The sequence below is a fragment of the Clostridia bacterium genome, assembly GCA_017394805.1.
Taxonomy (GTDB): Bacteria; Bacillota; Clostridia; order Christensenellales; family CAG-1252; genus RUG14300.
The window spans coordinates 1-53,844 of the sequence record JAFPXC010000014.1 but is presented as its reverse complement, the minus strand read 5'-3'; the positions used below and the strand labels follow the sequence as shown (position 1 = coordinate 53,844).

General features: G+C 55.1%; 35 protein-coding genes. 17 read left to right on the top strand and 18 right to left on the bottom strand.

The window, feature by feature from the left end:
- From II896_04130 to II896_04110, 5 genes are all read right to left on the bottom strand, one after another.
- Positions 1-449: hypothetical protein (locus II896_04130; protein ID MBQ4443833.1), on the bottom strand; the 449-nt coding region annotated here is incomplete at its 3' end.
- A 236-nt stretch (positions 450-685) separates the two neighbouring features.
- Positions 686-976, bottom strand: a complete 291-nt coding sequence (locus tag II896_04125; protein ID MBQ4443832.1) for a hypothetical protein — start codon at positions 974-976, stop codon at positions 686-688.
- Positions 977-1,340: 364 nt separating this feature from the next.
- A complete protein-coding gene (locus II896_04120) occupies positions 1,341-1,928 on the bottom strand; it encodes a hypothetical protein (GenBank protein MBQ4443831.1) in 588 nt (195 codons plus the stop codon).
- 227 nt (positions 1,929-2,155) lie between these two features.
- Complete coding sequence (locus II896_04115; protein ID MBQ4443830.1) at positions 2,156-3,049, bottom strand: alpha/beta hydrolase fold domain-containing protein; 894 nt, start codon at positions 3,047-3,049, stop codon at positions 2,156-2,158.
- Positions 3,050-3,055: 6 nt separating this feature from the next.
- Positions 3,056-3,391, bottom strand: a complete 336-nt coding sequence (locus tag II896_04110) for a hypothetical protein (GenBank protein ID MBQ4443829.1) — start codon at positions 3,389-3,391, stop codon at positions 3,056-3,058.
- A gap of 205 nt (positions 3,392-3,596) precedes the next feature.
- On the opposite strand from II896_04110, the gene II896_04105 reads away from it, so the two are divergent.
- Together II896_04105 and II896_04100 are read left to right on the top strand one after the other, a co-directional pair.
- Entirely contained in the window at positions 3,597-4,067 is a 471-nt protein-coding gene (locus II896_04105; GenBank protein ID MBQ4443828.1) for a DUF1294 domain-containing protein, read from the top strand.
- Between the two features lies 1 nt (position 4,068).
- Positions 4,069-4,902, top strand: a complete 834-nt coding sequence (locus II896_04100) for a haloacid dehalogenase-like hydrolase (protein ID MBQ4443827.1) — start codon at positions 4,069-4,071, stop codon at positions 4,900-4,902.
- A 97-nt stretch (positions 4,903-4,999) separates the two neighbouring features.
- Here the strand turns inward: II896_04100 and II896_04095 are convergent, their stop codons facing one another.
- The 3 genes from II896_04095 to II896_04085 are packed head-to-tail and all read right to left on the bottom strand — an operon-like array spanning position 5,000 to position 11,104.
- Positions 5,000-6,382, bottom strand: a complete 1,383-nt coding sequence (locus II896_04095; protein MBQ4443826.1) for a hypothetical protein — start codon at positions 6,380-6,382, stop codon at positions 5,000-5,002.
- Positions 6,382-10,038 (bottom strand): hypothetical protein, encoded by a 3,657-nt coding sequence (locus tag II896_04090; protein MBQ4443825.1) that lies wholly within the window; start codon positions 10,036-10,038, stop codon positions 6,382-6,384. The genes II896_04095 and II896_04090 overlap by 1 nt, the downstream gene beginning before the upstream one ends.
- Before the next feature lies 1 nt (position 10,039).
- Complete coding sequence (locus II896_04085) at positions 10,040-11,104, bottom strand: uL15 family ribosomal protein (GenBank protein MBQ4443824.1); 1,065 nt, start codon at positions 11,102-11,104, stop codon at positions 10,040-10,042.
- 516 nt (positions 11,105-11,620) lie between these two features.
- Here II896_04085 and II896_04080 point away from each other — a divergent pair.
- From II896_04080 to II896_04055, 6 genes are all read left to right on the top strand, one after another.
- Complete coding sequence (locus II896_04080) at positions 11,621-12,151, top strand: hypothetical protein (protein ID MBQ4443823.1); 531 nt, start codon at positions 11,621-11,623, stop codon at positions 12,149-12,151.
- A gap of 238 nt (positions 12,152-12,389) precedes the next feature.
- The gene (locus II896_04075) at positions 12,390-13,067 is read left to right on the top strand and encodes a hypothetical protein (GenBank protein ID MBQ4443822.1); all 678 of its coding nucleotides are present in this window, start codon (positions 12,390-12,392) and stop codon (positions 13,065-13,067) included.
- Positions 13,068-13,156: 89 nt separating this feature from the next.
- Complete coding sequence (locus tag II896_04070) at positions 13,157-13,741, top strand: hypothetical protein (protein ID MBQ4443821.1); 585 nt, start codon at positions 13,157-13,159, stop codon at positions 13,739-13,741.
- An 18-nt stretch (positions 13,742-13,759) separates the two neighbouring features.
- Positions 13,760-14,026, top strand: coding sequence for a hypothetical protein (locus tag II896_04065; GenBank protein ID MBQ4443820.1), 267 nt, complete (start codon positions 13,760-13,762; stop codon positions 14,024-14,026).
- Positions 14,027-14,070: 44 nt separating this feature from the next.
- Positions 14,071-14,733, top strand: coding sequence for a hypothetical protein (locus II896_04060; GenBank protein MBQ4443819.1), 663 nt, complete (start codon positions 14,071-14,073; stop codon positions 14,731-14,733).
- A gap of 89 nt (positions 14,734-14,822) precedes the next feature.
- Positions 14,823-16,679 (top strand): S8 family serine peptidase, encoded by a 1,857-nt coding sequence (locus II896_04055; protein MBQ4443818.1) that lies wholly within the window; start codon positions 14,823-14,825, stop codon positions 16,677-16,679.
- Between the two features lie 222 nt (positions 16,680-16,901).
- Here the strand turns inward: II896_04055 and II896_04050 are convergent, their stop codons facing one another.
- On the bottom strand, positions 16,902-19,571 hold the full coding sequence (locus II896_04050) for a calcium-translocating P-type ATPase, PMCA-type (protein ID MBQ4443817.1): 2,670 nt from the start codon (positions 19,569-19,571) through the stop codon (positions 16,902-16,904).
- Positions 19,572-19,752: 181 nt separating this feature from the next.
- On the opposite strand from II896_04050, the gene II896_04045 reads away from it, so the two are divergent.
- From II896_04045 to II896_04005, 9 genes are all read left to right on the top strand, one after another.
- Entirely contained in the window at positions 19,753-20,655 is a 903-nt protein-coding gene (locus II896_04045; protein MBQ4443816.1) for a hypothetical protein, read from the top strand.
- A gap of 461 nt (positions 20,656-21,116) precedes the next feature.
- Positions 21,117-22,001 carry a transporter substrate-binding domain-containing protein gene (locus II896_04040; protein ID MBQ4443815.1) on the top strand — a complete coding sequence of 295 codons (885 nt, stop codon included), beginning with the start codon at positions 21,117-21,119 and terminating at the stop codon, positions 21,999-22,001.
- A 46-nt stretch (positions 22,002-22,047) separates the two neighbouring features.
- On the top strand, positions 22,048-22,857 hold the full coding sequence (locus II896_04035) for an amino acid ABC transporter permease (GenBank protein ID MBQ4443814.1): 810 nt from the start codon (positions 22,048-22,050) through the stop codon (positions 22,855-22,857).
- 107 nt (positions 22,858-22,964) lie between these two features.
- Positions 22,965-23,684 (top strand): amino acid ABC transporter ATP-binding protein, encoded by a 720-nt coding sequence (locus tag II896_04030; GenBank protein ID MBQ4443813.1) that lies wholly within the window; start codon positions 22,965-22,967, stop codon positions 23,682-23,684.
- Between the two features lie 610 nt (positions 23,685-24,294).
- Complete coding sequence (locus II896_04025; protein MBQ4443812.1) at positions 24,295-26,715, top strand: YwaF family protein; 2,421 nt, start codon at positions 24,295-24,297, stop codon at positions 26,713-26,715.
- Positions 26,716-26,718: 3 nt separating this feature from the next.
- Positions 26,719-28,392 (top strand): hypothetical protein, encoded by a 1,674-nt coding sequence (locus II896_04020; GenBank protein MBQ4443811.1) that lies wholly within the window; start codon positions 26,719-26,721, stop codon positions 28,390-28,392.
- Positions 28,393-28,401: 9 nt separating this feature from the next.
- A complete protein-coding gene (locus II896_04015; GenBank protein MBQ4443810.1) occupies positions 28,402-28,821 on the top strand; it encodes an Ig-like domain-containing protein in 420 nt (139 codons plus the stop codon).
- Positions 28,822-29,035: 214 nt separating this feature from the next.
- The gene (locus II896_04010; protein MBQ4443809.1) at positions 29,036-33,292 is read left to right on the top strand and encodes an InlB B-repeat-containing protein; all 4,257 of its coding nucleotides are present in this window, start codon (positions 29,036-29,038) and stop codon (positions 33,290-33,292) included.
- 58 nt (positions 33,293-33,350) lie between these two features.
- Positions 33,351-34,367, top strand: a complete 1,017-nt coding sequence (locus II896_04005; protein MBQ4443808.1) for a DUF1624 domain-containing protein — start codon at positions 33,351-33,353, stop codon at positions 34,365-34,367.
- A gap of 284 nt (positions 34,368-34,651) precedes the next feature.
- Here II896_04005 and ugpC read toward each other — a convergent pair whose 3' ends face one another.
- The 9 genes from ugpC to II896_03960 all read right to left on the bottom strand — a co-directional run.
- A complete protein-coding gene (gene ugpC / locus II896_04000; protein MBQ4443807.1) occupies positions 34,652-36,700 on the bottom strand; it encodes a sn-glycerol-3-phosphate ABC transporter ATP-binding protein UgpC in 2,049 nt (682 codons plus the stop codon).
- Between the two features lie 16 nt (positions 36,701-36,716).
- A complete protein-coding gene (locus tag II896_03995) occupies positions 36,717-39,617 on the bottom strand; it encodes a hypothetical protein (protein ID MBQ4443806.1) in 2,901 nt (966 codons plus the stop codon).
- Between the two features lie 12 nt (positions 39,618-39,629).
- A complete protein-coding gene (locus tag II896_03990) occupies positions 39,630-40,523 on the bottom strand; it encodes a sugar ABC transporter permease (protein MBQ4443805.1) in 894 nt (297 codons plus the stop codon).
- Positions 40,523-41,992 (bottom strand): sugar ABC transporter permease, encoded by a 1,470-nt coding sequence (locus II896_03985; GenBank protein ID MBQ4443804.1) that lies wholly within the window; start codon positions 41,990-41,992, stop codon positions 40,523-40,525. Before II896_03985 ends, II896_03990 begins: the two co-directional genes overlap by 1 nt.
- A gap of 16 nt (positions 41,993-42,008) precedes the next feature.
- Entirely contained in the window at positions 42,009-43,400 is a 1,392-nt protein-coding gene (locus II896_03980) for an extracellular solute-binding protein (GenBank protein ID MBQ4443803.1), read from the bottom strand.
- A gap of 27 nt (positions 43,401-43,427) precedes the next feature.
- Complete coding sequence (locus II896_03975) at positions 43,428-47,090, bottom strand: starch-binding protein (GenBank protein ID MBQ4443802.1); 3,663 nt, start codon at positions 47,088-47,090, stop codon at positions 43,428-43,430.
- 10 nt (positions 47,091-47,100) lie between these two features.
- Positions 47,101-49,650: a starch-binding protein gene (locus II896_03970; GenBank protein ID MBQ4443801.1), complete on the bottom strand. Its 2,550-nt coding sequence runs from the start codon at positions 49,648-49,650 to the stop codon at positions 47,101-47,103.
- A gap of 10 nt (positions 49,651-49,660) precedes the next feature.
- Positions 49,661-52,501: an InlB B-repeat-containing protein gene (locus II896_03965; protein ID MBQ4443800.1), complete on the bottom strand. Its 2,841-nt coding sequence runs from the start codon at positions 52,499-52,501 to the stop codon at positions 49,661-49,663.
- Between the two features lie 59 nt (positions 52,502-52,560).
- The coding region (locus II896_03960; protein ID MBQ4443799.1) for a starch-binding protein at positions 52,561-53,844 on the bottom strand (1,284 nt) is incomplete at its 5' end.

Genomic DNA, 53,844 nt, shown 5'->3' with positions numbered 1-53,844 from the left:
TTTGTCAAAGCATAGCGGTATTCGTCTAATTCATAAAAGCGCTTACCTGCCCAAAGACCCTTCTTGTTTATCTTGACTGTTTTCTCCCGCTTATCAAATTCATTGCGCAAAACTTCATACATTTGTTTGTCAAAATATTTTTTTTGGACTGCATATGGGCTATAAATAGTTTCAAGATTGGTCGGATCCCTTATGTCAGTGTAATAATCATATCCATTTTCGTATATTTCCGCTATCTGACCACAATAATAATTTATTAACGGTTCCCTATCGGTTTCGCGTATATCTTCCACATAAAAAGTCGTTCGTTTCGGCTCTATCGTGTATTTCCCATACCAATAAGACGCTGCCATTTGATTGTAACTCTTACACCCCACCGTACCGAGAACAACGGTTAAGCACAAGATCACGATGGACGTAATACATATCAATATTTTTATTTTCTTCATTATTTATCTCCGAATATTTATTGCTTTCGAGAGCACTATACCTCTATACTATATATAACGGTTTTTACTTCACCTTTTTGAATTAAAGAGTTAGTTAGTGTTTCTAAATTGTTACTTTCTGCGTTTGCATATTCTTTAGTATTATTACTCCCGCAAATAAAACTAAAACTACTAATAGCACTACACAATACAAGACAAACAATTATCTTTTTTACTACATTCATATTCCACCTCAATCATATTCTTGTTAAAATAATTTCAACATTAATATCCCACCGTATATCATCCGTTTGCGCAATGGTTACATAATGGATATACCGCATTTGCTCGGTCATATCAATCTCCGACAATCCATTGTCGTCATTCGTTTCGAGTGCTTCATCCCCGAAAAATCGAAAGAATCTTTTTTCATTTTCATCCTCGGTAAGCATACAATAAGCGGATAATTCTTTCGGTGTAGCCCATTTATGCTTGGCTGTAATAAAACCTTTTTTCTCAATTTTAACACCGGAACGGAATTCTTCCATTTCCTCCTCTATCCATTCCGACTGATTTAACAAGTCCTCATCGTTCTCAAATAGCGAGGTCCATACATCTTTTGATGCATAATTGATACAGGTATACCCACAATCCGTTAGGGTGAACATCCTGTATCCCGTCATTATCTCGTTTTCCAAACAAATACAACCACGCCATATGCGTTATTGCGGACCTGATAATTTCCGTACCAATACGATAATTTTTGGGGATTTGTGCTACGACACCCCGCTACGCCGAGGGCGAAGGTAAGGCATAGCACCAGTAATGCGGATATGCTTATAATTTTTCCTATAACTCGTTTTATTACTTTCATATAATCGCCTTTTGTTTTATTTTGTACTCCGTAATTTATCATACGGCCGCCGTCATTTTGTATATTACTTGCACGTAAACAAAAACATCTTTTCCGTCGACCTCGCGTATAAACTCGTGAACATAAGAGCAGTAACTCGTCCCATTTTCATCATATCCACTCACAAATTGTTCATCAAGACCGTCATCGTTATTGCGTGAAATAAATAGACCGTATGCGTCCTCTTTGGGAACGAACAAACGATATGCTCCTTTTTGCGTTACAAACTTTTTCCCTTTGATTTGCACCGAGGCAAAAAACTCCTCGATTTCTTGTTCCAAAAACGCCAACCATATCTCGCGATAATACGTTTCCCCCCAAAAGTCCTCTATACTCGAGAAACCGCTTCTACAACTATACTCAACTTGTCCATCAACAATTTGCATACCCAATGAATCCCCTCGAGTATATATACCATCTTCGTCTTTTATATCGTATTGAATATGACAATGCGTCGGCACATACGTACCCTGATGGTCTTTTAATTTGGCAAGATACTTGTTGCCGCACCCCGCCACGCCGAGGGCGAAGGTAAGGCATAGCACCAGCAATGCGGATATGTTTATAATTCGTTTTATTATTTTCATATTATCTCCTTTTGTTCGTTTGGGGCTCATGTTCTGCATTTTCGTGCCGAAAATTATAATCTCGCCTTTTGATTCGCCGACAATGCGCGATGCTTCACATACGGCTTTTCTTTTTCGAACGGATAAAATAAGAGCATTAGAATTGGAGTCAAACATCCATCCAATAAATAATAATGTTAATGCCTATCGAATTGTCCCACGATTTCGCGGGTTCTTTCAAAAAAAAATTATTTGCTTTTGATAAACGCCGACAGAGAATCGAAGGCGGCTTTGGCCTCGGGGAAACGGCGGAAGAAGAAAGGATAGGCGTAAAATAGCCCCGTGCCCACGGTGAGGGTGACGTCCACCTCGGCCTCGGCGGCTTTGTCGGCAAAGCGGGTGGCGTCGGAGAGCACGACCTCGTGACTGCCGACCGCGATATAGCAAGGGGGCAGACCCGTGAGATCGGCCATAAGAGGGGACAGTTCGGGGGACGCCAAATCCATACCACGGCAATAATCCCACATAGGAGACGCCTTGAATGCGTCGGGAATATCGGCACCCGACAAGTGGCGACGACCGTAGACCACGTCCAAATAGTAATTGTCGTAATAGGAACGCCCCGAACAGGTCATATCCGTCTGGGGGCTCAAGAGCACCAAGCCCTTGGGCATACGCACGGCGTCCTCTCGAAGAAGAAGTGCCAGCTGCAACGCCATATTGGCGCCCGAACCGTCGCCCAACAGGCAGATGCGGTCGTCCTGCCCGTAGAGCCACTCCCACACCAGGTAGGCCTCGCCCAAGGCGTCGGGATAGACGTAGGGGGCGATGGCGTAATCCACCAACGCCACGGTCTTGCCCGAACGCAAAGCAAGGGCCTCGGCCACGCGGCGATAGGCGTCCACCACGGGCAAGAGATAGTTGCCGCCGTGCAAAAATAACAAAAAACCCTGCCCACGTGGGGGGGCAAACAGTTCCACGGGCACCTGCGACACCGTGACGGTGCGGTAGTCCACGCCCGAGGGGGCGTAGGCCACGGCCTCATCCGAAAGCGCGGAAAACGCGTCGGTGAGCTGCGCCCAGCCGACGGCCCGTGTATCCCGTAGGTCGGCTAATTTTTGCACGAAACGGCCTGCGTTCATAGAGAATCAGTCCTTGCGGAAAGAAGGAATGTCCATATCCACCACGAGGCCCTTGTAGGCGACGATGACGTGGTTGGGGATCTCCTCGTTCCAAACGCCTTTCTCAACGCCCGACCAATCGTTGGTGCGCAAGACCTTGAACTCGAACGGCTCGCCCACGGGCAATACCTTGATGGCGCGGAAGCCTTGCTCGGTCGGTTTCATTTTGGTGGCGGAAGAAGCGTCCCACAAGCCCGAAGCGTGGTTCTCTCCGCACAGATACATCTCTTCCACGGCCTCTCTGGGATGGGCGTAGAAGGTGACTCTGCATAATTGTTTCTTCTGTTGCTTGGATTTTTTCATAATCTTTCTCCTTTCCAGCCGTCTTTTTTTTGTCATATCCATCTTAGCATATTTCGGCGCAGTTGGCAATTCTTTGGACAAGCAAGATGAAATATTATTATTGTCTCTTCATCAACTATCCGTCTCAAGCGCGCAAAGAGCGTATTGACAAAATAGTCGCGGCATTTTATAATAATAGAAAGGCTATCCAGCCGAGGAGGTCAAGATGAACGTATTACTTGGCGCAACGAACATATATTTCAACGCCATGTGCGCTTTCTTCGCCGTGATGTGCATCATCGGCTTCTTTCTCATCCGCACGGATAAGAAGCGCTGGGTGGCGCAGAAAAACCGCAGCGACGCCATGATGAGCAAGCGCAAAAAGGCCGAAGACGCCGCGGAGGAAGAAACGGAAACCGCAAAGGGCAAGAAAGGCAAGAAAGAAAAGAAGCCCAAAAAGGAAGAGCCCTTCGAGTACGAGGCGCGTGTACCCGACAAAGCCCTCTTCGCCATCGCCATATTGTTCGGCGCGGCAGGCGAACTGCTGGCTATGCTCATCTACCGCCACAAATGGTACAAGTTCTACTTCCGTACCTTTATCCCCATCCTGACCGTCGTCAACATCATCATCGCCGCCGTCATACTGTATTTCCTCTACACCAAGGGGGACGGCACCGTCACTTATAAGAATTGGTAATATGAAACCCACCGTTGCCTTGCTGTACGACTTTGACAAAACGCTATCCACGAGGGATATGCAGGAATTTACCTTTATCCCCTCTTTGGGCCTCGAGCCGCACGAGTTTTGGGCGAGCGCCAACTCGATGGCACAGCGCGAAAAAATGGACAGCATCCTCGCCTATATGTACTGCATGATACAAAAAGCCGAGGAAAAAGGCCTGCCCCTTACGCGCGATATGCTGATGCAATGCGGCAAGGATATCGTGTACCACAAGGGCGTGGAGGAATGGTTCGAGCATATCAACGAAGTGGGCGAAAAAGCGGGCGTGCACGTGGAACATTATATATTGAGTTCGGGCCTGCGGGAAATCGTGCAAGGCTCGTCCATCGCGCACCACTTCACGGAGATATTCGCCAGCGAATTTTTGTACAAGGACGGCAAGGCCGTGTGGCCCAAGACCGCCGTCAACTACACCGCCAAGACGCAATTCGTCTACCGCATCAACAAGGGCGTATTGGATATCAGCAACGACACCGACCTCAACCGCTCTACCCCCGAGGACACCCGCCACGTGTACTTCAACAATATGATCTATATCGGCGACGGACTGACAGACGTGCCGTGTATGAAGTTGGTGAAACTGTCGGGCGGACACAGCATCGCTTTGCATCAACCCGACAAGCGCGGGCTGGTGGAAGACCTGCTGAAACACGACCGCGTGGACTTCATCTTCGAGGCGGACTTCCGCGTGGGGCAACCCTTCGAACGGGCCGTGGCGGCCATATTGCGCAAATTGGCCGTGGACAACGGACTGAAAGCGCTGTCGATGGAACAACGAAAAAAATTGTAGGATATACGCCGAAAGAAACGCCTTCGTCAAACGAACGACGAAGGCGTTTTTTGATGGGTAGGTGAAATCCAAGGCGTAGCCTTGGGAGAAATCCGCGCTATTTCTTGGCGGCGACGTGTTGGTAGGCGGTGGTGAGAATGGCCCCGCATTGCTCGTCCGTGAAACTCTTGTCCAAAATGGCGTAGTACCATTGACGGTAGCTGGACTTGGGCACCTCGGAGCAACCCACGTAGAGGTGTTCCTGCCGCAAAGACTCCATATACTCCTTGTCCGCGCGGAAGAGCAATTTGACTACGCCGTAACTGTCGTAGACCACGGCGAACATCACGCCGTCCGCCTTGAGAATGGCCGTGCTGCTGTTGACGTCCTCGACGGTGACGGCAAGGTCGCCGCGAATGGAGCGCGCGTAGCGAACGGCCTCGCGCTTGCCGAAATAGTGGAGTTGATACTTGGCGTTCATCTGCGCGGACAAGGCCGTGTAGACCAAATCCGCGTCGGGACGATAGGCGTCCGCCACGGCCGTGACGGTATCCTCGTAACGCTCGCCCTTCTCGACGAAATCTTTGTCCTTGCCGCGCATATAGGACGCGTGCGCGACGTATTTGTAACTCATATCCAAAACCTTGGCCACGACCTTTTCGCAATGCTCGATGTCGGTGACTACCCAACCGTACCAATCGGAACCGTACGACGGCTCGGCAATGACGGAATTGCCCGCCGCGTGGCGCAACGCACCCACCGTATTGGGGTGCAAACGCAAAACCAAGCGCAAGACCTTGCTCTCCTCGAACACCACCGCGAAGGTGTAGTCCTTGACCATAATGCGGTCGTAGGGGTGCTCGGCGTCCTGCGGTACCACGATGATGGGCAACGCGGTGGCCAACGGCGTCATGCGCGCGCAGTAGCCCAACAGCACCGAACGGCTGACCAAGGGCACCAACTGCTTGCGCGTTTCTTCCATACGCACGAAGGCGTCGTCGCGCAAAGGCTCGCCAACCACGACGATTTGCTCGCCCGTACCGGGGGCGACGTCCATCAAAGCGGGAACGACGGCGGTCTCGTCCACGATGACGTGCACGGGCTCCTCGGCGGGCGCGGGTTGCGCCTCGGCGACGGGCTCGGCGGAAGCGGGAGCGGCTTCCTCGGTAGCGACGGGAGCGACGGGTTCTTCCTCCTGCGGCTCTTCGTCAACGAAGTTGAACAAGTCGTCGTCCGAATAGGCGTAGGACTCGTCCGCGTCGAACGTATCGGGTACCTCTTGCTGTTTGACGACGGGCGCGGGCGCGGGTTCCTGCCGCACGACGGGGGCAAATATGCCGCCCTTGCCGTCCTTTTTGCAGCGGCGATAGCCCAACGGATAGAAGATGCTGGCGCCCGCCATCAAGCCGAACAGAATGCTGACGACGACCAACACCAACAAGACGATGATTTGCTCGACGCTGATGCCTATAAACAGGTTGTTAAAATTGAGATCTCCCATTAGCGGTTACCTCCCGAAAGTTTCTTTTTCAACACCGCATAGCGGATAGTACATATGATGAATAAAATCAAAACCAAGCCCAACAACCCCACCAACAGGTAGCGGGAGAACGCGAGCATAGCGCCCGAATAGCTGAACCGATTGCTCTTGTCGATGAGGGTGCGGAAGGTGAAGCATTGCACGTCCGAAGCCATGTCGCCGCCCTCTTCCATACTCCAAATCGCGATGACGTAGGTGGTGTTGGGGCGCAAATCCTCGGTGACGGCGGCAAGATACTCCTCGGTGAGTTCGGCACCCGCCTCGGCGAGCATTTGATAGGTCAAGCCCTCTTTTTGCATCGTGGTCTCTACGATGGAAGACACGGGCAAGGCACCCGTATTCTCGGTCTCGGCGACGTAGATATAATAGCCCTCGGGCACCGAAATCGACTTGTCGGTGACGGTCATGGACGAGGGCGCGATAGAGGGCGCTTGGGAACGCGTGCGCACGGAAAGGGGCGCGCTCATCACCGAAGCGTCGGCGGTGGACACCACGACGACGACTTTGTAGGCGTGACCGACGTCAAGCGAAGCGAGTTGGTCCAGCGTGGGCTCCGCCGCGTCTTCTTTGAAATTGTACGCGCGGGCGATGGTGAAAGAGCCTTTGGCGTCGGGCGCGCCCACGGCCTTTTCGGACACGTTGACGGGCACGGTCGATTGGTCGGCGTCGTACATAACGCACGCGTAGGTCTTGGTGCGGTCGAAGTTGGTGACATCCACGCATACGCTACGCCCCGACGTGAGGGAATAGTCCTGACGGAGGGTGGGTACGGCGATGTCGGTGATAATCTCGCGCACTTCGGTATAGACGTCGGTATCGGTGGCGATAAAAGTGCCGTCTGCCCGTATGACGATGCGCACGCGGTACTTGGCGCCGTCCTCGAGCGCGGTCATTTCGGCGGGCGTATTCGTCCAGCCGCCGTTGGCCGTGCCGTATTGGTAGGCGACGCCGTCTATCGCCACGCCGTAATAGCGTATCTCGCTAAGCGTAATGGCGTCGGTGGTCGTGACGACTTGCATCGTTTGAAGGAAGTCGTTGAAATAGTCGCGCACGTCGTCCACCGCTATCTTCTCGACCGTAAAGCGCGGATCGCGGCGACCGCCGGCATCCAACAACTCCACGTCGTAGTTGGTGCGCTCGCCGTGGTCGAACACGACCTCAACGGCATAGGCGCCCGGCGCGGCGTCGGCACCCAAGCCGTCGGTGAAAAGGCTGATACTATCCGAACCGACCAAGGCGTCGTCGTCCACCGAGAAGGTCAATTTGCGCTTGCCGACCTCGTCGCCGAAGGTCTTGGTGAGTTGCGCCGTGCTCTTGAGGCGAACGGTAATGGCTTTGGGCGAAACGGTGAAGCGCACGTTGGAGCCGTTGTACACCAAATAGGGATTGGCACTTTGGGCTTCCGGCCCTACGACGGAAACGGCGGCGGTATACGTCCCCGCGTTGAGGGGCGTAGTGGTGCGCTGTCCGTCGCGATAGGTCAACGCGACCGACCACCCCCCGAAGGGATTGTTCTCCTCGCCGTCGTAGCGAAGGGTGACGCCGTAGCGTTCGCCGTTATAAACGGCGTCCGTGGGCGCGGTGACGGTGACCGCAACGGGAAGCACGCGCACGTACACGGTGCCCGCGGGCATGGCGTAGTCGGCGTGCGTATAGGCGAGCGCATAGTAGCCGGGCGTCATAACGGCGTCCTCGGCGTTGACGAACGTGAGATCCGCCGCAACCTCGCCGCCGATATCCGCGTCCGTAAACGCATACGAAAGACTGACGCTCTTGCGCGTACCGTCGTAGGCGTACTCGTGCAGACATATACCGTCGGTGGGCAACTCGGCGGCCGAAAGGAAAGCGTACATGGCCTTGGCAGAAGCCGACGCGCCCGCCCTGTTTTCGGCAAGATAGGCGCCATCGGCAAGCCCCCACGCGACTAATTGCGCGCTGTCGACCACCTTTTTGGTGACCTTCCACTTCTTGGCGCTCTCGTCTATCGTGACCACGTAGTGCTTGTCCGTGACCTCGGGATTGATGATGCGATACTCGCCGGCGGGCAAGCGAATGCTTTCCAGCCCCTCGGCGGCGAGATAGTCGGCCAAAGACTGCCCCGCATACTCGACCTCGAAGGACAGGGTGACGGGGATATCGTCGATGACGATACCGTGATTCTCCTTGGCGCCCGTATAGACGTCGCCGTAAGGCTTGCTGATTTCGATATGATTGGCGACCACGTCGACCCCGTTGTCGGGGGCGGGAACGCCCTCTTTGGCCTCGTACAGCACGATGGCGCGTTTGCCGACGGTGAGCGTGAGCGAAGCGCCTGAGGCCGCACGCACGACGTAGTCGGAAGCCCGCACGTCGTAGGCGGCGTCGGGATCGGTATTGGCGGCGGACCAGCCGACGATGACGACGGCCCAACTGTCGCCGGGGGCGGTAATGGCCACCACGCCCTCGCGGGGATCATCTTGGTCGTCCACGTCCCACAAATCGGGTTGGGACAAATCCACGTCGTAGTAGACGGTGAGGGTTTGGCCGTTGACGCCCGTCTGCGCGGATTGGTAGGTGCGCGAGAAGCCCTGCGACGTGAACGTGCCCGACGAAAGGGCGCTGCCGTCGTACAAGTCTGCGTACGTATCGCGCGTGGTGCCGAACGTGCCCTCGTGCATAAATTCGCCTATCTCGACCGCGCGGGGCAAAACCCGCACGCCGTAACCCGTGTAGAGCGCGCCGTCCGCGCCCTCGCGGGCAGACGCGAAGCGATAGTTGCCGCTGACGTCCTTGTCGTCGCGCTTGACCTTGAGGTCCAAAGACTCGATCTCGTACAAGCCGACGTGCGCGGTGCGGTCGTTGCCCTCGAACGTAGTGGAAGTGGTGAGGCGGTCGCCGAACGCTTCCATCACGCCCACCTCGCCTTGGGTGGAAAACGCGATGGTGTCGGGCAAGGCGCCGTAGGTGTGATCGACGTACAGCACGCCGCCCACTTCCTCGGTCGTGAGCGCGTCACCCGCCATGCCGCCGCCCGTATGCGAAGAAGCGGCGTCGTAGGCTACCGTAAGACAGCGGGGCGTGACCTGACAATATAGCAGATCGCCAATGCCGTAGTAGGCGACTTTGTAGGACTTGGAGCCGACGACGTGCGGCATCTCGTTGGCGCTGACGTAGACCTGCAACTTGGAAAAGAAGGTGTAGCCCTCGGCGCCGTCGTAGGTAAGATAGTACTTGCCCGTGGAGTTGTCCTCGGGATCGTAGTCGGGCAAGACGTCCACCTGCACGTAGCCGTTGACGTCGGTGAGTTGCTTGAGCGAAGGCTCGTAGGTGGCGGAGGGGCGCATGGCGGACGAACATACCATAATGTCCTTGGCCAAAACGTAATACTCGCTGCCCGAGCCCGCCTTGAAAACGTCGTTTTGAATGGCGCCGTATATCCTGCCCGTAGCGGCGTCTACCGAATTGAAGAGGTCGCCGTACTGCTTGGACTGATTGCCGACGCCCGTGAGCGGTATGTCAAAGTCCGTCTCGGCAAGCGCCGACCTCGGCGGGGATAAGGTAAAACATACGGCTGCGACCGCGAAACAAAGTGCGGCGCAAAACATAATGGTGAGGGTTTTTGTAAAAGAAAGTCGCATACTAATCTCCTTTTACCCGAACGGCTTTGCCGCCCGTCAATACGATCATCTTGGCGGCCACGAGGCTGAAATCATCGGCCTCCACCGTCAACGGTTTGTCCAGCGCCCCGCGTGCGCATATTTTGAGATAGCCGCATTGGGGCGACACGAGCCGACGGCGAACGAGCGAGTCCACGTTGACGAGTTCGCCCGCTACGAAGTTGCGGCAAAGGACGTCCACGTTGACCACCGCCTTGCGTTTGCCCTTGCGCCGAAGGGCGCGCACCACCTCGATGGCACCGCGGGCTTCGGCGTCGGTCATGGCCGCTTCGGCCTTGGCCGCGTCCACCAAAACGGGGGGTACGTCCACGGGTTTTTGCGCCGTATCGGGGGACGGGCTCGCATCCGCAAGGGGTGCGGTATCGGGCGTTAGGTCGGCCGCCGCTTCCTCTATGGCGGATTGTCCGACCACGCGCACCAAATTGCGGCGCATAAGCGTCTCCACCGACTCGCGCTCGGGGGCGTAGGCCACGGCCTGCGGCTTGCCCTCCCCTATGTCGAAGCGGCGCATGACGTCGGCGGACAATTCCAAGGCGTAGCGCAAGCCGCGCTTGGACTTGACCTTGATCTGCATAGGCACGTCGGCGAATTTCTTTTTGTGCCCGACGTCGCGGAAGCGGTACTTGGTGCCGAGGTAGGCGGCGCTGTCCAACGCCAAATAGACGATGAGACCGTTGCCGCGAACGTTGATCTTGACAAGTTGGTGGCGCCCGCAGTTGAAACTGTCGAAACACCAGGACAAACGGCTCTTGACGCCCTTGTAGGAAAGAAGCGCGTTTTTCAACACGTTGTAGTAGGCTTTGAGATTGTCGGCGGCAAGGCTCATCTTGGCGATGAACGCGCGATTGTAGCGGATAAAGCCGCCCTCCTCGCCTTCGTCGTCCTCATCGTCGGCCGCGACGTCCTCGTCGGTATATTCTTCTTTGTCCCACTCCTCTTCGGCGAGTTGCCTGTAGGTGACGGCGACATCCGCCACCCCCATCTCGGGCAATTCGGTCGAATAGGTCGTTTTGTTTCGGTCTTCCATACGCTCCCTATGCCCCATAAGGGGGCATTTTACAGTTCTACAACCATTATACAACCATTTGAACGCCCATTCTTACGAATGGTATCTATACTATGTATAGATTGGTCGCTACGCTCCCTGCGTTCGGTTGCAAGGCGGCGCAAGCGTTATGCAAATACTTCGCTTCGCTCGTGCTTGCACGCTTGCTTCTATTATACCATAATAAACCGCATTTTGCACGAGAAATTTCATTTTTTTACTTTATTTAATGTTATGCTATCCATTTGTCGTATACTCGTCGCGTTTTACCGAATGAAAACGAGGCGCGAGCGATATCTTCCGCCGTCCGAAACGGCTATTGACTTTACAGCCGAATCATATTATAGTGTATAGTAGCGTATTGGAGAAAACCAAGACGGCATCCCCTATTATTTTTATGGATTTTAACGGAATGGTGGGACAGTGCAAGGGGCTGAAGCATTATTTATTGTAGGAAGGCAAAATGCTTTCGGCGAGAATAAATAAGGAGGATAAATTATGAAAAAGTTTACGTTGTTATTGATGGTCGCTATCCTTGCGTGCCTCGTGATGGCGATGGCCGTGGGGTGCGGGGATAGAAATACGCCGCAGGACGACAACACGCAAACACAAGAGCCATACGAGCCGACGGAAGAGGAAATACAGGCCGCGATAGAGAGGTATGGCGTAGAACTGAGTGACGGCACCAGATGGGATGACAAGAGCGGCGTGATTTTTGCAACACTGACAAGAGAGGCTACGCTGGGACTAAAGGACTACGCCGCAAATGATTTCAAGGAACTCGGCGAATGCACGGTGCAAAATACTTTGAAAGAACTACAACAATATGTCGTAGATAAATCCAAGGGATTACCTACAGAACGAGAGTACAACATAGATGTTGGCACATACCAACACACTTTGATAATAAAAATCGAAAAACCAAATTTGAACCGTATCATCCGTGCCTGCATCCTGCTAGAAAGAAGAAACGACATAGAAAAGGCGCGGCCGGATAAAGTTTTTGAAGTAGAAGATAATGTTTTTTGACATTGCATCCGTAACATCGGAACATTGACTTAAACGAATCAATATCGAAAGCGCTTGGGCGTTGACAGAAGGGAGTGAAGACGTGTTGGTGGGCGTGTTGGATACGGGGATAGACGAGGGAAAAATGTCCGTTGAAACAACAGCCTAAGAATATATGGGACAGAACGGGAGCCTAAAGCATTATTTTTAATAGGAAGGCAAAATGCTTTCGGCGAGAATAAAAAGGGAGAAAGGAATTATGAAAAAGTTTACGTTGTTATTGATGGTCGCTATCCTTGCGTGCCTCGTAATGACGGTGGCCGTGGGGTGCGGGGATAGAAATACGCCGCAGGACGACAACACGCAAACGCAAGAGCCTTACGAGCCGACGGAAGAGGAAATACAGGCCGCGATAGAGAAGTATACTTCAGAATTAGAGGAAGGAAGCGCAATAGCGTCGTCCCCGTATATAATTGTTACGCTCACATTGGCGGCCACACGCGAATTCAAAGATTATACATCGGAAGATTTCAAAGGGATAGGCGCGTATACTATAAAATGGAGCGAAGAAAATATTGCAAAATATGTCAAAGCAAAACTTCAAGGATTGCCCACCGAAAAAGAGTATAGTCACATCAACCCGGAAACGTATCAACGTCGGTTTTATGTCGAAACGGAGTTACACGACCTAAAAGAAATAGTGCGCGCTTGTATCCTATTAGAGCGGAATCCCGATATAGAAAAAGCGCGACCAGAATACACAATTCCTTGGAATATGAATAACGGAGGGGCAAATCCGGCGCCGGTAGCCACTTGGCTTCAGCAAATCAACATCGAGGAGGCTTGGGCGTTGACTCAAGGGAGTGAAGACGTATTGGTGGGCGTGATGGATACGGGAATTGACGAGGGAAAAATGTCCGTTGAAACAACAGCCTAAGAATATATGGGACAAAACGGGAGCCTAAAGCATTATTTTTAATAGGAAGGCAAAATGCCTTCGGCGAGAATAAAAAAGGAGGATAAATTATGAAAAAGTTTACGTTGTTATTGATGGTCGCTATCCTTGCGTGCCTCGTAATGGCGGCGGCCGTGGGGTGCGGGGATAGGAATACGCCGCAGGAGAATAATCCGACCGACGCACAAACGCAAAACGGGGGCGACAATTTATCCTTTTTGTCGTATCGCTCGGCATACGAAACAACATACGTTGGTTATTATCCATTCCTTGGCGATAGCAGTAGCAGAATTATCGTTATCGACTCCATTCGGGGTTTGCATGAAACAGACGAAGCACTTGGCAATCCTTTTTACGGAGAGGATAATGGTAATTATGACAGCGAACTAAGTAAAACTATGCGCAACTATACGGTAGGGTTCTTTGAAAACAAGGCAATCCTTTTCGCTATATTATCTTTGCCGCACTATGAGATACTGTCGCTAAGCCGAATCGAGACGGTCGATGCGAATTTGGTCGTATCGTTTAAAAGCCCATCTGATGGCGCAACGGAACAATATGCGGAAGTGCTAACAACGGAGTTGTTTGTAATCGAGATTGAAAAGGAATCTATGGAAAATCGCGACGTCAAGATAAATATCGTCAACAAAGAATAGCATCGAGGATATTTATATATGGATAGCCGTGTAGTAAAATGTAACCATCTTAGTATGGGTTTCGCAATGAGTATTCCGTTATCATTGGGAAGCTTATCTGCAGAATCAGAGATAGGAGTAGTGATGGAGAATCTTGAATTTGCTGAAGATCGGGTTTTAGTCGTGCTTTCAAACAAAGAAACAAAATCCTTCCGAAATTATACAAAAACGGCATCCCCTATTTTTTTTAAGGTTTTTAACGGAATGGTGGGACAGTGCAAGGGGCTGAAGCATTATTTATTGTAGGAAGGCAAAATGCCTTCGGCGAGAATAAATAAGGAGGATAAATTATGAAAAAGTTCACGTTGTTATTGATTGTCGCTATCCTTGCGTGCCTCGTGATGGCGATGGCCGTGGGGTGCGGGGACAGGAACACACCGCAGGACGACAACACGCAAACACAAGAGCCATACGAGCCGACGGACGAGGAGATACAAGCGCGTTGGATGCAAGAGATTAATGGCAAGCAAGACTGGGATTTTTGGGATAATCGTTTGAGCGTTACACTTACAAAGGAAGCCACAAGAGCATTCAAATATTACACGACAGACGATTTCTCAGAAGTAAATGCGACGGACGTGTATTTAGGAATAACCGCACAATTCGAAAGTGCAAAAAACGCATATTACGGATTGTCTCAAACATCAACGGATTATCATATCGACTTGGATACCTATCAAACAAAATGGGAGATCAAACTTCCCGAAAACGACAAGGAGAACGTGATAAGGGCGATAATCATTTTAGAGCACCGTGACGACGTAGAAAAAGCAGAAATAGTGTGGCAGACAAAAATAATCGGCGAAACCAGCGTTTCTTTGGAGAACTGGTGGCATCCTATGATTCAGCTATCCGAAGCAATTGCACTTTGTGAGAGCGATACGATTATCAAGGTCGGCGTGGTAGATACGGGGATAGACGAGGGAAAAATGTCCGTTGAAACAACAGCCTAAGAATATATGGGACAAAACGGGAGCCTAAAGCATTATTTATTGTAGGAAGGCAAAATGCTTTCGGCGAGAATAAATAAGGAGGATAAATTATGAAAAAGTTTACGTTGTTATTGATTGTCGCTATCCTTGCGTGCCTCGTGATGGCGGTGGCCATGGGGTGCGGGGATAGGAACGCACCGCAGGACGACAACACGCAAACACAAGAGCCATACGAGCCGACGGACGAGGAGATACAAGCCGCGATTGAACGATACGCGGCAAGATTCGGCGGAAGAGTCGAAAAATTGGGTACGGGCTCTCTAATCATAACGTTAACGATGGAAGCCACGAGGAAATTTAAGAAATATACGACGGAAGATTTCAAAGAGGTTGGCGAATGCTCCCTCGTCCACGGCTATCAAACTGTAATGGACTACGTTGAAGCGAAGTTGAAAGGTGTACCAACCGAAAAAGAGTATCCTTGGATAAATCCGGAAACCTATCAACAACAGATTGGATTGATTTTCACATCTTCCTCTCTTGAAGACACGGTACGAATTTGCCTTATTTTGGAAAGACGCCCCGACATAGAAGAAGCGTGCCCCGATGAGAGGCTTACTTTCGATAGCGAAGGTGGGAACTCTATTACGCCCACCGATTGGGCTTCCTATATCAACGTCGCAGCCGCTTGGGCGTTGACAGAAGGGAGTGAAGACGTGTTGGTGGGCGTGCTGGACTCGGGTATAGACCATAATCATTCTAACCTTGACAACAACCTTGATGATACGGCTATGCATAGGGATTTCACGGTCGCCAACGGCGAATTCATTCCAATCCCAGAACCCGAAGATGCCACAGGACACGGCACGAAAGTAGCCGGCATCATAGCAGCAGAGGGGACAGGAGAAACAAAAGGTGTGGCTCCTAACGTGCGTTTGGTTTCATTGAAAGTTGATCATATAAACAATATAACCGATGCTGTTTCATACGCAAAAGAGAACGGTATACACATATTGAATATGAGCTTAGCTTCCTCTTTGGAAAATTTTGCACTTCATACTATTCTTAGCAATTATGACGGCCTACTCATTTGCGCTGCAGGCAATGACGGAAGTGACTTGGATAATAGCGTTTTATATCCGCAAATATACAATAAAACAAGTTCAGCAGAATATTTGAGCAACCTAATCGTAGTTGGGAATTGTGATTTTGCAATCGGACTTCCTTACCCGCATAGTTCTTCCAATTATGGAGATGAAACAGTAGATTTGTTTGCTCCGGGTATCAACATTTACAGTACTGCTATTACCGGCTATGAAATCGTATCGGGCACCTCTTTTGCCGCACCGATGGTGGCGGGCGTAGCGGCACTGCTATACTCCTATATACCCAATATTACGGCGAGTCAAGTAAAAGCACACATTTTGGAAAATGTTACCGACTGCTCCTTTTTACACGGATATTGCAAAAAAGGTGGCATGCTGAATGCGGGCGCCGCACTGGAATTGCACGCGCAACAAAAAAGCACCGCGTTATATAATGCGGAACGGCACTACGCCACCTACGTGAATTGCACCGCGTGCGGGGGAACGCATACCGTCAAAGAACCGCATACCTACGGGGCGTGGCAATACAACAACGGCACGGGACACTACCATACATGTACCGAATGCGGCTATACGGAAACGGTGGCGCATACCTACGCCTACGTTTCGCAAGGAAGTAGCGAGCACTCGCGGACTTGCTCGATATGCGGATACTCCGACAACGAATCGCATCAATTAATCTATATCAATCTCGGAATATATCAAGGGCATAGAAGTAGATGCGCAAAATGTTCCTACACGCTATACACCGAGGCTCATACTTGGTACTACAATAATCATACCCATATCAATCATTGTATGAAGTGTAACGCAACAGCGCAAGTCGTACCGATTATACAGAACATCGAGGAACCCGAATAGGATAACTTTTCCGCCACAACAAGTGCGCCCCGAGAAAAATCTCGGGGCGTTATTTTTCGCAAGGTGTTGCGCTTGATTCGGAAATCTCCCGTGGCTGACGAATCACCGCGAATACGATAACGTAAAAGTCGGGGCGTAGGAACGGAACGTTTTACGGCGGATTGCAGTCAACGGTTCCCCTCGATGGCAAGACCTTTTGGCCAATAGAGGAATCGCGGCGTATCAGGCCGTCCGCGCTTTGCGGCGGGCGAGGGCGCGGACGATGAGTTTGCGCACCAAGTCCACGGGAATGATGACGAAGGCGAAGGCCAATACGACCAAGAGTTGGGTGACGGAAAGACCGTAGCAGGCGAAGACTTTGTTGCCGAAATAGGTAAGAAGCAGTTGAATGACCGCGATGCCGCTCATACAGAGAAGGAAGCCGCGGTTGCGGGTGATATTCTCGAATAGGTTGAGCCCCTCGGCGCGCACGTTGAAGCCGTTGAATACGGCGGCGAAGATGAAGAAGGTGAAGAACGCCGTGCGCAAAATATCGTCGGACGTATACCCCCTATCCGCGCCAAAGAAGGATTTGACGCCCCCCGTCAACAATAGGACGAGGCTCAGGCCGACCATCACGGCGGCACTCGTGAAGACCGCCGACCACATATTGCGGCTGACCAAGGCCTCGGCGCGGGACTTGGGGCGCTCGAGCATATACCTGTCCAACGGCGGCTCGCCGCCGAAGGCCAAGGCCGCCAAGGTGTCGATGACCAGATTGAGCCACAATATCTGCATGATGGTGAGGGGATTGACGATGCCGAAGATGGGCGCGAGGATATTGATGGCCACGGCCGCGACGTTGATGGTGAGTTGGTAGACGATGAACTTGCGAATGTTGTTGAAAATGGTGCGACCGTAGAGAATGGCCTTGCCGAGGGTGGAAAACTTGTCGTCCAGAATGACGATATCGCCCGCCTCTTTGGCTACCTCGGTGCCGCCGCCCATCGCAAAGCCCACGTCCGCCTTTTTGAGCGCGGGGCTGTCGTTGACGCCGTCGCCCGTCATGCCCACCACGAGATCGAGTTCCTTGGCGGCGGTGACCAAACGGCTCTTGTCCGAAGGCAAGGCGCGCGCGACCACGCGCAAGCGCGGCAATATCTCTTTGAGTCCATCGTCGGTATAGGCCGCCAACTCGTCGCTGGTGAGCACCAAGTCGTCCTCGCCCCTAAGAATGCCCGCCTCGCGGGCTATGGCGGTGGCCGTCTCCTTGCGGTCGCCCGTGATCATGACCACTTGTACGCCCGCGCCCTGCACGGTGGCGATGGCCTCACGCGCATCCTCGCGCAAGTCGTCGCGAATGGCCGCCATGCCTATCCAAACGTACTCGGCGTCGGGCAACTCGCCCTCCTCGGAAATGGCGCCCAAGGCGTAGGCCGCGCCCAGCAAACGCATGGCGCGACAACTCATCTCGTCCATGATGGAAAGCACCGCATCGGCGTCCAATGGTAGCAAATTGCCCTCTACGTCTACGTATTTCGTGCACATCGCCAAAACGCGCTCTCCCGCGCCGCGGACGTAGGTGACGCCGTCCGCCGTGGCCGCGGAATACTTCTTGGCGCTGTCGAAAGGAAGACGGCAAGCGACCGTGACGTCATCGACGGAGAAGTCCTTGGCGAAGGTGAGCAACGCGCGATCGGTGGCGTTGCCGCCCACGGCCTTGCGGGCGTCGCCCTCACCCGTGAGGACGGACTCGCTGCACGTCTTGAACGACACGGCAAGTCGGTCGCGGAAAGAGGCGGGAAGAGCGTCCGCCGCGTACGCGTTGCCCGCGCCGTCCACAAAGGAAACGACGGACAAAAGCCCTTTGGTGACGGTGCCCGTCTTGTCGGTGAACAGAATGTTGAGACTACCCGCCGTCTCGATGCTCATAATCTTGCGCACCAAGACGTTGTCGCGGAGCATTTTGCGCATATTGAGACCGCTGACCAAAGCGATCATCAAAGGCAACCCCTCGGGTACGGCCATGACGATGACCACCACCGCGAGCATCACCGACTCGATGACGTCGGACAAGACCACGTCCCATTGGGAGAAATATTCGCGAATGAGCGTGCCGTCAAAGCCCTGCGCCACGAAAAACTTGAGGAACAAAAACAGCAAGGCGATGAGCACGCCGCCCACGTAGCCGAAACGGCTGATGCCCTTGGCCAACTTGGCCAACTTGACCTTGAGGGGGGAAGGACGGTCGGTATTCTCCTGCAACTCCCGGGCAATGGCGCCGTACACGCTGCGGTCGCCCACGACCGTGACTTCCATAATGCCCGCGCCTTCGCTCACGACCGAGCCGCGATAGACGCTGAATCCGTCCAGTAGGTCGGGCGTATAGTCCTCGGGCGGGGTGACCGCCGTCTTGTCGCACTCGCGGCTTTCGCCGTTGAGGACGGATTGGTCCACGGCGATGCGACCGTCTACCATACGACCGTCGGCGGGAACCTTGTCGCCCGCCTGCAACATAACGCAGTCGCCCACGACCAAGTCGTCCACGCTCAACTCCACGATGACGCCGTTGCGCCATACGCGGCAAAGGATGCGCGAAGCCTCTTCCTGCAACTTGCGGAAGGCGTTTTCGTTCTTGTACTCGGAAAAAGTGGATACCAAGGTGGCGATGAGAACGGCCGCCGCGATGCCGATCGGCTCGAACCACTCTGCCTTGCCTTTGGCAACCTGCTCGTATACGGTAAGGCCTATATTGACGACCAACGCCACCATCAAAATGCGAATCATCGGATCGCGGAAATTGCCGAACCACTTGCGCAAGAAGCCCTCGCCTTTGGTCTCGCTGAGGCGATTGGTGCCGTATTGCTCACGCGAAGCGGCCGCTTCCGTATCCGTTAAACCCCATCCTTTCATATCTGCTCCCATAGCAAAAAAATCACTACCGCCGAAGCGGCATATTACTATTATAGACGGGGCAAGGGCGAATGTCAACAAAGCGCGAGAAATCCGTGCCGAGGTACGGGAGAAATAGTGTGGGTGCAAATCGGTTGACACGAAAATGAGAGATTGCTATACTGTTGGCGGAGGATATATTATGCAAATACATCACATTTTCGTTATCAACCCCACCTCGGGCAAGGGCAGCGACAAACAACCTCTCGTGAAAGCCATACTCGAACGCAAGGGCGTCTATAACGTGGATTACTATATGACTACCGAGCCTCAAGACGCTACCAAATACGTGAACGACTACTGCAACGCGCACCCCGACGAGGAGATCCGTTTCTACGCGTGCGGCGGCGACGGCACCCTGAACGAAGTGGCGTCGGGCGCGGTCGGGCACAAGAACGCGGCCATCTCGGTGTACCCCTGCGGCAGCGGCAACGACTACCTGAAATACTACGGCGCAAAGGAAGCCTTCCTCGACCTCGACAACTTGATGAACGGCACCGTGGAAGAAGTGGATATTATGCAAGTGGGCGACCGCTACGCCCTGAACGCCTGCCACTTCGGCTTCGACAGTTACGTGGCCGCGAAAATCTCGGAGTATCGCCATACAAAGAAGAATCCGTATATGTCGGCCGTGCTGTACACCCTCGTGCACGGTATGCGCAACCAAGCCAAAGTCGTGTGCGACGGCAACACCTTTATCGACGGGGACTACCTCATCTGCACCATCTGCAACGGCAAATACGTGGGCGGCGGCTACAAGTGCGCCCCCTATAGCGACAACAAGGACGGTCTATTGGAAGTGGCGGGCATCAGCCCCATCTCGCGTATCGGCTTTTTGTCCCGTATGGGCGAATATCAGTCGGGCGAATACCTCGACAGCCCGCGTTTCAAAAAATTTGTGCGCCATATACGCGCGAAGGAAGTGCAAATATCCGTGCCCGAGGGCTTCGGCGTAAGCCTGGACGGCGAAGTGATCTACCAAACGGAAATCACCGTCAAAAACATAGAAAAAGGTATCCGTTTCGTCGTGCCGAAAGGCTGCTGAGAAGACGCACGCCGAGAAAAAACGCGAAAAACACATGCGACAAGACCGGCCATACCGCATAGCGGTATGCGCGGTATCGGCGGGCGCGCCCCAAACGCCACCGCCAAGGCAAAACGCAACAAAAATAAAAAAATGTAAATTGCCCCTTATTTTCGATTGACTTGGTCGAAAGGGGTTTGCTACAATGAATACATAATTGGATAGAGGTCGTGACCTTTATGATAAACCGAGCGGCACAGACAACACTCGGCGGTAAAGGAAAGGTCACCGAAGCAAAACCCTTCGGTCTGTCGGGCGGTTCTGCTGGGACGGCGTAGAATATGCGTCGGACTGTCACGCAAGTGGAGAGCTATCAAATATTGTTGACCGCAATATGGCTTTCGCTTGTTGCGGGATTTTTTTCGTAACGGGCTATGGAAAACTCAAAACCGGTTAAATCTATTTCTCAAAGGAGTACAAACATGAGAAAATCCGTCAAAATCATCAGTCTGGTCATCGTCGTGGCTATGATAGCCACATTAGCCGTCGCCTTTACGGGTTGTAACGACAAGCCGTCGGGCGAGAAGGAGAAACTGTACGTGGGTTTGGAATGCGCGTACGCCCCCTTCAACTTCACCCAATCGGACGACTCCAACGGCGCGGTGCCTATCTACAATACCAACTATAAGCGCGCGACGGGCTACGCCAACGGCTACGACGTGATGATCGCCAAAAAGATCGCCGAAAGTCTGGGCCGTGAATTGGTCGTCGTCAAGATGGAATGGGATCCCCTTATCCCCGCCGTCATGGCCGGTACCATCGATATGATCATCGCGGGTATGAGCCCCACCGCCGAGCGTAAAGAGAGCATCGACTTCTCGGACGCCTACTACGACAGCCAATTGGTCGTGGTGGTCCGCAAAGACGGCGCATACAAGGACGCGCAATCCCTCGCCGACCTCTCGGGCGCCAAGATTACCGCGCAATCGGGCACCTTCCACTTGGACGCTTTGAACGCGCAAGGCCCCGCCAAAGGCATCGTCAATCCCTATCAACAAGGTATGGAAGACTTCCCCGCCATGATCAACGCCCTTAACACCAGAGTCATCGATGGTTACGTCGCCGAAGAGCCGGGTGCCGTGGAGAACTGCGCCTCCAACAGCGACTTCACCTATATCCACCTGACCAACAACGGCACGGGCTTCGCGGCTTCCGCCGAGGATACGGCCATCGCCGTAGGTTTGAAGAAAGGCAGCGCCCTGACCGCCAAAGTGAACGCCGCCTTGGCCGCCATCAACCAAGAAACCCGCCTACAAATGATGGTACAAGCGACCAATTACTCGACGGGTACGAACGTGGTCGAATAATATATTATTCGAACGCGAACAAAAGAACGCAGAATAAGGTACAAGTATGTTTTTTCAACGAATCGGTAGTATTCTCGAAAACTACTACCACAGTATATTGCTGGGCGTGGGGTACACGATGCTGGTGGCCCTCATCGGCACTATCATCGGCCTACTCATCGGTCTAATGATAGGCGTATTCCGCACCATCCCCACCCCCCGCAATCGCTTCCTGAAAGTCCTCAAAAAGATAGCCGACGTCATCTTGTCCGCCTACGTGGAAGTCTTCCGCTGTACGCCTATGATGGTGCAAGCCATGGTCATCTTTTGGGGATTTGCTTTGCTGAACAACGGGCGCACGTTGGACGTGACGTTCTCGGCGCTGGTCATCGTGAGTATCAACACGGGCGCTTATATGGCAGAGATCGTCCGCGGCGGCATTATCAGTATCGACAACGGGCAATTCGAGGGCGCGCACGCCATCGGTATGAGCCATACCAAGACCATGATTTACGTGGTCATTCCGCAGGCGTTGCGCAACATCTTACCTTCGGTAAGCAACGAGTTCGTCATCAATATCAAGGATACGTCCGTATTGAACGTCATCGGCTTTATGGAGTTGTTTTTCCAAGCCAAGGATATCGTGCGCAGTAACTATCTGACCTTCGAAACCTACCTCTTGGTCGCGGGTATTTACTTCGTGCTGACCTACTCCATCACCCTACTCTTGCGCTTCATCGAGAAGAAGATGGACGGCAAAAAGGATTACCAAGTGCAAGGCTCGGGCAATATGTCCGCCGAAGGGTTCGCCATGGAGGAAAGCATCACCCTCGAACAACGCGCGAAAAACGAAATGCGCCATAGGAACAGGAGGTGAACGATATGAGTGAAGAAATGAACGCCGCATTGGAAAACGCGGAAGAAGCAATCGTCCAAACGGAAGCCGCCCCCATCGACGTCGAAACGCCCGCGGACGAGAACGAGATCATCCGTATAGAGCACCTTGGCAAGACTTTCGGCACGCACGTCGTTCTGCGCGATATCGACTTCTCGGTGAAGAAAGGGGACGTGACCTGTATCATCGGCAGTTCGGGCAGCGGCAAGAGCACGCTCTTGCGGTGTATCAACCTGTTTGAAACCCCCACCACCGGCCGCGTGCTGTACCACGGTACGGATATAGTCCACACCAAAAACCCCGACAAGTACCGCGAGAAAGTGGGAATGGTGTTCCAAAGTTTCAACCTGTTCAACAACCATTCGGTGCTGGGTAACTGCACCCTGGGCTTGAAAACCGTCTTGCACCTCTCGAAAGAAGAGGCCAAGGCGCGGGCGATGAAGTATCTGTCCATCGTGGGTATGGACAGTTTCATCAAAGCAAAACCCCGCCAACTGTCGGGCGGACAAAAACAACGCGTCGCCATCGCACGGGCGTTGGCGATGGAACCCGACGTCATTCTCTTCGACGAGCCGACCTCGGCCCTGGACCCCGAAATGGTGGGCGAAGTGCTGTCCGTCATGCGTACCCTCGCCGAATCGGGATTGACCATGATCGTGGTGACGCACGAGATGGGGTTTGCCAAAGAAGTGGCCAACAAAGTGGTGTTTATGGACGCGGGCGTGATCCTCGAAGAAGGTACACCGGACGAGATATTCAACCACCCCAAAGAGGAACGCACGAAAGCGTTTTTGTCGAGCGTAAAATAGCGAAAATCACATCGAAGGCGGCGGGTAAAACCGCCGTTTTTCGTTGCGAAAAAACCGAAAAACACAAGTGAAAGCCTACGCTCGTGCGGTTTTTCTCACATACAAATATTGTATCCATAAATAGTTTGGCATAGTAGTTTGGCATAGTGATTTTGAAGTGCGCGGGCATTATAAGTATGCAGTTATGCGCGTAAATTTTATATTTATACGATATTTTTTACTTTTTTGTGCGTTTTTTCCTACTTTTGGAGGATAGGTTGGTGAATACGGGTTGACGAATCTCCGTAGGTGGGGTATAATAGGGTTGCAGCGAACAACTGCCAATACAATCAGTTTGACAGACAGGATGAGGCGAATGCGCTCGCCGCCGTAGACCGTAATAATCTATACGACGATTATCGAAGGCTACCGACTATATTGCGATTGGGGTCAGGCAATTCATCGATGGGATATCGACGAACAAACGATTGATTGGAAGATCCGCCGCCACTTTCCGCAGGCTGTCGTGTGACAGAGCGAAGGAAAGGTCAATCCCCCGATTGGGACGTCGATGGGCGGCCGTTTCGGCGGGCGAAGAAAGACGATCGGTTGCACCCTCGGTGCACATGGTATGAACGAAAGCTTAGTGGCATTGGGCACGGTAGGTTTCGGCACGCTGTTCTTTTTTGTACAGAGGTGGCTGAAAGACAAAACCCTCACGGTCAAATCCAAACAATATAATATGGGCAATCTGCTGTTCCGATTGATGTCGGCACTGCTTTTCTTGCTCTTTATTCCGCATCTCTTTACCCAAAACGATTTGAGTTATATGACCCTGAACGCCAAAACGGTGGCGGACGGGCATCTCGTCATGTCCGCGTTCCCGGCGGCGACCACGGTCCTATTGATGATATTGCGTTGGTTCTCGGCGATGACCTTGGCCACCGTGATCTTGTTGCCCTTCTACGACAAGGAGACCGCGCGCGACTTCACGGCGTTGGTCGGGCCGATTTTCGCCCTGCTCAACGCGATTTTCTTCCGCACGATAATGACCTCTTATATCGGCAGTTGGCAACCCTACCATTGGCGCACCGTGATCTACGCGTGCCTGGTGGCGTTCGCGGGGGCGTTGTCCGTCAAGGAACTCATCGCTTTGATCGTGGAAAAGCGGTGGCAAAACTTAGGCAAACGTTTGGGCCGAATGGGGCTCTACGTCCTCTTCTACCTGATGGCGTTTATGCCCGTGTACGGGCCGCAACTGTGCGTGGGTTATATCGGTCAAAAGACCTCGGGCTTCGTGCTGACGCACCGCCTGCTCATCTATTTGACCGTGCTGTTCCCCTTCGCGGTGTACTTCCTCATGCGCAAGAAGTCCTACGAGGAGCGCCGCTATATGTTGATGATGCTGGCCTTGTCCGGATTCATTCAATACTTTGTGTGGCAATCCCACCGCTCGGGCCTGACCAGCCTGCCTCTGCACCTCTGCAATACGGCCATCGCGTTGATGTTCTTCGCCTACGCCTTCCGCTTGAAGGGCGTGTTCTACTTCACCTACCTCGTGAATATCATGGGCGCGTTGATGGCCATTATCCTGCCCAACACGACGGGCGAATTGACCAAGGGCGGCAATATCGTATTTTGGTACAACCATATCTACGCCGTGGTGCTTCCCTTCCTCGGCGTGGCGCTACGGGTATTCGAGCGCCCCAATATCAAGTTGATGTACAAGGCCATCGCGGCCTTCGCCGTGTACGTATTGGCGGCGGCGACCCTGGACGGTTGGCTCAACAACTCGCCCCTCAATACGACCGGCTCGGAAGTGGACTACTTCTTCCTGTACAGCACGTTCTTCACGGATAAGTTCGCCTGGGCCATACCCATCAAGGAAAACTTCGTGTGGACCATCAACGTGTCCGCCGATACCAAGATAGTCTACTTCTGGCTGTACGATATCACCGTCTTCGTGATAGCCGTGGCTCTGATGTTCGTGATGTGGGGCGTGTACGGCATCACCTACAAGGTGGGCGACCGACACCAGGAACTCGCCAGACGTAAACGCCTGCGCAAAATAGACCAACTCAATTTGTTAAAAGAATTAGACGGGCGCAGTCCCAAGGAACCATTGAACCCCGAAGGAGTCGATATGATACGCATTAATCATTTCTCCAAAACTTACGCAGGCAGCAACCGCAAAGCCGTGGACGATATCACGTTGGAAATCAACGACGGCGAAGTGTTCGGCTTCATAGGACACAACGGCGCGGGCAAGTCCACCACCATCAAGAGTATGGTCGGCATACAGACCATCACCGAAGGCAGCATCGAGATAGACGGCTACGATATAGCCCGACAGCCGATGGAGGCCAAGTTGCGTATCGGCTACGTGTCGGATAACCACGCCGTGTACGAGAAACTGACGGGCCGCGAATACGTGAGTTACGTCGCGGACCTCTATATGGTGAGCGAAGAGGACAAGGCCGAGCGATTGGCGCACTACGCCCAAATGTTCGGCATCGAGGACGCTTTGGACCGCGAGATCAAGGGCTACAGCCATGGTATGAAGCAAAAGATAATGGTGATAAGCGCCCTTATCCACAACCCCAAAGTGTGGGTGCTGGACGAGCCTTTGACGGGATTGGACCCCACGAGCGCCTATCAAATAAAGGAATGTATGCGCGAGCACGCGAACGCGGGCAACGTGGTGTTCTTCTCCAGCCACGTCATAGAAGTGGTCGAGAAGATATGCGACCGCGTGGCCATTATCTCGGGCGGCAAACTGTGCCGCGTGTGCACGGCCAAGGAAATACACGACCAAGGGCTGTCCTTGGAGCAGATCTACCTGCAATACGCGCAGGAATCCGAGCGCAACAAGTCGGATAAGTACGGCGAGCACACCGAAACCGAAAACGCGGACGCGGCCGTAGACGAAACCGCCGCGTTGGCAGAAGCCGCCGCCGACCAAACGACGGGCGAAGCGACGGAAGCCGCCGAAGCGGAAGAAACGAACGAACAAACGGTTGAGGATAAACCGAACGATACGACGGAAGACTAAACCATGAGAAAGACCAAGGAAGAACGCAATTCGTCCATGCGGCGAATCAAATACCTGTTCCTCTTGCAGACGGGAGATAAGTGGCGCGCCATACGGCAAGGCAACAAGAAAGCCCTCGCCTTCCGCTATTTCTTGGGGACGTTGGGCGTGGCCGCCATCACGGCGGGCCTGATCTTTTTGCTGCGGTACGTCAAGAACACCTATCAATTCAACCTGAGCGCGAATCTGCTGACGACCGTGCTGTTCGTCACGCAACTGTTCGGCATCATCAGTTGTACCGCCAGCATGATGTCGGTATTGTACCTGAGCCGCGAAAACAATATGCTTTTGGCATTCCCCTGCCACTACAACGAGATATTCGTGAGCAAGATATTGGTATTTTCGGTAGAAGAATTCAAAAAGAGTTTCTTCTTCGTACTGCCCTTCCTGGTGGCGTTCGGCATCGCCGCGACGCCCGGCGTGGCCTATTGGGTGCTCGTCGTGCCCGCTTGGCTCATGCTGTGCCTATTGCCCGTGCTGTTGGGCGCGACTTTGTCCATAGGCGCCATCTACGTCAAGCGATTCCTCGACAAGCATATATGGCTCTATGCGTTGGTCGTAGCCGCCGCCCTCATCGGCGTGTTCGTGCTGGTGGTGCATATCCTGTCCCTCATCACGCCGCCGTTGAAACTGGTGACGACGTACGTGCAATTCTTGGCCAGCCTGGAGAGAGCCTTCGCCGCCGTCAATAAGTTTGCCTTGTGGTACAACTTCTTCGGCAGGATGCTGTTCGGCACGAAAGTGTGGCTGTATCTACCCCTGAACCTCGTCATCTTCGCGGGGTTGGGCGCGTTGTGCTTCCTGGTGGCTATGCCTTTCTACTTCAAGGCGGCATCTTCTACTGCGGAATCGGCGCGCAACAAAGGGCACAAAGTGCGCAAGGCGAAGAAGCACGGCCTCTTTGCGACCTTCCTGCGCAAAGAGTTCACCTTGATGTTCCGCACGCCCAAAGAGGTCAACTCGGCCTTGTCGGTCATCTTGATCTTCCCCATGATAACCTATATCCTCAATATCATCATCACGGCCATCAATACCAACCTATACGGCAACTATATGACCGTGGCCTTCAACGTGATGATCATATTGAGCCTTTTGGGCACGCATAACGCGAACTGCGCGCAGGCGCTGTCGTCCGAAGGCAGCGAGTTCGCCGTGCTGAAAGCCGCGCCCAGCAATATGATGACCATGACCTGGGCCAAATTGACCGTGACCAGCATCGTCAACCTCATCGCCGTGGTGGTGTCCATCGTGCTCATTCGCATTCCCTTCCGCTTCTCCAACGGATTGGCCCTGTCCACCTCGCTGTCGGCGACCGAATTGGTGTTGATGACCTTGCTCATCGTACTGTTCTCCATAGGGCATATCTTTTGGAGTTTCGAATTGGATATACGCAACCCCAAGATCGCCGACTACATTACCCAAGGCGACGCCGTGGTGGACAACCCCAACGTGGCCAAGGCCATCGTGATGGGATTCGTGACCGCGACGTTGGTGGGTGTGATCACCCTTTTGCTCCTCATCGACAACTACACGACGGGGTGGGTGCGCATCCTCATCATCGCCGCCGCGTTCTTGGCGGCCAGAATCTATCTCTACCGAAGCAACCTGAAGAGTTACTTCGACGAGATACAGGCATAGGAGGCGGATATGAACAAGAAAATAGTCGTCATAGTCGTCATAGTCGAATGCGTGCTGGCCGTGTTGATGGTGTCCCTTTTGGGTGCCGCCATCGAGAACGCGCACAAGGAAACCAAGTGCACGGAGATCTATTTCACCAACTCGGACTACGAAAAACTGCGTGACGATTGGATACAACCCGTCGAATTGACGGACAGCAAGCGAGGCTACCAACTGTATTGGGTGGTCAGCCCCGACAACACGACGGATAAATCCGTCGTCTTCGAGTCGAGCGATCCCGAGAACGTCATCGTGTCCCCCACGGGATACGTCACCTTCTTCGAGGACGTGGCCGTGACCATCACCATCACGGCGGCCGACGGCAGCAACCGTTCGGACAGCATCCAACTGGTGCCCAAAGCCAGCGAGAGCGACGTGGACGACATTTAGACTTTATCGGCGCAAGCGGTACGACCGAGAGGGATCCGCCCGAGGTCGCGTCAATTATCCCATGCGAGCGCCTGACATCTTTATTCCGCACGCCACGCGTGCGTAGCAACCGTGCCAACCGCACTACATCGTTTGCGCCGAATACGAAAGGCGCAAATACCGCCGAGGGAGTATCGAAACGCCCCCGACAGACCTAAATCAGGAGGATTATTTAATGAAAAAGAGTATTGCAGTCGTACTTTGTCTGGTGCTCTTCATCGCTGCCTTGACCGCCACCTTCGCGGCCTGCAACAGCAAGAGTATCACCGTCACCTATATGGACGGGGACAAGGTGCTCAACACCCAACAAGTAAAAGTGGGCGAGACCTTCACGCTCTACACGCCCACCAAAGAAAACGCAAAGTTCGTCAACTGGTATCTCGACAAAGATTTTATTAACGTGTACGTCGAGGATAAAGTGATGGCGGAATTGACCTTATACGCCAAATTCGAGGCCGCTTCGTACTACGTCATCATCCGTACCGCCGGCGGCGAACTGCCCGCCAACCAAAAGCAAGTGAACGTCACGCCGGGTGAGGCCTATACCTTGCCCGTGCCCACCCGCGAAGGATTCGTCTTTACGGGGTACACCTATGACAACGGTACGGACGAAGTGTCCTTCCCCGTGAGCGGTACGTACAACCTGACGGACACCATCCGCGTGACCGCCAACTGGGCGGAAGCCAAGTACACCGTCAACTTCAAAGACGGCGATACCGTGCTGTACACCACCGAGGCAAGCCACGGCGCCAACGTAAGCTATACCACCTCGAAAGAGGGCTACACGTTCATCGGTTGGACGGACGATAAGGGCGTGGCCTACCCTGCGGACAAGACGAGCTTCCAAATCACCGAAAACGTGGACTTCACGGCAAGATTCGAGGCCAACGGGTACACCATCACGGTCAATACGGCCGGCGGCGAGACCATTCAACCCATCGCCGTCACCTACGGCACGGCGTATACCGTCCCCGCCGCGGTAAAACAGGGCTACACCTTCGCGGGATATACCTTCGAGGGCGAGGCGTTCGCGGCAACGGGCACCTATACCTACACCCGTAATATCTACGTGACCGCCACCTATACGCAAAATACCGTGACCGTGCGCTACTCGGCAGAAGGCGAAGTGACGACCGAAACCATCAATCAGTACGCCAAAGCGACGGCGAAGACCGCGCCCGAAAAGGTGGGCTACACCTTCGCCTATTGGGCGGCAGAAGAAAACGGGAACGCGGCCTTTGACTTCGACACCGCCATCGCCCAAGACGTCACGCTCTACGCCGTGTATACCGTCAACGAGTACGCCATCACGGTGGAGAACCTGACGAGCGCCAACCAAACGGTGGCCTACGGCGCGACCTATACCTTGCCCGCCGAGCCTGCGCTCCCCGAATGGGCCATTGCATTCAACGGCTACACCCTGCACGGCGAAGCCTTCGAGGCGACGGGTACCTACACCTGGACGACCTCTATCACCGTCGTGGCCAACTTCGAGCGCGATCCGATGTACAACAAGAGCGAAGTGACCGTGTACGTGGGCAATAACACCCCCGCCGCCGTCTGGACGGTGGAGGACGGTACGACCGTCGAAGATAAACTCGACGCGCTCAATACCGCCAAAGAAGGCTATACCTTCCGCGGTTGGTCTACCAAAGCGGACGAATATACGGCCTACGACAAGACCGCCGTGGTCAACGCCAACGTCACCTTGTACGCCTTCTACGACGCCAACGAATATCACGTCTATGTGATGGACGGCAGCACGCAATTGGACGCCATCGCGGTGACCTACGACGCCAACTACGCCATCGATACGACCGAATATGTCAAACGCGGCTACACCTACTCCCGCTTGACCTTGGGCGGCGAGACCTTCGCCACCTCGGGCAAATATACGACTGCGGGCGATACGACCGTGTACGTCGAATTCACGCAAAACAAAGTGACCGTCACCTTCTTGGTGGAAGGTACGCCCACCGAACGCGAAATCAATCAATACGCCAAGGTGACCGCTATCGCCTCCCCCGTAAAGGTCGGCTACAACTTCGTGGGTTGGTCCACCAATTCCAACGAGTACGTCGCCTTTGACTTCGACGCCGAAATAGAGGCGGACGTGAACGTCTACGCCATCTTCGCGGCCAAGACCTTGACGGTGAAAGTGGTGCGCTGGAATACGACCGACACCCTCACGGCAACCTACGGCGTGGACTTCAACCTCGCCAATCCCGACGCGCGTAACGGCTATCAATTCACGGGGTACACGATGGACGACAAAGCATTCAGCGGCCTCGTGGTCGCCGACTTCGACAAATGCACCGTGTTCATCAACGAGAATTGGAAGAAACTCAACGCCGACCAAGAGGCAGACGAAACCGACAAACTCTTCGTGGACAAAGGCACCTACTTCAAGGAGCGTAACTCCCTCTCGGACGACTTCACCTTCGTGTTCTTGACCGCGGGCAGTTACAACCTGAAAGGCATCACCGCCATCTCGGGCGCGGGCGACTATATCGACGTCACCATCACCGAGACGGGCGCGAAACTCGACGTCAAACAAAACGTGGGCGCATTCGAAATGAGCGTCACCAAGCTCGTGGACGGCACGCCCTTCACCTACACGCGCCAAGTCAAAGTGGTGAATAACGTGACCATGAACTACGGCACCGACTACACCAATATCTGGGTGAACAACACGCAGAGCGGTACCGCCAACTTCCAAGTGGCGCGCACCCAAGACAGCGTGATGGCCGCGGGTGTGAATAACTTCGTGTTCGACGTAAATATCATCACCAACGGAGGCAGCAGCGAAACGCCCAGCCTCGTGGCCCTGCCCTTTGCGCAAGCCAACGTGGACGTGATGGTCAAAGAAGGCGAGCAAGTCGTGGCGGACAACCTCTACAACGTCAACGCCATGACGGGCGCCATCACCTTTGACGGTAGCCTGACGGGCAAGACCGTGACCGTCACCATGACCCCCAAGTATGCGGCCGCCGCCAACGTGAAGACCTTTAAGTTGGCCTTGAACGACGGCGTCAACGTGTACACCAACGCCGACCTCAAATCGCGTTACAGCGACCTGTCGGTGCATCAAATCAATATCCTGCGTAATATCAAGGCCGAATTGGTGGCCGACGACTACATCGCGGGACACGGCAAGAACATTCAAGACGTCGCCCTCACGCTGGACGGCAACGGCTGGGTGATGGAAGGCGTGGATACGGGTACGCCCCAAAACGACTATGCGCACGGCGTATATACCCGTTTCACCACCGACGCGACCGATACGATGCGGATCAACGGCAACTTCTTCGCCATCGACGGCAGCAAGTTGCCCTATATCGACAACCGCTACGACCAATACGGCGCCAGCGGCAGCAAGTTCACCACGGGCGACAGCTACCGCATCGCCAACGTGCAGATCGGTATCTTCCTGTATCGTAACGCCACCTTGGACCTCGACGGCTCGACCTTGGCGCGCTACTGCGGCGGTACCCTCACGATGGACAACCTCTTGGTCGAAGGTAACAACGTAGAAGGCCTGAGCGGCGCCTCCCAAGACCTGGGCGACGGCAAAGTGCCTCTCCTCAAGATGAGCGCCGCCTACCTCGGCATCGTGTGCCGCGGCGGTACCGTCAATTTGGATAACGTACACGTCAAGAAGACCTCTATCGCCCTCTTTACGGACGGCGGCATCGACGGCTACACGGGCAATCCCGAGGTCGCCTTCAACGCCGACAAGCACGCCGTTGTCGTGAACGCCGACAACTGCCGCATGACCGAAAACTGGGCCAACGACGTGTACGGGTACAACCTGACCAAGTTCACCTTCACCAACACCAAATTGGCGCACACCGCAGGCGGCGCGGCCATCGCGTTCGATGACAAATACGCCGCGGCGGCGGACGCCGACCTGCAATGCGAACTGAATATGGACTACGACACCGCCTCGAATATCCAAAACTGGGTGACCGGTCAAGAGGCTTGGTTCGTGGCCTACGGACAGTCCTCGACAGCCGTGTGGGTGAAGACGGAAATCAACAACAACGTAAGCGGCAATGGTATGACGGATCTGGACAGCACGGGTCAAATGATGAACTTCGCCATCTTCGCCCGCTCGGCAGGCGACTACGACAACAGCGATTGGGACTCCGACCCGCAAGGCGCGCCCTCGATCAAGTTGAACATCATCGACATTCCCGCAGGGCTCATCCAATACGCTATGCCCCAAAAGGTGGAGCAAGTGGCGCAAGCCTACGGTATCAGCGAAGAGCAAGCGGCCGCAACTATCTCGCAACAGATGGCGGCGGGCGGCATCGGCTGCTGGACGGACGGCCAAGGCGCACAACTCTACCTGGAGTACGGCTTGGGCGAGCGCAACGGCAAGATGATAGTGGGTATCCCCCTCTACATCCCCGGCACGCAACCGCAATAAGTCAACGCAAAAACATCACGCGGCGAAAGGCAACTTTCGCCGCGTACCTTTGTTGAAAATGGACACACAAGGATTTGTAACGAGCGTTCACGAAGGACAACCCCAAACGACCGAAGCGGCGGTCTATACGCCGCAAAAGGTGGATTTGGACGCCGTAGTGCGCGAAAAAGCGGACGTCAACAGTCGTCCCGCCAAACGGAAGCCCAACCCCGTGGGCTTGTTTTTCGTGCGTTTGGGACAAAGAATCAAGCGTTACTTCACCTACAACGTGCCCGGTCGCAATCCGCGCGCATGGGAATTGGACGTGATGCGCGGCATCATTCTCATTGCGGTGACGTTGGACCATTGCTGTACCTACGGCACGAAAGAGGCGTTGATTCCCTCTTATACCGTGGTGGGCGAATGGCTGAAACACGTGGCGGGGCTGTACTGCGACAGCGCGGTGCGAAGCGCGATGCAACCCTTTGGGTTGTGGCTTATCGCGTTTATGTCGGGTATGAACAGCAGTTTTACCCGCAGTCGCTTCCATCGCGTATTCAAGTTTTGGATACTCTGCGCCCTATTTATGGGCGGATACGCCGTACTGCATATCGTTTGGCCCCAGTTGGTGACGGCTACATTGATTTTCAATATCATCGCCGTATTGACGATATGTTTTACCTTCTGGTGGATCCTCGACCTCGTCAAGTGCCCCTATTGGTTGCGCGGCTACCTGGGCGTGGCGCTCATCGTCATCGGTTTGACCTTCTACTACAAGCATTACATCGTTGATAACGCCTACGTCAACAACGACTTTCTCGCCCTGATGGTCTATAACAACCACGCAAGAGATTTGTCCCCGCAAAACTTCGAGCCCTTGTTGCCCCACCTCGGGTGGTTCTTGGCGGGCGGCGTGCTGGGCAAGTTTCTCTACCCCGACCGCAAGACCAAATGCAAGCGGATCTATCCGCCGAAGGCGTTGGGGCCGGTGCTCATCATCGGCAAACATTCCCTGGCCGCCTACCTCGTGCTTCCTTTCGTCATTTTGGGGCTTGTGCGCGGCATTGTGGCCATAGTCGGTGCGATAGTCGGCTGACGCAAAACAAGACGGCGGCGAGGCCAAGACGGCCCCGCCGCTTTTTATATCGTAACGAGTGACTATCTTTTTTATATCGTAATACGTGGCAATATTATATATCGTAATAAGTGATAATCAATAAATCTTTCGTAATAAGTGGTAATCAATAAATCATATTGATGATAAAACGCGGAAGAGGCAATCCGTGAAAAAGAGTTCCAATATACAAAATAAAAAAGAGTTGCGTATATAAAAATAGATGGCGGAGAACAAATCTCCGCCATCTATTTTGCATTCGTCGATTAGATGACGCGAATGCCGCGATCGGCTTCGACGACGCCCAACGCGGGGATATTCAACGCCAAGCGCACGCTGTCGCCCGCTTTGACGGCGGCATCCTCGGCGCGCAGGTAGACGTTGACGACGTCTGCGCCCACTTGGCACTCGGCAAAGGACTCGGCGCCGAAGTTCTTGACGGCGTTGACGGTGGCGGCGATGCCGTCCGAAGCGATCTTGACGTTGTAGGGCGTGAAGTCCACGTCCAACTTGATGTCGAAGACCTTGCGGCCTGCGGCGTTGAAGAGTTTTTGCTGCACGTATTCGGTGGAATAGAAGATCTTGTCCGCGATGTCCAAGCCGAAGTTGTAGGTCTTGGCACCCGTGCGCTCTTTGAGCAACTTGCCATGCAGGACGTTGAAGAGGTTCAACGCGGCGGTCTCGGTGCCGTCGGCGGCGACCACGCTCACCTTTTTCCAATCGACGTCGGTGACGATGGAAGTGATACCATCCTCGGTCTCGGCGGGGGCGATGGCGAACACGCTCTCTTTGCCGAACATAATGCGCAGAAGTTTGGTCTTGCCGATGGTCTCCACGGCCTTGACGGGCACGGTCACTTTCTCGCCGAAGACGTTGTCGTCATAGTCGTATTCGGCCGAAGGAAGGGGCATAACGGCGCCTTGGAAGGCCTTTTTGGCGTACTTGGGATCCACGTTGTCGAAGGGCACGGTGTACTTGGGATCGCCCTCGGCGATCTCCTCGGCGGCCTTGACGTGGTCGAAGCGGAACGCGTCCGAAGGAATGGTGAAGGTGTACTTGCCGTCGGCCAAGGCAAGCGCCTCGGGCAGATGGAACTTGACGCCCGCGATATCGGCGACGCCGCCTTTGACCGAGCCGTCCAACACGTTGACGTCGGGAATGCGGGGCATGATGCTGAGTTCGGTCTCGTTGTCGAACAAATGAATGCGGGTGGGATCCAAGGCTACCTTGATGGGTTGGTCGATGGATAGGCTGACGCGCGGATCCACTTTGAGGACCAGGCGGGTGGTGCTGTCCGAGATGGACTTGGTGCTCTCGGGATCCAACTCGCAGTAGACGATGGACTCGCTGCCCAAGGCCTCGATGATGCCGATATTGGTCTCCAACGCGGTGTCGGGATGGGCGGCCACGTAGTCCTCTTCGAAGTGAATGTCCTCGGGACGAATGCCCATCGTGACCACGGTCTCGCCGTCCAAATATTTGCTCTTGGCTTTGACCACGCACTCGGCGGGAATGACGATCTTGCGGTCGTTGGCGAAGGTGACCTCGACTTTGTCCTCGCTGATATGTTTGAGGGTGGCGTCGAAGAAGTTCATCTGCGGCGTGCCGATGAAGCCCGCGACGAACTTGTTGCCGGGATAGTCGTACAAGTTCTTGGGGGTGTCGATCTGCTGCACGACGCCCAACTTCATGACGACGATGCGGGTACCCATGGTCATGGCCTCGACCTGGTCGTGGGTGACGTAGATGAAGGTGGTGGCCAGATCCTTGTGCAACTTGGAGATCTCGGTACGCATCTGCGCACGGAGTTTGGCGTCCAAGTTGGACAAAGGCTCGTCCAGCAAGAACACCTTGGGGTTACGCACGATGGCACGGCCCAACGAAACACGCTGACGTTGGCCGCCCGACAAGGCGCGGGGCTTGCGGTCGAGGAATTGGGCGATATCCAACCGTTTGGCCGCCTTTTCGACCAAATCGTTGATCTCCTCTTCGCTCAAATCCTTGCGGAGTTTCAAAGCGAAGGCCATGTTCTCGCGGACGGTCATGTGGGGATACAGGGCGTAGTTTTGGAACACCATGGCGATATTTCTATCCTTGGGCTCCACGTCGTTGACCACTTCGTCGCCGATCATCAACTCGCCCGCGGTGATCTCTTCCAAGCCCGCGATCATACGGAGGGTGGTGGACTTGCCGCAACCCGAAGGACCGACGAAGACGATGAACTCCTTGTCCTCTATCTCCATGCAAAAGTCGTTCACGGCTTTGACGCCACCGTCGTAAACTTTGTAGATATGTTTCAAACTTAAACTTGCCATAATAATACCTCTCTAATTATTGAACCAAAATGTATGTGCTGAAAGCGGGTAAGGTCACGCTGCCCGAAGCCGCTTGCATAGTGCCTGTATGGAATCCGTTTTCGTCGGCCAAGACCTGCCAATTCCCCTCGATAGCCAAAGTCTGCGAGAAGGCGCGGGGGTTCGTGAGAACGTAGACGCGGTTGTAGGCGTCCGCCCCCTCTTTGTCGAAGAGATAGCAGATGCAACCGTCGTCCGCGCCCGCCGAATAGATGGTGGCCTCGCGACTGCCTCTGGCGAAGGACGGGAACGCGTTGCGCAAGGCGATAAGCCCTTTGTACCAATCGTACAACGCCGCGAACTCCTTTTGACGGTTGTAGTCGAAGGCGTTGACCTTGTCCTGCGCGTTGTAGCTGTTGTGATTGCCGTACTTGGTGCGACCAATCTCCTCTCCCGCAAGCATAAAAGACATACCTCTGCCCGTCATAATGAAGGTGGCGGCCATCATATTCTTGCGGATAAGGACGTTGTTGGGCTCGGTGTATAGAGTCGGCGTGCGCTCGCCCACCGTGGTGACGATGAGTTGGTCCCACAAGGTGTAGTTGTCGTGCGACGTGGTGTAGTTGATGGCGTGACTGTTGCCGCCCTTCTGCCCGGCAATGTAACCGTTGAGCCCCGCTTTGATGCGGTCCTGCTCGCCGTAATTGCCTTGCACATAGCCTTGGCTGGGCGCTCTGTCGCCCCAACCGTTGTCGCCCTTGACGCCCTCGCGAATGGACGAGTTGAAGACGCGAATGCCCAGCATCTCTTGGTCGTCCAAGCTGTCGAAGCCCGCACTCTTGGCACCGTCCAATCCCAAATCGGCGGCGGCCCAAGGCTCGCCGTACAGCAGTATCTTCTGCCCGTTGCCGTCCGCATAGAGGTTGTTCAACGCAATGCGAATGGATTGCATCGTGGTGGTGTCGTGAATGGCCATCAAGTCGAAGCGGAAGCCGTCGATATGGTACTCCTTGGCCCAATAGACCAAGCTGTCCACCATATAGCGGCGGAACATCGCGCGCTCCGAAGCCGTTTCGTTGGAGCAACCCGAGCCGTCGGACAAGTTGTAGGCGCCCAGGTTGTTGGTCGTCCAGGCAATCTTGTTGAAGGTGCCCATCGTATAATCCATAGAGGAACCGTTCCAATGGCCGTCCAAGGCTTGGCGATAGTAGTAGCCGGGGACGGACTTCTCGAGGTAACTGTCGGCGGTGGCGGTGTGGTTGTAGACCACGTCCATAATGACGCCGATGCCCGCGTCGTGCAAGGCCGCGACCATCTGTTTGAACTCCTTGATGCGCACCTCGCCGTTGTCGGCGTCGGTGGCGTAACTGCCCTCGGGCACGTTGTAGTTCTTGGGATCGTAACCCCAATTTTGTTTGGTCGTGTAGTCGGTATTGTTGATGTACTCCTCGTCCACCGTGGCGAAGTCGAACACGGGGTTGAGATGCACGTAGGACACGCCCAAGTCTTTGAGATAGGCGACGCCCGAATTGAGGTTGGAGCCTTTGACCTTGGTATCCTGCTCGGTGAACGCGAGATACATACCCTTGTAGGTCATACCGCTGTCGGGCGAGATGGAGAAGTCACGCACGTGGACTTCCCAAATGACGCCCGTATCGCTCTTGTCGTTGCGAATGGCCTTGGCCTTGGCGAGATCCTCGTCCCAACCGTCGGGGTCGGTCGCCGACAGATCGCACACCATCGAGCGCATACCGTTGACGCCCACCGCGGTGGCGTATACGTCCACGGTCTCGACGGGCTCACCCAAGGTAACCCAGTTGGAATAGGTGTAGTAGACGCCGTTGAGGTCCTCGTCCACCGTCAGCTCCCACACGCCCTTCTCCTTGCGCGTCATATCTTCCTGCGGGCGCAAGAGGCTGAAATCCAACTCGTTGCCCGTGCGGTAGAAATTGACGGCCACGTTGGTCGAAATGGGCGCCCAAATGCGGAAGGTGGTGCGCGCCTTGGTGTAGGTGACGCCGAGCGTCATCTCCTCGGAGGCGGGCAATTCGCACTCGGACTTGAACTTGTCCGAGAGGAAAAGCCTGGTCTTGGTGGCGCTGGTACGGAAGGGCGACACGTCCTCGATGAGGATCTGGTAGTCGGCGTTCCAATCGAACGAATCGCCTAAGCCCAAACCCGAAACCTTGGCGTTGAGACCTTCGTTCCAGAAAGTGGTCGCGTGCACGGTGGTGAGCAATTCGCCGTCGGGCGCGTTCTTGAGATCGGTGACCTTGAAAATCTTGACGTCCGTCGTGCTGTCGATGGGCTTGGTGGTTTGCAGAATGAGATTGTTGAAATCGTCGAAGTTGGCGGATTCGATGCGCTCGAACGCGCTCTTGGCCTGCCGCAAGGTGGTGTAGTTGTTCTTGTCGCCCGCGATGATATAGACGTTGTAGGCGCCGCCCTCGTAGGTGAGGCCTTTGACGTCGATATAACGGTCGGCGGACAAGTCTTTGCCTTTGTTGCTACACCAATAGGGCGTCCAATAGCCCAACTCGTCTTTGTAGGTACGCACCATAATAAGACCGAGCTTCTTGCCGCCCAAAACCGCCTTGGACTCGCCCGCGTTGAGGTTGATCTCGAAGCAACGGCCGTGGTTGACTGTGCCGTCGCCCATCTTGCGGGAGAAGCCGCCTCGGTCGGGATCGTCGACGGGATCCTCTTCGGTGAGGTAATTGACCGAGACCCTGCCGGTGTCAATCCAATAGTACGAGCCCCATTGGATATTGGTCTTGCCCTCCCACTCGGGGTAGTCGTACTGCCCGTCGCCGTTGTAGAAGTGCACCTTGATGGTGACGTTCTCGTCGGCGGAGGCAAACACGACCGCACACGCCGAGGCTGCGGCTATGACCAGCACCACGGTCAATAGTAGAATTAACGTGATACGCTTTTTCATGCGACCTCCTTCTTAGCCTTTGACTGCGCCGCCCGTGATACCTTCGACGAAGTAGCGTTGCAAGCACAAGAACAGAATGGTGATGGGTACGGCCACGGTCACGGCGCCCGCCATAAACATATTGTAGTAGTTGACGGGATCTTTGGTGATCATGTAGTACAAGCCGACGGCGACCGTCCAGCCCTCGGTCTGCGTGCCCAAGAGGTAGCTGGAGAAAATGAAGTCGCCCCACGGGCCCAAGAAACTCATCAACGCGGTGTAGACAATGATGGGCTTGCTGAGGGGAAGGATGACGCGGAAGAATACCTGCGCGTTGGTGGCGCCGTCGATGCGGGCCGCCTCGTCCAAGGAGCGGCTGACCGTGTCGAAGAAACCTTTGGACACGTAGTAGCCCAAGCCCGCGGAACCCGAATAGACGAGAATGAGGGCGATGATCTTCTTCCAAATCTCCACGTTGCCGGCCATGCCGATGGACTTGAAGATATAGTAGATGGCGGCCATGGACATGAAGCCGGGGAACATACCCAAAATCATACCGATGGACTGCAATCTCTTGCGGCTCTTGAAGCGGTAACGGCTCATAACGTACGCCATGGCGATGGTGAAGAACGTAGACAGCACCAAGCAAACGGCGGCTATAAGCAACGTGTTGAGGAACCAACGCCAATAGGGGTAGTTGGTGTCGGTGAACAGTTTGCCGTACCAATAGAAACTAAAGGACGAGGGGAACAGACTGCCCGATTGATAACTGCCCTCGGGACCGGCGAAGGATTGAATGATCATCCACACCAAAGGAATAATCCAAATGATGGACAAAATGGTCAGCACCGTATAGGTGGTGGTGTTGCCGATGATCTTTTTGCGTTTGATACTCGAGGTTTTCTTTGTAGTAACTAATGCACTCATTATTGGAAATCCTCCTCGTTTTTGCTAGCGGAACTGTTGCGATAGGTGATAAGGGACACGATCGAACAGACGATAAAGGTCAATATACCCAAAGTAGACGCCAGCTTGTAGTTGCCGTTGCCCGTCATGGTATACAACCAAGTAACCAATAGCGACGTGCCGCCCGCGCCGTCCGAATAGCCGGCTTCGCCGAAGGGACCGCCGCCCGTCAACAGGAATATGACGTTGAAGTTGTTGATATTGCCGATGAATTGGGTGATGAGGTAGGGGCCGGTGACGAACATAATGTAGGGCAAGGTGATCTTGCGGAACATCGTCAGTTTGCCCGCGCCGTCTATGCGGGCCGACTCGTACAAGTCGGCGGGTATGTTCATCAAGATACCCGAGGTGATGAGCATACTATAGGGAATGCCCACCCACAGGTTGACCATAATGACCACGAAACGCGCCCAATTGGTGTTGTCGAAGAGGTTGAAGCCCGTCTTGCCGAAGAGTTGCATAACGGGGCCGAAGGGACCTAACGCCGAGCGCATCAACAAAAGGCTGACGAACTGGGGAATGGCGATGGTGAGGACGAAGAAGGTACGCCACACCTTTTGGCCTTTCAATCCTTTCTTGTTGATGAGTAGCGCCAACGCGACGCCCAGGAAGTAGTTGAGGAAAGTGGCGCACAACGCCCACAGCAACGTCCACCCCAAGACGGGGAAGAAGGTGGTGGAAAGGCCCGTGCCGCCCACCAAGTTGCCGAAGTTCTGCAAGCCGACCCAATCGAAACCGCCCGTGGCCGTGTGATATTGGTCGTAGTTGGTGAAAGCGATGAGGATCATGAAGATGAGGGGCAGCACCGTAAAGGCGATGACGCCCACCAAGGCGCAGGTCAACAACACGATATAGAACTTGTTGTCGAAAAGCGCCATCAAGTCGTCCTTGAAGGTGGGAAGTTTGCGTCCTACCACCGAATTCTCATACGCTTCGTACGCCGAACGAATGTTGGCGAAATACATTACCGCAAACGCGATGACGACCAAAATGGCCACCACGCCGAAGAGGAGCATCAACATGGAGTTGTCGCCCGCGACGGGAGTGGTCTCGCCGCCCTCGTTGAGGTAGTGCATATTGTAGGTAAAGTCGGTACCCAAGGTGAAGAAGCCGCGAATGGCGCCCGCGCCGTTGAATATCATATAGAAGATAAACAATAGTTCGACGCCCAAATAGGCAATGCCCTTGGCGATCTGCTTGTGCGCGAAAGCGCCCGAGCCCATGAAGATATAGCTCAGTTTGACGCCTACGTCACCCTCGCGGAACATAGTGGCGTACTTCACGAACCAATCGCGTATCCCAAAACCCACGCGTTTGCACAACTTGACGAAGTTTTGGGGCAAATTGCGGAAGAACGACGCTATCTTCTTTCCCAACCTTACAAAGAAATTCTTAATCTTTGCAAATAGTTTTTGAAAAAATGCAGCCATAGTTCACACCCTCGCTTTATTTGAGTTTGGCTTCTATCTTTTGGAGTTCGCCTTTCCACTCGCTCTCTTTGTAACTCAGTTTGTAGACGCCCAGAAGGAAGGCCGCCATATTCTCCCAATAGTTGCTCATTTCGATAAGACCGGGTTTCAACTTGCAGTACTCGCTTTGGTTGACCACGACCTCGACGGTGTCGATGCCCGACTCGATGGCGGTCTCGAACAGATCCTCGTCGGTGGGGCAGAACTCACGCTCGTCCAAACGCACCTGCTGGTTGTCGGCGTTGGCGAGGTAGGCGGCCAACTTGATGGCCTCGTTGGTGGCCTTTTGCGAGCGCACGTCGGTGGACTTACGGGTGACGCCGTACATCTTGACGCCCGAGAAACTGATAAGTTGGGAATCCGTGCTCTCGCCCGCGAAACGAATGGTGGGCAGCATGGCCACGCCGAAGTTGTCGCCCAAGGCGTCCTTGAATTGCGAAATCATGTGGGGACCGCTGACCATGGCCGCGACGTTTTTATTTTTGAGCGCCGCGTATTGGTCGGCCTTGGCAACGGAGCCAAGCTTGGTCTTCTTGTTGAGAGAAGCGATATACTCGCAAGCTTTCTTGGCCGCGGGATACGCCGTATCGCTGGTGAAGTCGATGGAATTGGGATCGTTGCCTTGCGCGCCGAAGATCTCCACGCCCGCGGTATAGAGGAACGCGGTGGTGTAGTAGCTGTCGGCCATGTCGATGCCCAAGTTGAACTTGACGCCCGCGATGGACGCGTCCAGCAAGGTCTCCAAACTCCTGACCTGCTCGGGCGTGACCAAAGACTTGTTGTAGTACAAGAAGACGTTTTCGTAGTTATAGGGAATGGCGTAGTATTTGCTGTTGCTCATACAGGCCGTGCGCGCCACCTCGATCTGACTGTCGATCTGCGCGGTGTACGCGGTGGGGATCTCGGTCAGGGCGTTTTGGTTCAAAAGATTGCCCAACTGGTCGTTGGCGAACGAGAACACGTCCGCGGCCGCGTCGGGATCGCGCAGAACGGAAGCCGAAACGATGTCTTCGCCCTGCTTCTCCACCGTCCACTTGTAGGTGTTGTCCTTGTACTTGTCGGCGTAGGCGTACAGCATCTCCCATATCATATCCACGTCCTCTTCGGCGCACCATACGCGCAAGTCGTAGGTGGTGCCGTCGCCCGTGGTGTCCTCGATGACGGCGGGCGTGGTGTTGCCGCCCGCGTTATTCGAGCCGCCCTGCTCGCCGCCCGCGTTGCCCGAGCCGCCCCCGTTGAGGTTGCCGCCCGCGTTGCCGCCTTCGGTCGCGTCCAAGTAGTAGATGATCTCGGGCGTGCAAGCCGCGAAGGTGGCCAACATAACTACTGCCATTACGATTACGATTGCTTTAAGAAACTTACTCTTCATAATTTGTTTCTCCTTTTTTGTTCTCTATCAGTTGTAGTCTTCCATACTACTTACTGCAATGTTGTGCGTACCGTTGTCGGTCAAATCGCCCGACTTATTGTACAAAGTGGAGCCGTCGGCCGTGCCGCGAATGACGATGACGCCCTCAATGGCCTTGGCCGTATCCGTCTGGAACGTGTAGGTAAAGGCGGCGGTGCGCGTCGCTTTGTGCGCGGCCGCATTGTCGGTGGTCACCCAGCCGTTGTTGGTGGCATCCGTGTACCATACGTAAACGTAGGCGACGCAACCGTCGTTTTCAAACCAATCCACACCCGAAACGTCAATGGTGATAACGCCGTCCCACGCGGGTGCCGCGACGAAGGTGACCGATGCGGTGTCCGTCTTGCCCTCGTAGGTGACGGTGACCGTCTGCGCGCCCGCTTGGGTCTTGTCGTAGCCCGAAAGGGTGAAGCCCGTGGTGATGGGCGCGGTGGTGTCGTCACTGTAGGTGGCGATCACGGTGAAGTCCGCAAGGGCGGGATCATTGCCCACGGTCACGTTGCCGCCCGTGTAGGTGGCGGAGATGGAGGACAAGGTCTTGGTGGCGGGAGGCTCCGCGCCGCCGCTCTCTTTGTCCCAAGTGCCTACGCCGTAGGGGCTGTTGTCGCCCGTGAGGTAGTAGCCGTTGTGCTCGCCGAGGGCGACGTCCACGGTCTGCGCACCGTTGCCGTTGGAGAAGACGATGGTGTCGTACTCGGCAAGGAAGGTGAAGCTGTAGACGGCCTCGTTGTTGTCGTTGTTGTAGGCATAATCGCACAAGTTGCCGGGCCACTGCGTCATAAAGGAATTGTTGGCGCGCTTGAAGACGTAGGCGTAGATCTTGCCGCCGTTGTCTACCCACTTGTAGTTGTCGGTGAAGTAGACCGTGCGGGTGGTGACGACTACGGGATCGCCCGAAGCATCCTTATCCGCGTAGGTATAGACCGCGGTATCCGTAAGACTGCCGACGACGATGATCTCTTTGGTGGCGTCCGAAGACAGGGACACGTCGAAGCTGTTCCACACGTCGCCCGTAGCGGGGGCGCAACGCAAGATGGTGATGCTCTTGACGACTTTGGCGCCGTTGTAGCCCCACTTGAAGAGATTGCCGTCCATCGCGGCCACTTCGCCGCCCTTGGCGTTGACGGTGTTGTCCGCGTAGACGATGCGCGCCTTGACGACGGGATCGTTGTCGCCGAACCAAGTGACGGCGGACATATCGAGATAGAAGTAGGCGGTCTTGTCGCCGTCCTCATCCTCGATGCTGCCGTAATCGGTGGGAGACGCCAAAGCGTCCGCCTCGCTCTCCCAATAGCCCTCGAAGATGGCGCCCAACGCGGTGACGCGGTAGGCGGGCAAGGCGGGATTGAAGACGAAGCCCTCGCCCTGCAACTCTATCTTGTTCCACTCGGTGCCCGTGGCGGGATCGTTGCGAGTGAAGATGACGCCCGCGACGGTCTTGTCGGTGAAGTAGTCCACGTAGGCCGAATAACGCTTGGAGGAAGCGTCCGTCGTGTAGGTAACGGCCTTGCCGGGGTAGGCGCCGTTGTCGGTGCCGTCCGTGTACCATATATACGCGCGCACGTCCGCGCCGGCATCCGTAAACCAACTGATATCGCGGAAGTCGACGTACAGTTTGCCGTCGCCCTTGACGTTGATTTGCTCACCCACCTTGATCCAAGCGCCCGTAGAGGTGGTGTAACCCGTCTCCTCGTTCTTGTAATAGCTGAGAAGCTTGTACACGGGACGATTGGCGTCGAAGGTGAAGTCGGTGAGTTCCACTCGGTTCCACTCGGTCTGCTCGCCCTCTTGGGGATTGAGCGTGGGATTGTTGCGCGTGAACAGCACGCCCTTGACGACGCGGTTGGTGTAATACTCGGCCTCGTAGTAGCCCAACGCGCTGTTGTAAGTCATCTTGGGGCCGGGGAAGCCGTTGTTGGTGCCGTCGGCGTACCAAACGTGCATATTGAGGACGGCGTTGTCGGCGGTGAACCAAGCCACGTCCTCGGCGGACACGTCGAAGTAGATGGTGCCCTTGGTGTCCACGGTGACGCTGCTCTCGATGAGCGCGCCGCAGTTGTCGCACTTCTTGTCGCCGTTGCGGTCGATATGCTTGGTGCACTTGTTGGTGGTGACCGTAGCGCCGCACACGTCGCACTTGCCGTCGCCGTTGGCGTCTACGTGATCGGTGCATACGGTGGCGATGGTCTTGCCGCACACGTCGCACTTGCCGTCGCCGTTGGTATCCTCGTGGGTGGTGTGCTCGACGACCGCCGTACTGTCAACCGTCCACTTGGCGTACAAGGTGGTGGGACAAGTGATGGCGAAGTTGCTCTGCTTCTTGCCGAACGCCGCCTCGATGAGGCAATAACTGTCGGCGAACCAGCCCTCGAACTTGTAGCCCGCGCGCAAAGGCTCGGCGGGAGTGGGAACGGGACGACCGTCGGTGGCGTATTCCACCAAAGCGGCGGGTGCGCCCTCGTAGTTGTAGTCAAAGGTGACCGCCCATTGTCCGTCGCGCGAGACGGGTTTGCTCTCGCCCGTGTCGGCGGAAGCGCCCTTGCTGACGCTCACTTTGGCGTCCTTGTCCACGCGAATGGCGTAACTGCCGGCGGTGACGGACGAGCCTTGGTTGGCACTGTCGTCCGTGTAGGTGGTGACGAGCTCGCCCGCACCGTTCTTGACGACGTAGTTGTCGCCGTCCTTCAACGTGACGTTGACGGTATAGACGCCCGTCGCGGCGTTGAACGCGAGTTTGGTGCCCGCGTCGCCGTTGACGTAGATATAATAGGAAGCGATGGCCGATACGGTGACGTTGCCCGAATTGGTGTTGAGCGTCAGCACGTAGTCGCCGGCGTTGGCGGCCGTGGCGGTGGAGACCGTGTAGGCCTTGCCCGTGCTATCCGACACGCGGAACTCCGCGCCCTCGGCGGCGGTGACGGTGGCAACCATCAAAGCGGCGTCCTCGAAGTCCACGCCCATCGTGGCCGAAGCCGTGCCCGCATACGCCGTGTAGGTGAGGTCGCTGACGTTGGTCGCGGTGCGATCGTAGGGAACTTCGTCCGAAGGATCGCTCGACTCGTAGCCCTCGGCGGTGGCGACGATGGAAACGTAGTACATATTGCCGTCCGCAAGGTCGTTGATGGTGCCCGTGACCGAAGCGGTGCCCGTGACCCACGTCATATCGTACAAAGTGCCCGTGGTCTCACCCGAGCGGCGGACATAGGCCTTGTAGTCCTCCGCATCCGTCACGCCACGCCAAGAGAAGCGCTCTTTGCTCATCTTGATCTTGTTGGGGGTGGCCAACTTGCGGGAGTAGTTGAAGATGATCTTGCTACGGTCGGAGGTCTTGGCGGGCAATTTCTTGCTGTCCAAGGTGACCGCACGAATGTAGACGTTGTTCTTTTGACCGCTCTTCAACACGCTCTTGATCTCGGGCTCGTCGATGGAGATGTAGGTGTTGGTGAGGTAGAAACGGTCGGCCTCGTTGTCGTTGAAATAGATGACGTAGCCGTCCGCGCCCTCGACTGCACCCCACGAGAGATAGCCGTCGTCGGTGACGTTCAAATTGCGTACGCTGGGCAACTTGTCGCCTTTACAGCCCGTAAAGGAGACGGCGACGATGGCCGCCAGCACACATATCATCAGCACAAAAAATAGTTTTTTCTTCATTTTTTGCCTCCTAATCCTGTAATTCCCATGCCAACACGGGGTAGCCGTCCGTCGTGGCGAACGCCGTAGCGCCCACCGCCGCGTTGAGTTTCGCCGTCATGGCTTGCCTGTCGGTAGTGACGGAAAGCTGCTCGACGGAAGTCTCGGTGCCGCCCACCGTGACGTACGAACACTCGGTCCACACCGCGTAGTAACAATCCGAAACGGCGTTGTTGTAGCCGGTGAGGTAGCCCAAAGTCATATTGTATCTGCCGTGACTGCCGTCGTAGGCGTAGTTGCCGTACGAGCCGTCGTCGTTGAGATAAAAGCCGTTCCGCAACGTGGTAAAAGCGATATCAGCGGTCTTGTTGTCGCCGCCGTCGTTGAAGATGACCATATCGCACGCCGAGGAAACGACCACGGCGCAGATGGCCTGCCCATATTCGTTGGTGCCTACCTCGACGCATTGATTGCCGGGCCACGCACCGTCGTTTGTCTTGCTCTCGTCGTTCCAAGCGTAGGCGTACACGGCGCCCCATCCCTTGGTATTGACGAAATACAATACGTTGCAATCCACGGCTTGCACGTCGCCCGAAGAGTAGCAACCGAAGACGCCGAACCGATAGCCCTCGCCCGTCTCGTTGTAGGCGCGGTTTTCACCGATAAGGCCGCCCGTGGAGAACGCGCCCGACACGTCGCCCTGGTTGTAGCAACCGAAGACGCCCGCGTTGGCGTAACTCTCGCTCATGCGGTTGCCGCCCAACTCGTTGGCACCCGTGGAACCGTTGCGACCGACCAAGCCGCCCGCATTGCGGAACGCCGTGACCGTGCCCTTGTTGTAGGACAGGCTGACCATCGTGTCGTATTGCATACCGCCGTCAACGTCCTTGACGTTGTAGTTGTAGCCGACCAGACCGCCCACGGTGTTGTCGCCCGAGACCGCGCCGTCGTTGCCGCACTTGGTGACGAGACCGGCGTTGCGGCCGACGATGCCGCCCACGGACATGGAGCCCTTGACGGTGGCGTGGTTGACGCAACCCTCGATGGTGCCCGCGTTGTAGATGGCGATGGCGCCCACTTCGTTGACGCCCGTGACGGTGACCGCTTCACCGACGGTGCAGTTGCGAATGACACCGCGGTTGATGCTCACCAAGCCCGCCGCGCCGTCCTTGGCCGCCGTGATGGCGCCCGACATGAGGTTGACGCCCTCGATGGTGCCGCGGTTGGTGTAGGCCAAGACGGCCACCTCGCCGCCCTTCTCGTGCATAATGCCGTCGTTGGTGCGGTTGGTCCAGGTGCGCCACTTGGTATTCTCTATGTTGATATTGCGGATAACGCCCGTCTCGGTGATATTGTCGAAGATGGACGAATAGCCGTCTTTGTAGTAGACGACGACGTTCTTGAGCGAGTGGTCGTCTCCGTCCAAAACGCCCGAGAAACTGCCCAGATTGTAGAAGTTGCTGTACTCCTCGTCGTTCTTGGGCGTATAGTCCTCGAAGGTGACGTCCGCCGCCAACTTGTAGTGGTAGACGACACCCGTGGTCTGCGCCACGGCCTCGTAATACTCGATATAACGAAGGTCGGAAACATCCTTGACGAGGAAGGGATCGCTCTCGTCGCCCTCGAAATAGGTGATCTCGACAGGCGCGGAGTCCGCAATGCCCAAGTCGGTGTTGCCCGCCCACATTTGTTTGATGAGCAGGTGCGCAAAGCGGTCGTTGGCGAGGTCGTTGATCTCCTCGCCCGTCAAAGCCGTGATACGGCCTTGCACGTCTTGGAAGTAGTAGGCGTTGGCGCCCTCTACCTTGTCGAAGCGCAACACTTCGCCCACCATATAGGCCTTCGCGGGTGCGGCGTAGGCCAAGGTGGCGGTGGCGGGATCGTAGGTAAGGCGCACGGTGGCGCTATTCTTGTAGTAGACCCCGTCCGCTACGTAGGTCAGGGTGACGTCGCTCTTCGCCGCGACCGAAGCAAGGTCGTAGGAAGTGGCGTCCGCCGCCAATTTGTACTCGGTGGTGCCGACGGTGACCAAGGGATAGAGGGCGTTGGAAGACGCCGTCCAGGTCATCGTGGTGCCCGTAAGCCCCGTGACGGTGGGATTGACCACCTGCACCGCTACATAGGTGAAGGTGACCGCCTCGCTCCACGCGCTCGCTTTACCGTCTTTGGTAGCGCGCACGCGCAAGGTGAACTTGCCGTCGGCGGGGGGATTGGTCATATTGAGCAAATCGTAGTTGATGGCGTTGCCTACGTTGATGACGGTGCCGTTGACTTCCAACTCGAAGTTGGCGCCCGTCACGCGCTTCCAACTGGCTTTGCTACCGCTGACCGCAAGCCCCGTGGGTACGGAGATGGACGTATCCACGTCGGTATTGCCGCCGGGCGTGGTGTTGCCACCAGAGGGATCGGTGTTGCCGCCGGGGGTGTCGGTATTGCCGCCGGGAGTATCGGTATTGCCCGTATTATTGCTCGGCGTATCCTCGTTGGGCTTGGTCTTGTCTTTGCACGCGAACAACGTGACCGCAACGACCGCCACCAACAGGATAGCCAATAGAATCGTTAAAACTCTACGCGTTTTCATATCGCCTCCATCAGTTCACCTTGATGACGAGGGTGCAACCGCCCGCCAAGGAACCGCCGCTCAAGCCTTGGGCATACTTGACGGAGCCCGTATTGACCATGGAAGACACGTCCGCGTTGTCCGTGCCGAAGTTGGTCAGGCACCAGTAGGTCGTGCCGTTGTAGGTGCGCTTGAACGAGAGAAGTTGCGCGGCTTGGTTGCCCCAAGCGCGAATAAATTCGTACGAGCCGAAGCGCAGGACGTCGTCGGTGGATTTCTTATCCGTCCAATACTTGACGTAGTTGAGGTAGGAATTGGGATCCGCCTGTTGCTCGGCTACGCCCGCCAGCTGGGTATTGTAGGCGTCCCACTCCACCCAATAGGTCTCGTCGCCCGAGATGCTGAAGTGGGTGATGTATCGGCTACCGCCCGCTTCGTCCCAATCCTTGGTGGTCCACTTGAAGGGTTGACGGTATTGCCTATCCACGTGGGGGCTTTGGGCGTTCTGCCCCGCGAGATAGTTGCTGCTCATGCCGATCTCGTCGCCGTAGTAAATCCAGCTGATGCCGGGCATGGTCATCATGGCGCCCAAGACGGCTTTGGCGTAGAGTTGCGCCCTGCCGCTATTGGAAGCGCTGACCGTACCCGCCTGCCACTTGCCGTTGCCGAGGTCGTCGCGCACGCAGTTGTTGACCAGACGGGGAATGTCGTGGTTGGACGAGAACAGACTGCCCATTACGTCGCGACTGCCCGTCGCGGCCTGACTGTAACGCTCCTGCGTATCCAACACGCCGGGATAGCACCAAGAGCCGAACAGGAGAGAGCCGGTGTTTTCGCCTTTGGGTTGAGAGTTGGAAGCGTCTACCGCGCTGTTGGCGCCCGACAAGGCCGCCGCGGCCGTGGGATACATAGACAACTGTCCGAAGTTGTAGTACATATAGAAGTCCAACATACCGTCGTAGGCCTCGTAGTAAGGCGCGACGTTGTAGGCGTTGCCGTCGAAATTCTCACCCACCATATAGGCGTTGGGATATTCGGCTTTGATCTGGTTGACGAACCAGCAGAAGAAGTTGAGGTTCTTGGTAAGGTTGCTGCTGTAGTCGGTTTGGGTGGCTTGGTCGTAGTCGGAAATGACGATATCGCCGGGGGCTTTGTCCACTTCGTCGGCCATGTAGATGTGCTTGACCGCGTCGATGCGGAAGCCGTCTACGCCCGTACCGTCGCCCAAAATGCCCAACCAATACTTGGCCACGTCCGCGATGGCGTCACGCGTGCCTTGGTAGTCGTAGTTGAGTTCGGGCATACTGGGGGAGAACTTGCCGTAGTAGCTGTAATTGTACTCGCTGTAGGGGTACCAATCGCTCGAAAGATTCTTCTCCACCGTGTGATTGCGCCATTGATAGTAACTGCGGTAGTCGATGCCGTCCTCTACCACCATTTTGGCGGATTTTTGGAACCATACGTTGTTGGTGGAGGTGTGATTGAGCACCAAGTCCATGATGACCTTCATGCCGTTTTGGTGGCACAAGGTGAGCAGTTCTTTGTAGTCGGCAAGGGTGCCGAACTTGGGATCGATCTGCTTGTAGTCGATGATATCGTAGCCGTGGTAGCTGTCCGAGAGTTGAATGGGGGTGAGCCACAACGCGTCGATATGGAGGGACTTGAGGTAGTCGAAATTCTCGATGATGCCTCGAATGTCGCCCATGCCGTCGCCGTTGCTGTCGGCGAAACTGCTGACCATGATTTGGTAGCCGACGCCCGACACCGTGTCGAAGATCTTGGTGCCGTATTGAACCTTGATGGTCTCGGAACTGTTGACGTTGGCGTAGCTGACGTGCGTGCCGTCGTCGTTCTCGTAGGGGTTGACGATCTCCTCTTGCTCGGAGAGGTGGAACACGTAGTCGGAGACGTTGTCCTGCACGCAGAAGATATGGATGCTGCCGTTGTCCCACACGGCGTCACGAACCGTGAAGAGTTGGTCGGCGTTGCCGTCCGAACGCCAATGCGAACCTTCGATATTCTTGCTGTCCTTGTAGACGATGAGGAAGCCGAAGCGCTCGTCCATATAGTTGGCGGGGTCCTTGATGGAGCCCGCGGTATAGGCGCCCGCGTTCTTGAGGAATTGCAACTCCTGCTTGCCGTCCTTGCCCGCGTCGTTGTAGATCTTGGTGAGGTCTACGTCGCACATCGCGCCCGCCGTGTCCAGCACAACCTTGCCCGACGCGTCGCGGTTCCAATCGAATTCCCTACCGGTGAAGCCGTACGGCCATACCCACAGGTTGAGGGGCTCGTAACTCTCGGCCTTGCTGTCGAAGCGGCGATAGTGAATGTAGAGGTGTCCCTCCTGACTGCTGGCCACCAAGCCCTGCTCGTACTCGCCGAGTTCACCCTCGGACACCGTGGACGTCCATTTGGCGTACAGACAAACGTCGCCGGCGGGCATAGTGCCGAACTCGAACTTGTTTTGGTAGGTGCCGTAGTCGGTGTACCAGCCGTCGAATTGGTTGTAGGCGAGCATGGGATCGGCGGGAGCGGTGATGGGATCGCCCGCTTTGACGCCCGAAATGGTCTCCACCTGCGTGGCCGTCGCGCCCGTATAGAAATAGATGTGGTACTTGGCCACCAAATCTGCGGACGTGTTGCCGGTACCCGAATTCGTACCGGTGTTCGTACCGGTGCTCGTACCCGAGTTCGTGCCCGTGTTCGTGCCGTTATTCGCGCCCGATTGACCGCCGCCTTGATTGTCGGTGGAGGTCTGCCCGTTGTCGGGATCGGTCGTGTCGTTCTTGTTTTCACCGCAAGCGGCGAAGACGAACACCAACACGCACACCAGCATGAGTGCTACAAAAATGGTTAGTATCTTCTTGTTCACAATACCATCTCCTTTTTAGAAATAGTCGTTTTTCGCTTTATTTGCCTTAGCGCAAGCGCTTACGCTCTGTTCCAAGTGCCTACGGTGACGCTGCCGTCGCTCCAACCCGAGCAGTAGTAGGCATTGTCCTCACCCAACGTGATGTCGATGGTCTGCGTGCCGTCTCCGTTGGAGAAGATGATGGTGTCGTACTCGGTGGAGAAGGTGTAGCCGTATACGGCGTCCTCGTCCGAGTTATTCTCGACGTAGGTCATCAATTCGCCGGGCCAATCTTTATAGGGGGCCTTGCCTTTGAAGACGTAGGCATAGATCTTGCCGCCGTTGGCGCTGCCCCACTTGAAGTTGTCGGTGAAATAGACGGTGCGGGTGAGTTCTTCCTCTTCCTCGACGAAGACCACGGTGATGGTGGCGGTCTTCTCTTGGTAGGTAATGGTGACGATGACGTTGCCGGCGGCGGTGTTATCGTACTCGCCGATGGCGAAGTCGGTCACGGCGGCGGTCGATTCGTCCGAATAGGTGGCCGTAACGGCGATATCGTCCTTGGAGACGCTCTTGCCCACGGTCACATCGCTGCCCGTGTATTCGGCGGCGATGGAGACCAAGGTCTTGGGTGTGGGCGCGACGTATTTCCATTGACCGACGGCCCACTTGCCTTCACCGTTGGCTTCGTCTCCATCCACGTAGTACGCATTGTTGCCCTCGGCAAGTTTGGTGAGGTCGATATCTACGGTTTGTTTGTCGCCAAACACGAAGATAATGTTGGTGTAACTGACCGAGAAGGTATAGCTGTAGACCTTTTGGCCGTACGCGTTATCCGACTCGTACTTGGCTTGCTCTTTGTCCGCCCACGCTTTCAATTCGTGCTTGTCTTCGCCCGTGCCAACCCACACGTAGGCGTATACGTCCGTGCTGTCGGGATTGGTGAAATAGACGATTTGCGTGATTTCGCTGGCCGTCCATTCGGGCGTGGCGGCTACCACGTTGATTTTGAAGGTGGCCGTCTTGCCGCCGTAGGTCACGGTGACGGTGACGTTCTCCGCCACTTCGGACGAGTCGTAGTCAAGGGTGATATCCTCGGTGACCACTTCGGAGGTTTCGTCCGAATAGGTGGCCGTAACCGTGATATCATCTTTGGAGACGCTCTTGCCCACGGTCACATCGCTGCCCGTGTATTCGGCGGCGATGGAGACCAAGGTCTTGGGCGTGGGCACTACGTATTTCCATTGACCGACGGCCCAGCCGCTCTCGCCCGCGCTGTCGCCCGCGATATAGTAGGCGTTGTTGTCGCCCTCGAGATCGGACAAAGCGACGTCAACGGTCTGCACGTCGCCACTATTGAAGAC

Bases quoted from the DNA above. Each gene is read 5' to 3' on its own strand.
- II896_04125 (MBQ4443832.1), bottom strand. From the start codon at position 976: ATGGAAGAATTCCGTTCCGGTGTTAAAATTGAGAAAAAAGGTTTTATT.
- II896_04120 (MBQ4443831.1), bottom strand. From the start codon at position 1,928: ATGAAAATAATAAAACGAATTATAAACATATCCGCATTGCTGGTGCTA.
- II896_04115 (MBQ4443830.1), bottom strand. From the start codon at position 3,049: ATGAACGCAGGCCGTTTCGTGCAAAAATTAGCCGACCTACGGGATACA.
- II896_04110 (MBQ4443829.1), bottom strand. From the start codon at position 3,391: ATGAAAAAATCCAAGCAACAGAAGAAACAATTATGCAGAGTCACCTTC.
- II896_04105 (MBQ4443828.1), top strand. From the start codon at position 3,597: ATGAACGTATTACTTGGCGCAACGAACATATATTTCAACGCCATGTGC.
- II896_04100 (MBQ4443827.1), top strand. From the start codon at position 4,069: ATGAAACCCACCGTTGCCTTGCTGTACGACTTTGACAAAACGCTATCC.
- II896_04095 (MBQ4443826.1), bottom strand. From the start codon at position 6,382: ATGGGAGATCTCAATTTTAACAACCTGTTTATAGGCATCAGCGTCGAG.
- II896_04090 (MBQ4443825.1), bottom strand. From the start codon at position 10,038: ATGCGACTTTCTTTTACAAAAACCCTCACCATTATGTTTTGCGCCGCA.
- II896_04085 (MBQ4443824.1), bottom strand. From the start codon at position 11,104: ATGGAAGACCGAAACAAAACGACCTATTCGACCGAATTGCCCGAGATG.
- II896_04080 (MBQ4443823.1), top strand. From the start codon at position 11,621: ATGAAAAAGTTTACGTTGTTATTGATGGTCGCTATCCTTGCGTGCCTC.
- II896_04075 (MBQ4443822.1), top strand. From the start codon at position 12,390: ATGAAAAAGTTTACGTTGTTATTGATGGTCGCTATCCTTGCGTGCCTC.
- II896_04070 (MBQ4443821.1), top strand. From the start codon at position 13,157: ATGAAAAAGTTTACGTTGTTATTGATGGTCGCTATCCTTGCGTGCCTC.
- II896_04065 (MBQ4443820.1), top strand. From the start codon at position 13,760: ATGGATAGCCGTGTAGTAAAATGTAACCATCTTAGTATGGGTTTCGCA.
- II896_04060 (MBQ4443819.1), top strand. From the start codon at position 14,071: ATGAAAAAGTTCACGTTGTTATTGATTGTCGCTATCCTTGCGTGCCTC.
- II896_04055 (MBQ4443818.1), top strand. From the start codon at position 14,823: ATGAAAAAGTTTACGTTGTTATTGATTGTCGCTATCCTTGCGTGCCTC.
- II896_04050 (MBQ4443817.1), bottom strand. From the start codon at position 19,571: ATGAAAGGATGGGGTTTAACGGATACGGAAGCGGCCGCTTCGCGTGAG.
- II896_04045 (MBQ4443816.1), top strand. From the start codon at position 19,753: ATGCAAATACATCACATTTTCGTTATCAACCCCACCTCGGGCAAGGGC.
- II896_04040 (MBQ4443815.1), top strand. From the start codon at position 21,117: ATGAGAAAATCCGTCAAAATCATCAGTCTGGTCATCGTCGTGGCTATG.
- II896_04035 (MBQ4443814.1), top strand. From the start codon at position 22,048: ATGTTTTTTCAACGAATCGGTAGTATTCTCGAAAACTACTACCACAGT.
- II896_04025 (MBQ4443812.1), top strand. From the start codon at position 24,295: ATGAACGAAAGCTTAGTGGCATTGGGCACGGTAGGTTTCGGCACGCTG.
- II896_04020 (MBQ4443811.1), top strand. From the start codon at position 26,719: ATGAGAAAGACCAAGGAAGAACGCAATTCGTCCATGCGGCGAATCAAA.
- II896_04015 (MBQ4443810.1), top strand. From the start codon at position 28,402: ATGAACAAGAAAATAGTCGTCATAGTCGTCATAGTCGAATGCGTGCTG.
- II896_04010 (MBQ4443809.1), top strand. From the start codon at position 29,036: ATGAAAAAGAGTATTGCAGTCGTACTTTGTCTGGTGCTCTTCATCGCT.
- II896_04005 (MBQ4443808.1), top strand. From the start codon at position 33,351: ATGGACACACAAGGATTTGTAACGAGCGTTCACGAAGGACAACCCCAA.
- ugpC (MBQ4443807.1), bottom strand. From the start codon at position 36,700: ATGGCAAGTTTAAGTTTGAAACATATCTACAAAGTTTACGACGGTGGC.
- II896_03995 (MBQ4443806.1), bottom strand. From the start codon at position 39,617: ATGAAAAAGCGTATCACGTTAATTCTACTATTGACCGTGGTGCTGGTC.
- II896_03990 (MBQ4443805.1), bottom strand. From the start codon at position 40,523: ATGAGTGCATTAGTTACTACAAAGAAAACCTCGAGTATCAAACGCAAA.
- II896_03985 (MBQ4443804.1), bottom strand. From the start codon at position 41,992: ATGGCTGCATTTTTTCAAAAACTATTTGCAAAGATTAAGAATTTCTTT.
- II896_03980 (MBQ4443803.1), bottom strand. From the start codon at position 43,400: ATGAAGAGTAAGTTTCTTAAAGCAATCGTAATCGTAATGGCAGTAGTT.
- II896_03975 (MBQ4443802.1), bottom strand. From the start codon at position 47,090: ATGAAGAAAAAACTATTTTTTGTGCTGATGATATGTGTGCTGGCGGCC.
- II896_03970 (MBQ4443801.1), bottom strand. From the start codon at position 49,650: ATGAAAACGCGTAGAGTTTTAACGATTCTATTGGCTATCCTGTTGGTG.